Here is a 57,671-nt window from a genome sequence, read left to right on the forward strand (position 1 = left end):
GAAGTCGGTTGCCGCGCTGAGGTAGGCGTAGGCGAGGTGCTCGTCCATTCCCCACCGCCCGTTCAGCAGGGAGAGCGAGGCACGCACGCACGCGCGCATCGCCTCGTCGAGGTCGACGTGCATCCCGGTGGGCACGAGGTACTCGGGCGTCCGGACCAGCGGACCCGTGACCTCGCCGAACGCCGCGCGAGCGGCATCCGCGGGGATCACCTCGAAGCGGAGCGTGGCGCGCAGCGAGGCCTCGAGAGCGGTGAGCGCCACCTCGCCGTCGCCCTGCGCGAAGTGCGGATCGCCGACGTACGCGAGCGCGCCCTCGACCTGGACGGGGAGGAACAGGGTGGTGCCCTCGACGAGCAGGTTGATGTCGATGTTGCCGCCGTGGGTTCCCGGGGGCACCGAGTGCGGGCGTTCGTGGCCCGCGACCGCAACACCCATCGTGCCGAGGAACGGCGCGAGGGGAAACGCCACGACGGGCTCGCCGCCCTCGACGACCGGAAGGGTTCCGTGCAGGATGCCACCCCGCTCGTCGACCGCGGCGAAGACGCTGACGTTGTGCTCACCGCGCGGCAGCTCGCCGACGAGCGCGCCCTTGCCGTGGCGGTTCGAGATCACGCCGTACGGCACGCGCGGCACGAGGGTCTCGACGGTGATCTTGAGCAGGTCGCCCGGGTGCGCTCCGGTCACGTGCACCGGACCGACGACCACGTGGGGTCCGTCGGCGACGGGGTCGCGGAGAACGGATGCCGCGATCTCGACCGCATCGTCGAGCACCTGTTCGCGCGGCACGCCGTGGGCCGCGAAGTACGCGCCGGGGTCTTTGCCCTGATCATCGAGGATTCCCTCGTGGCTGACGGTGTCGAAGGTCACGGTCTCGCCGGGCGCGATCTCGAGCACGGCGGCGTCGGTGGCGCAGGGAAGGCGACCCCAGAGGACGGTGGTCGGGGTCGCGGCGAGGTAGTGGTCGCCGGGAATCGGGCCGGTGTGGGGTTGCAGGATCGGGAGGGGGGCGGGGCGGCCAGGGTGGCTGAGCTCGTCGGAGCCACCACCCGAGGTGGCGCGACCGGTCCCTTCGACAGGCTCAGGGACCTCGGGTGCGGCACCGGGTGCAGTGCGACCGGTCCCTTCGACAGGCTCAGGGACCTCCCCTTCGACGCCCAACGCAAAGCGACCGGTCCCTTCGACAGGCTCAGGGACCTCGGGTGCGGCACCGGGTGCAGTGCGACCGGTCCCTTCGACAGGCTCAGGGACCTCGCGTGCGGCACCGGGTGCGGCGCGACCGGTCCCTTCGACAGGCTCAGGGACCTCGGGTGCGACACCGGGTGCAGTGCGACCGGTCCCTTCGACAAGCTCAGGGACCTCGGGTGCGGCCTGACCGAGCTCAGGGACCTCGGATGCGGGCGGGCGCGCCTCGCCGCCGCTCACGCGTCCACCGCCGCGGTCGCGCGGAGGATCTCGCGCCCCTGACGCTCCGTCACCGCGGAGCCGCGGCGGTACACCGACTCGCCGCAGAGCCAGGTCTCTCGCACGACGCCCGTGAGCGTCTGCCCATGCCACGGTGAGACCGGATTGCGGTACTCGAGGGCGGCGGCATCCACGACGAACTCCTCATCGGGAGCGAACGCGACGAGGTGCGCCGGGGCGCCCGGCTCGATGACGCCGAGCCCGTCGAGGCCCGCGATGCGGGCCGGCCCGGTCGTGAGGAGCGGCAGGATGCTCTCGAACGCCAAGCCCCGGGCGCGGGCCGTCGAGTGCACGGCCGACAATCCGGTCTGCAGGCCCGCGATCCCGCCCCAGGCGAGACCGAAATCGGGGTTGCCCTTCAGCTCGACGGTGGCCGGCGAGTGGTCGCTGACGATCGCGTCGATCGTGCCGTCGACGATCCCGGCCCACAGCAGATCGCGGTTGTCGCCGCCGCGGATGGGAGGGCAGCACTTAAAGGCCCCCGCGCCGTCGGGCACCGCGTCGGCGTCGAGCGTCAGATAGTGCGGGCAGGTCTCGACCGTCAGCCGCACGCCCTCAGCCTTCGCGGCGCGCACGTCGTCGAGCGCTCCCCCGTCGGCCACGTGAACGATGTGTGCGCGGGCGCCCGTGCGGCGCGCCGCCTCGATGACGCGGCGGATGGCCGCCCTCTCGCTCAGGGGCGGGCGGCTGGCCTCGAAGTCGCGGTAGTGCGGCCCGAGCGCGCCGTCGGCGTGCAGGTGCGCGGGATCTTCGGCGTGGACGATCAGCAGACCGTCGAAGATGGCGAGCTCGGCGAGGCAGCGCTCGAGCTGCTCGGCATCGAGGTGTCCGAACTCGTCGATGCCGCTCGGCGACAGGAAGCACTTGAAACCCACGACCCCGGCGTCGGCGAGCTCGCGCAAGGATCCGAGATTCTCGGGCACCGCGCCACCCCAGTAGGCGACGTCGACCGCGAGCTTTCCCGCGGCGGCCGCGCGCTTGGCATCCAGTGCCTCGGTCGTGGTCGTCACGGGGAGGCTGTTCAGCGGCATGTCGACGATGGTCGTCACGCCGCCGGCGGCGGCTGCGGCGGTGCCGGTCGCGAAGCCCTCCCACTCGGTGCGGCCCGGTTCGTCGAGGTGCACGTGCGAGTCGACGAGGCCCGGCAGGAGCACGGAATCACCCGGCAGCACCGTCTCGGCCGCGGCGTCGAACGGCTCGACCGCGGTGATGACCCCGCCCTCGCTCACGACTGTCGCGGGGCGGAACTCCCCGTCGAGATAGACCCGTCGTGCGGCGATCCGTGTGCTCATACCGGCCACGCTAAGCGCCCCGCGTTTCGCAGATGTAACCGTGATCAACATTCATGCAAACACCTCGAGATTCGCTGCCTGGGGAGGAAGGGTGGGCGCACCTGCCCCACGAGCGGGAAGCGCGTACTCGTCGCGCTTGCTCGTCCCGAGACCCATCCGCACCATCCCGGATGCCATCCCCACCGCCGCCGCGACCCCGTCCACGACCGGGACACCGACGCGTGCCGACAGCTCGGCGCAGAGGTCCGCCATCCCGGCACAGCCGAGCACGATGACGTCAGCCCCGCCCGCCGCAGCCTCTGCGCTGTACCGCGCGATGGTCTCCACCGCGACCGAGCCGGTGTCCTCGAGGTCGAGCACGGGGATCCCGGTCGCCGCGAGCGACACGCACGCCCGTTCCATGCCGTAGCGCGCGACGAGGTCGTGCGCCCGGCCGAGAGTGCGGCTGAGCGTCGTGACGACGCCGAAGTGCCGGCCCGACACCGCGGCCAGGTGCATCGCGGCCTCGGCGATCCCGACGACCGGCGCGTCGACCAGCTCGCGCGCCGCGTCGAGCCCCGGGTCGCCGAAGCACGCGATCACGTAGGCATCGGCGGGGCTGGCGCCGTCACGGTCGGCGGCGACCAGCTCGACCACGGCGGCCGCCGCGGCGACCTCGTCGACGTGGCTCTCGATCGCGGACGCCCCGACCGCGGGACACACCGCGTCGACGACCACGTCGGGTCCCGCCACCTCCCGGGCGGCGTCCGCGATCTTCGCGGTCATCGCCCGGGAGGTGTTGGGGTTGATGAGCAGGATCCTCACGCGAGCGCCCCGCGCGGGCCGGCGGCGGTCGGGCGCCCGGGCGTTGCCGTCCCGCGCTCCGGAGTTCCGGCATCCTGAGCCGCCTTCGCGAGCACCACGGGCGCATCGGGCGCGACGGCTCCGGAGCCCGGCACCGGGGTCCCGGCATCCGCGACCGTCCGTGCCAGCACCAGGGCCTCGACCTCGGCAGCGGCCGCCACCTCGACGGTGCCGTCGGAGATCCCCTCTGTCTCACCGTCGAACGTCGGCACCCGCGGGTCGATGCGCTCGAACAGCAGGAACAGCACGTAGCCGAGGCCGCAGCCGATGAACCAGCTGTAGTCGCTGATCCACGAGACGTTGAACAGACCGAGGTCGGCGAACAGCTTCGGGAAGACGGCGATCGCGACCGTCGGAACACCGGCCACGATGACCGCCTTGACCGCATTCGGGTTGAAGCCGTTGCGGTACCAGTAGGGGCCCTTGGCGTCCATCGTGAACATCGCGTCGACCTTCACGCGCTGGCGGGCGGAGATGTAGTAGCCGGCGATCAGGATGCCGAACAGGGGCCCGATCAGCGCGCCCAGAACGCCGAGGGAGTAGTGGATGGCGTCGGCGTTGGAGTACCAGTTCCAGGGCATGAGCAACGTCGACCCGACGGCGGCGATCATGCCGCCCGCGCGCCACGAGATCTTCTTCGGGGCGACGTTGGAAAAGTCGAAGGCGGGCGAGATGAAGTTGGCGACGATGTTAATGCCGACCGTGGCGGTGACGAAGGTCAGGCCGCCGAGCAGGATCGCGAAGGGCGTGTCGATCTGCTCGACCGTCTTGATCGGGTCGGTGATGAGCGCGCCGAACACGGGCACGGTGGCCGACGCCGTGATGACGGTGAGCAGTGAGAAGAACATGAAGTTGATCGGGAGGCCCCAGAAGTTGCCCTTCTTCACCGCGGCGAAGCTCTTGCCGTAGCGGGCGAAGTCACCGAAGTTCAGCATCGGGCCCGAGAAGTACGACACCACCAGCGCGATCGCGGCGAACATGACCGGGATCGACGCCCAGAAGTCGAGCTGCGTCGTCGACAGGGTGAACGAGATGTTCTGGATGCCGGCCTGCGACACCAGGTAGATCGCCAGGATGATCATGACGACGTAGACCGCCGGGCCCGCCCAGTCGATGAAGCGTCGGATGACCTCCATGCCGTTCCAGAACAGCAGGAACTGCGCGACCCACAGGATCGCGTACGAGATCCACCCGAGCGCCGACAGACCCGCGAACGAGACGTCGAGCAGCGCCGCGGATCCCGGCACGAACTTCAGGAAGATGATGTTCAGCGACTCCGCGGCGAGGAACGTCTGCACGCCGTACCAGGCGATCGCGATGAGACCGCGGATGATCGCGGGGATGTTCGCACCCCGGATGCCGAACACCACACGGTTGATCACCGGGTACGGGACACCCGTCTTCTGGCTGGGCTTGGCGACCATGTTCGCGAAGACCTGCACGATGACGATGCCGGCGATGAGCGCGACGAGCACCTGCCACGACTGCAGACCCAGGGCGAACAGCGAACCGGCGGTGACGTAGCCGCCGACCGAGTGCACGTCGCTCATCCAGAAGGCGAAGATGTTGTAGCTCGACCACTTCTGCTTGCGCAGCGGCGCGAGGTCCTCATTGGCGAGACGGTCGTCGTAGTGGGGCTTCATGTTGCCGCCCCCGTGGGGGTGGCCGGCAGCCTCCACGAGATCGTGGGGGCCGGTGAGCGGTGTGGAAGTCATGTCATTCCTCTCAGGACGATGGATGCCACGACGTGGAGTCCGCGGCCGGAGTGGAGCTCTGATGTGAAGTTATGGGTTCACACAACCCCGCTGGTTTCGCTCGTGTAACGAGCGTGTGAAGTCGATCCTTCACACGTTGCGGCTCCCTAGACTCGGGGCATGACGCAGCCGCCCCTCGCCGACGCCGTCGACCAGGGCGCGGCCGCGACGCCCCAGCCGTCGGCATCCGTCGGGGCGCGCATCCGCGATCTCCGTCAGGCCCGGGGCATCTCCGCCCGCTTTCTCGCGAAGACGCTCGGCATCTCCCCCAGCGCCGTGTCGCAGATCGAGCGCGGGGTGATGCAACCGAGCGTCTCGCGGCTCATCGCGATCACCGACGCCCTCGGCGTTCCTCTCGTGGCGGCTTTCGACCCGGCATCCGATCGTCCCGTCGAACCCGTCGGGCCCTCGGGCTTCACCCTTCAGCGCGCGGGGCAGTCGCCCGACATCGTGCTCGACAGTGGGGTCTCGTTCCGTCGCCTGACCCCCGGATCGTCCCCCGGCGTCGACTACTTCGAATCGATCTACCCGCCCGGCGCCTCCGCCCACGGCGCTGACGGCCTGTTCCACCACGAGGGGTATGAGGTCGGGACGGTCGTCGCCGGCGAACTCACGATCGACTTCGAGGCCGAGCGCGTGATCCTGCGGGCGGGGGATGCCATCAGCTACCCCTGCTCGGTCCCCCACCGCCTGCACAACACCGGCGAGACGGATGCCGTGGCGCACTGGTTGATCGTGCACGCCTGAACGGCAGATTTCACACGAGGAGAATTTTCCTTGCGCGAAAGATCTCCTTGTAGGAGAATTTTCCTCGGAGGAAATCATGGACAGCGAGAAGATTCGGAGCCGTGCGCGAGACTACGGCATCGACCTCATCGGAAACATGCCGACGGTGAACAGCCCGGTCACCTCTCTCGTCGTTTCACGCGGGAAGCAGCAGCAGACGGTCACCGCGGTTGCGGTGTCGCCTCTGACCCTCACGGAGCTGGAGCACATCCTCCCTCTCCCCGTGAAAGGTCCTGTCGTCGCGCTGAGCAGCCGAGTCACGCCGCGCAACGCGGACGCGCTCCGAAACATCGGCGTCAACTTCATCGACGAGGCAGGTAACGGCTACCTGTCGCTCGGAGACACGCTGATCGACGTGCGCGGGCGGACGCCCGACTCCGCCACCGGCCTCCGTAAACCCGCGAAGAGCGCCTCCCTGTTCACGGAAAAGCGGTCGCAGGTCATCCTTGCGGTGATCAGTTGGCCGGACCTCCTCGCTGCACGGCTCCAAGACCTCGCGCGAGCCGCCGGAGCCTCCGTGAGCTTCACGCAGAAGACGCTGGTGGCTCTCGAATCAGCCAACTTCCTCGACCGCTTCGGCCCACGCGACCACGGTTCCCTGAGGAACATCGACTCGCTGATCGATGGATGGGCGGCAGCATTTACGAGCGGACTCGGCTCGCGGGAGAACACTCGAGCCTTTCGTGGGACTTTCGACCCGTCCCGCCTCTCTCCGGACGGCCCACCGCTCTATCTCAGCGGAGAAGCCGTCGCACCGTGGATCGCACGCAACATCACATGGACCATCTACGCCGACGGCATCCCCCGCGATGCAGCCCAAGCGGGGCGCTGGGCGCGCGATGACGAGTCACCGACCCTGTTCCTTCGCGAGAAGTTCTGGACCGAGCCTGTCCCGGCGCGCACGCGAGAATCTGCCCGACTACGAGAAGCGCCGCCTTTGCTGGTCTACGCCGATCTCCTGGCATCCGGTGATTCTCGCGAACGAGAAGCAGCCCAGCGTCTGAGAAACGACAATGCTCGACTGCGCGCGCATTGACCTCCGACTGCTGGACGATGTCGCGGCGGCCGTCCACGATCTGGTCACGACGACGGGTATCGATCCTCGGAAAATCCTGCTGGTCGGGGCACGGTGTCGCGATGCCATCCATTCCGCCTTGGGAAGAACGACACCGACGCGCCTGACCACAGACCTCGACCTCGGAATCGCCATCGCCTCATGGAACGAGTTCGAGCGGATCGGATCGGCATTCACCTCCATCCAGTCGAACGGAATCGCCTTTCGCGTCGCCGGTATGCATGTCGATGTCGTCCCGTTCGGCGATGTCGCTGAGGAACCCCGCGGCCTCAGCCGACCATCGACCCGCAATGACGACATCGTCGTCTTCGGATTCCAGGAGGTGTTCGACCGAGCATCAATCCTGACGCTTCCCACCGGGGAAGCTGTCCGTCTTCCTCAACCCTCGGGGTATGCATTGCTCAAAACCCGCGCGTGGGCGGATAGAAGTGCGCACGGCGACCATCGCGACGCACAGGATCTGGCTGTTGCCTTCGACTGGTATGCGCAGGATCCGTCAACGAGCGATCGTCTCTTCAGCGCCGACATCGACATCAGCGAACTGTACGGCTTCGACGCTAACCAGAGCAGCGCGCATCTCCTCGGCCGTGACATTCGGCGGCATCTCATCCCCTCAGACGCGAACGACCTGGTGAGCCGGTTCACCGGCCTGGACGTGCGGCCGCTCACTGGCCACCTGCTCAACCTGCCGCAGGACCGGTCGCGACGACTCGATATCGTCGAGGCGTTCACGCGCGGTCTCCGCGACGCGCAACCGCCCGCCTGACGCCTGATGGCCGGAGCGGACGACGGAGCCCCCGCCGACCCGGACGTCGGCGAGGGCCCCGCGTGTTCTACTTCGCGATCAGCGTCAGCGTCAGCGTCGAGTGGTAGACACCGACGGGCGCATCCTTGGGCGGTGTGAAGTCCAGGCCCGCGTCGAAGCGCGCGCCGCCGACCCCCGTGGACACGCCGGCCGCGCCCGTGGCGATGACCCCTCCGCCCGTGCCGACGGCGAGACCCGGCAGCAGGACCTCGCCCGCGAACGACATCGGTCGGATGCCGAGCGCGTCCGCCGGGGCGGAGTAGGTGCCGCTGGTGAAAGGCGTGGCCGTCGCGGTGAGCGTCCATCCCGTCAGCGCGGCACGATCATCCACGACGGTGACCTTGCCGAGGTTCGCCGTCGCACGCGTCCCCCGCTCGACCGAGCCGAAGTCCACCGAGGACTTCTGCGCATCGAGAGACCACAGATCGCTCGCGGTCACCGTGGTGCGCAGCTCCGTGTTGTCGCGCAGCGTGGTCGGGTGCACCGGGATCTCGAACGTGCCCCAGGCGAGGACGGTCGGATCGTTCGGCTGCGTGAGCGCGACGGTGTGGCGGCCCGCTTCGAGCGCGGAGACATCGACGATCGCGTCGCCCGCGGCATCCGTCGTCACCTGTCCGAGATCCGTCGGCGAGGACCACGCCCACGCCCGCAGGACCTGACCCTTGTGCGCCGCGCCCGCGTGCACCGTCACGGTGGTCCCCCCGTCGAGAGGACCCGTGACGTCCACGGGAGCCAGGTCCGAAGAGGACGGCAAAGACGGCGTCGGATCGATGACGGTGAGGGTCGCCGCCGCCGACACGGTCTTGCCGCCCTCGACGTTGGAGGCCACGGCGCGGAACTTGCGGCCGTTCATCTCGGTCGTGGCATCCTTCACCGTCAGGGTCGACGAGGTGACCTCCGCGACATCCGTCCAGGCAGACCCGTCCGCGGACGACTGCCAGGCGACGGTCGGAGCGGGCGATCCCCCCGCGGTCACCGAGAACGTCGCCGTTCCCCCCACAAGCACGCGCTGGTCCGACGGGTCGGTGAGCGTCGGCACGGGTGCCGAGATGGTCACCGTCGCCTCGAGCGCCTTCCCGTCACGACTGCCCAGCGACTGCACAAAGCTCAGCGGGTGGGCGCCGGCGCCGGAGACGGGGCTCTCGAGGGCCACGTGCCAGGTGCCGTCCGCGGCGACCGCTGCCCGACCGATCGTGCGGCCCCGGTCGACGACGCGCACGTCGGCGCCGGCGAGCCCGGTGCCGTCGAACGACGCGAGAGACGCCCCCGCCGGCTGTGCCGACGACACGTCCGTCACCAGGGCGAACTGCGGTCCGCCAGCGTCGATGTTCTGACGCTGGTACAGGAACTGGTCGGTGGTCAGGGCGTGGTCGACGATGCGCGTCTCACCGACGCAGCCGTACCAGCCGTGCTCGGGCTCCTCGTTCCACGTCGAGGCGCCGATGATCCACGGCATGAAGTCGGCCGCCATCATCCCGCCGACCTGCGAGGCGTTGCGGAGCACCGGAACGCCGTCGACGTACATGATGACCGTTCCCGAGGCCGGGTTGTTCACGATCGCGACGTGGTGCCACGCCCCGGGCATGATCTCGCCCGACCAGAGGGTGTACGAGTTCTTCGAGCGCGGATCCGCTGCCGAGTACTGGTACTCGCGGAGGTTGGAGATGCCCAGCCATGCCGCACCGGCACCGGCGTCGGAGGAGTCGTTGATGCCCATCCACTGGCGGGCACCGCCGCGCGTGATGGCTGCTCCCCAGCGGTTGGCCGCCTCGGTCCAGTTGGTGTCCATCTGAAGGAACGTCTCGAGCGTGTAACCGGTCGTCGCGTCGAGGTGCGCGAAGGTGGCCGGGGCTCCGTACTCGGTGGTGATGTAGCCGAGGTTGTCGCGCGCGCCCGCATTACGGTGGACGTCGGTGAAGCACACCGCGCCCTTGTCGGCCGAGTAAACCGGCACGTTGGCGTGCGAGATCGAGACGTCGTCGCTCGTGTCGGGCGCGTCGGTGTCGTCCACGGGGTTGCGGTACATCGGGCTCGACCCGGCGATGTCGGGGATCTCGGTCGTGTCCGTCATGTCGCCCCCGGCGACGCCGCCGAACCGCCAGTGCGCGATCGTCCCGTCGACGCGCACGTAGTCGCTGTCGTTCCCGGCGACGGCGAGCTGCTGCTCCTTCCCCTGTCCGGTCCATCCCGCCGACACGATCTGCTTGGCTCGCTCCGACAGATCGACGTTGTCGGCCTGCGCCGCGGTGGGGGCCGACCATCCGAAGCGGGCGCCGAAGTCGATCGGGAGGCTGAACTGCTGCCACTTCCCGTCGAGCACGGGGGTGTCCGTCGACGTGAGTGCATCGGCGTGCTTCTTCGACACCCAGGGCGAGACGGTGTCGACGTCGATGCTGTTGTTCGTGAGGTCGAACTCGAACAGCGTCATGATGCCGTTACCGCCGTCCGCGGCCATCTGGTAGTCCGTCAGCACCTCGAACACGGGGTGTCCGAAGTCGTTGGTCAGCGTTCGCTGGGTCGCCCCGTGGAAGTGACCGTTCAGGGTCAGGACGATCTGGTCGTTCTTGCGGATGAGCTTGTCCCACAGCAGGTCGCCGTACCACCAGCTCGTGGGAGAGATCTGGTCCTGGTCGATGCCGATGATCGCGTGCGAGTTCAAGATCACGGGGACACCGGGGTGGGCGTCGAGGATGCCCTGCGCCCACGCGAACGTGTCGTCGGAGGCGTTCCAGCCGAGCGAGAGGACGATCCAGTCGTGTCCCTCCGCCTGGAAGTCGTAAGCCGAGGAGTACCCGTTCTGGAAGGTGCCGAGCAGCGTTCCTCCGGCCTGCCGCTTCAGCGTCGTCGCCCCGAAGTTCGACAGGTAGTTCGCCGCGTTGGCCTCCGACGAACGTGCGCCCTGGTCTGCCACGTCGTGGTTGCCCGGGATGATCGAGTACGGCACGCCCCCGTCCTCGAGGATCCGCATGGCCTTCGACGCGGCGGTCCACTGATCGCCCACCCACTGCTGGTCGACGACGTCGCCGAGCTGCACGGCGAACGGGATGTTCAGGTCGTTCTTGTGGTCGACGACCCACTGCGTCTGCGCCTCGAACGGGTTCGTTCCGTACTGGGGGTAGAACTGCGACGCGCTGTAGCGCGAGTAGAACTGCGTGTCGGGGAGGACGGGCAGGAGGAAGCTGGATCGGTCCGCGGTGGCGGGCGCGTCGGCTGATGCGGCGGCGGACGGGGCCGACGAGGGGGTGTTCCCGTCAGCCGCCAGCGCGACGGAGGCATTGCCGAGGACGAGGGTGGACAGGGCGAACGCCGTCACGGCGGCGACCACGGAACGTGCGCGCGAGGCGCGACGAGGCTGGATGGACATCTCTCTTCTCATCAGATGCGGGAAAGCGGAACGGCGAGTCAGGAAGCGGGGGTGCGGGGCCCGTAGGCCTCGACCTCCGAGAGGGTCATCCACGTGCCGGACGACTTGTTGCCGACAATCACGCGCAGGCCGGTGGCGAGCACGGGGGTGGAGGTGACCTCCAGGGAGAGGTTGGCGGTCGCGTTGGTGACGGGCCAGCCCGACGCGGTCGGCAGGTTCTTCCACCCGCCGAGCAGGGTGCGGTACTGGACGGTCACGGTGCCGATGTTCTGCTTCCCGCCGATGTCGTAGACGTTCACCCCGGTGATCTGGCGAGGCTGATCGAACGAGAACGACACACGGTTGGGGTTGACCCGGTTGGCGGCTCCACCGCTGCGCCAGTCGGCGAAACCGACGGCGTTGCGGTTGCCATCGGTGAGGGCGAACGTCGTGCCGTCCTTGAACGTCCAGTCCGGACGCACACCGTTCTGCCGCAGCAGGTTCACGCGCTCGGGTGCGACGAGCGTGATGATCAGTCGAGCGCTGAAGCCCGATCCGGCGACCGCCTCGACCGTGACGGTTCCGGGCTGCGCGAGCGCGGCATCCGTGAGAGCCGACCAGTCCCACGACACCGGGGAGGTCACGGTCGCCGCCGTTCCACTGACCTTGCGCACGACCGTGCGCGGGGCGAGCATCCGCAGTTCCTTCACGCTCACACCCGCGTAGGACTTCAGCGCCGCGTCGTCCGCCTGACCGGGCGAACCGACGGAGAAGTGCGCCGTGACCGCGACCGCCTCACCGAAGAAACCGGATGCCGTTCCGGTCACGTCGACCTCGCCGCTGCTGTTCCAGACCGATCGATCGGGCATGCGCCAGGCGATCGACGTCAGAGGAACCGATCCTCCCCAGCCGTATCGGGCTGCAAGGCTCGTCGGCATCGACGGCGCCGACCCCGCGGGGACCACCGCGCTGGGGACCGCCACGGTGGCCTGCAGCGTGTGCATCCGCCACTTCTGCACGGCGGCACCGGTGTTGAGCGTGTACGTCTGCACCTCCGAGCCGTCGGTGGTCTTCCAGTTGTACAGATCGAGCGCGGCGGATTGCGACGACGGATCCGGCTGCACGTTCACGAGGTTGACGGTGCCGTCGCCGGCGTCGCGCGCCTCCCACTGGGCGTAGGGATCTGACGCGGAGTCCGCGACATCGGCGAGCTGGAGGTAGCGGAAGGCCGTCTCGCTGTTGCGGGAACGGACGAGGACCCGGTCCTGCTGATCGGCGATCAGGTAGGTGTTGGCCGACCCCGTGACGGGAAAGAAGCGCAACGCCTGCGCCTTCAGCGACGCTGCGTTGCCGGTCCTCATGGTCTCGATCGCGGCGGCGGCGCGGTCCGTCGCGCCGGGCGCCGATGACACCTGCGCGTTCGTGTCGCCGATCTGCAGGACCTTTCCTGCCGCGTTCACGCTCTCCAGCAGCAGGAGCGTGGGAGCCCCGACCCCCGAGGGGAGGGCGGAGGTGGATGCCTGGAAGCGGTCGATCGGCGCGGCTGAAGCCGGTGCGGCGACCATCAGCCCGACGAGTGAGACGGCGACGGCGGCGAGAAGTCGCAGGGACCGTCTCGGAGACGTGGGGGGCATGGGAAACGGGGTCCTCTCGCGGATGGGGCGCCCTTTCCGGGCGTCGGCCCTCGGGCGGGCCGGACAGAAGCTATCCACGCGATCTGCCCGGCAACTCTCACGGGCGGTATCTAGAGATGAACGGCGGGTTCTCGCCGCGTGGACGGGCGCGGCCGGTCGCCGCACACGAATGTTCCCCACAGCAACATCGCCGACACATCCCGCCACAGCCCCGTAACGCGGCGCGCCTAGCCTGACCGGCATGCACTTGCACCACTTCAACGCGGCCTCGACGGCGGATGCCACGGCCGTCGTCCGCGTCTGGGCCGACATCCCGGGCTGGGTCGATGCCGTCGTCGCGGGTCGCCCCTACGCCGACGTCGACGCCCTCGCCGCGTACGCCGGAGACCTCGCCGCGGTCTGGTCGCCGGACGACCTCGAGGCGGCGCTGCACGCGCACCCCCGCATCGGCGCGAAGGTCGCGGGCGACGGCGCCGAGGCCGCGGCATCCCGTCGCGAACAGGGGTCCATGGCCTCCGCCGCCGACGACGACGTCGCCGCGATCGCCGCCGGGAACGCGGCATACGAGGAGCGGTTCGGCCGCGTCTTCCTCATCCGCGCGGCCGGACGCACGCCGAGCGAGATGCGCACCGAACTCGAACGCCGCCTCGGCAACGACCCCGACACCGAGATCGTCGAAGCCACCCGTCAGCTCGCCGAGATCGCCCTGCTCCGCCTGCGGACGACGTTCGCCGACGAGGCACCGGCCGAACCCGAGGACGCCGAATGACCCACCTCACCACCCACATCCTGGATGCCACGGCGGGCACGCCCGCGACCGGCGTCACCGTCGCGCTGGCCCGGCTCGACGGCACCCCCGTCGCCGAGGGCACGACCGACGGAGACGGCCGCCTCGCCCTCGGATCCGATCGCCTCGAGGACGGCGACTACGCGCTGACCTTCGGCACCGGTGCCTACTTCCGCGCGCGCGGAGTCGCGTCGTTCCACCCGATCGCGACGGTCGCGTTCACCGTGAGCGGCGAGGCGCACCTGCACGTGCCCCTGCTGCTGAGCCCGTTCGCCTACTCGACCTACCGCGGCAGCTGAGGAGAGGCATGAGAGTCATCGTGATCGGGGCGGGAGTCGGCGGAACGTCCGCGGCGCTCGCCCTGCAGAAGCTCGGCCACGAAGTCGTCGTGTACGACCGCATGCGCGAGAACCGTCCGGTCGGCGCCGCGCTGTCGCTGTGGTCGAACGGCGTGAAGGTGCTCAACTGGCTGGGCCTCGGCCCCGAAGTCGCTGCCCTCGGCGGTCGCATGGACGACATGGCCTACTACGACGGCCACACCGGCGACGAGCTCTGCCGCTTCAGCCTCGCGCCCGTCACCGAGCAGACGGGTCAGCGCCCCTACCCGGTCGCGCGAGCGGATCTCCAGCAGCTGATGATGGATGCCGTCGGCCCCGCCCACATCCACCTCGGCAAGCAGCTGACCGGCGTGTCCGAGACCGACGGCGTGGTCACCGCCACCTTCGCCGACGGCACCACCGACACGGCCGATCTGCTGATCGGGGCCGACGGGGCGCGCTCGATCGTGCGCGACTACGTCACCGAGCCCACCGGCATCCGTCCCGAGAGGTCGTACTCGGGATACGTGAACTACAACGGTCTCGTGCGCGCCGACGAGCGGATCGGACCGCTCGATCAGTGGACGACCTACGTCGGCGACGGCAAGCGGTGCGCCGTCATGCCGGTCGCGGGCGACCGGTTCTACTTCTTCGTCGACGTACCCGGGCCGTCGGGAGTGGTCGAGGACCGCATGGCCGCGCTCGAGGCGGCATTCGGATCGTGGGACGCACCGGGAGTGCGCGCGCTCCTCGACGGCATCGACCCGGACGAGTCGCTCAACCGCGTCGAGATCTGGGACATCGACCCCTTCGACACGTGGGTGCGCGGGCGCGTCGCGATCCTCGGCGACGCCGCCCACAACACCGCACCCGACATCGGCCAGGGGGCGTGCTCGGCGCTCGAGGACAGCTTCGCTCTCGGCATCGTGTTCGCCACGACGACGCTCGGCGTCGCGGACTCGCTGAAGCGCTACGAGCGCATCCGCACCGAGCGGGCCGGCGACCTCGTGCTGCGCGCCCGTAAGCGCGCGCACGAGACGCACGCGTTCGACGTCGCCGCGACGCAGGCCTGGTACGACGGCCTGCGCCGCGAGGACGGGACGGGGGTCATCCGCGGGATCATCGGCAACATCGAGGGAAGCCCCGTGGAGCTGGGCGCGAGCGTGATGCGCTGAGCCGAGGGCGGGCGCGGCCGGCACGCGAAGCGGGCGAAACTCCTGAGAAACGGATGCTGGGCACCCGTCGAGCGCGGGAACCTGCGGCATCCAGCCCCGAAGAGTCCGAAAACTCAGGAGTTCGGCGCACCGTCGCCGAGGGACGGAGGCGGTGGCCCCGCGAGGCGCGAGCGTCCTGCCCCTGACCCGGCGTGGACGCGTCACCTCCGCACGGCCACCGCCGTCCGGTCCACCTCGACGACACCGCCGACGACCGTCAGCAGCACATCGGCGGTCGCGAAGGCATCCGGATCCGCCGACAGCGGGTTGGCGGAGAACACGGTGAGGAACGCCGGCATCCCCTCCTCGATCGTGCCGCCCGCCTCGCCGACCGAACGCCACCAGCCACGCGTGTGCGCGTCGAGGGCGACCGGGGCGCCGAGGGCCTGATCCAGCAGGACGGGCGTGACATCCGTACGTCCGGCCGGTCGGCGGAGCATCGCCGCGGCGAGGGTTGCCCGTGCGTCGTACGGGGCCACCGGCCAGTCCGATCCGAGGGCCACGACCACGCCCTTCTCGTGCAAGTCGCGCGTGCGCCACGCGCGGTCGGCGCGCTCGTCGCCGAGGCGGCGCGACCAGTTGTCGGTGTGGTCCGCGCGTGTGAAGTGCGTGCAGTGCGTGGGCTGCATGCTGACCGAGACGTCCGCTTCGACAATGAGATCCAGCACGTCGTCGGGCAGCGTCTCGATGTGCTCCATGCGGTGCGGGACACCGGTGCGCTCGAGGCCGTTCAACGTCGCGGCCACGAACTCGATGCCGCGATCGCCGATCGCGTGAGTCGCCGTCGGGATGCCGCGGGCGTGGAAATACTCGACGGCGGCGGCGTACTCGGACGGGCTGAGCCAGAGCGACTCGGTCGACTCGCCCAGAGTGTCGGGCTCTCGCAACCACGCGGTGCCGTTGTCGATGGTGCCGTCGATCATGAGCTTGATGCCGCGCACTTCCCAGCGGCGACCGTGCCGGCCCTGCAGGTCGGCGAGCTGCGCCCAGTCCGCCTCGGTGGAACCCGGAACGGCCATGGGCGAGACGCGAAGACGGATCGGCAGCTCCCCCTCGGCCTCGATCGCGTCGAAGAGGTCGAAGGCGTCGGGGTCTGACGAGTCGAGCATCTGCCCGATCGTCACGCCCGTCTCGGCCATGCCACGCAGGATGGCGACGAGGGCATCACGCCGCTCCTCGAACGTCAGGGCGGGGATGATGCGTGTGACGCGCCCCATGGCGCGATGCTCGAGGAGATACCCCGTGGGCGTGCCCTCGGCGTCGACGGCGATCGACGAGGCGTCGTCGAAGGTCTCGGCGCCCGTGACACCCGCGCGGGCCAGGGCCGCCCCGGATGCAACGGCCGAGTGCGCGTCGAACAGCTGCACGAACGCGAGGCGGTCCTGCGACAGCCGGTCGAAAAGTCGCATCGACGGTGCCGCCGCGCCGAAGACGTTCGGGTTGAGACCCCACCCGAACACCCATTCGCCCGCGTCGGCGGACTCCGCGGCCAGCGCCTGCTGGGCCTCCTCGAGGGTCTCCGCCTCGCTCAGGTCAACGCCTCTCGTCATCCCGATCCCCGCGACGGGGTGGATGTGCGCATCGACGATGCCGGCGGTGAGCGTCGCGTCACCCAGGTCGACGACCCGCTGAGCGCGCGGTTTCCACGAGTCCGCGGCATCCGGAGTCCCCACCCCCACGATCACGCCGTCGCGGATCGCCACGAACCCGGCCTCCGCAGGCGCGCCGGCGAGGGCCGTCGGCGTGAGGACCGCTCCCGCGAGGACCAGCAGGTCGGTGTTCTCGGGCATGGGCGCCTCCCTTCTCAGTGCGCGACAGGTGTCGCTTCGATCGGATGCCGTCACTTCTGCCCCAGGAACGACTCGCGCGGCAGCTGGTCGATCGCCTCGGTGGTGGGTTCGACCTCCGAGAAGTCGAGCTTCGGAACCGGGCGCCGGAACATCCCCGTCTTGATCGCGAGGATCACCACGCCCAGCAGTGCCCAGATGCCGCCGATGACCCACGTCCCGCCCTCGAGCGAGCTCAACAGCCAGAGCGTGAGCGCGAATCCGATCGCGGGGACGATCCCGTACCGCACGAGGCGTCCCGCGGTGAGCGCGCGACGCTCCGCGCGCGGCGGGAAGAGATAGGTGCGGATGACCGAGAGATTCACCATCGCGAAGGCGACGAGCGCGCCGAAGCTGATCATGAACGCCGCCTGGGACAACGTCACGAACAGGCCCGCGAGAGCCACGAGCGACACGAGAGCGGTGGCGACCACCGGGGTTCCGTACTTCTTGGACAGGCCGCCGAGCGGACGCGGCAGGATGCCGTCGCGCCCCATCGAGAACAGGATGCGAGACACCGCCGCCTGTCCCGCGAGCCCGGCGCCGAGGGTGCCGATGACGGTGATGAAGACGAAGCTGCCGGCGAGGATCGGTCCCCCGACGTGGTCGAAGAGCACCGCACCCGCGGCATCCAGGAGCGCCTGCGGCGCCGCGCTCCAGTCGGGGAGGTGGTACGCCAGAGCACCCAGCCAGGCGACCACGATGAAGAGCAGTCCGCCGACGATGGTGGTGACCATGATCGCGATCGGGATGTCGCGCCGGGGGCGCTTCGCCTCCTCGGAGAGGGTCGACACGGCGTCGAAGCCCAGGAACGACAGCGAGAGCACCGCGGCACCCGTCAGAACCGGGCTGAACTGCGCGCTGCCCGGCAGGAACGGCTCGAAGACGCCGGGGGCGTCGGGGTCTCCGATCGCGGTCTTGATGGCGAAGAAGGCGAAGACCACGACCGCGGCGAACGAGATCAGCACGACCGCGGCGTTCACCTTGCTCACCAGGGAGATGCCGAGGACGTTCAGGATGAGCGCGACGATGATCGCGCCGAGGGTGAACACCCAGACGGGCACGTCGGGGAACTGGGTGTTGGCGTACAGCCCGAGGATGAGGAAGTTGATCATCGGGATGAACAGGTAGTCCAGCAGCAGGATCCACCCGGTGAGGAAGCCGACGCCCCCGCCGAACGACTGCTGTGCGTAGGTGTACGCCGAACCGGCGACCGGGTAGCGGCGGACCATCGCGGCGTAGCTCGAGGCGGTGAACAGCATGACGATCAGGGCGACGGCGTAGGACGCGACGAGGTGCCCCTCGGTCAGCTGGTTCACGATGCCGTACGTGGTGAAGACCGTGCCGATGGCCATGTACGAGATGCCGAAGAGCGTGAGGCCGACGACGCCCATCGAGCGGGGAAGGGAGGTGCGGGAACGCTGAGACATGAGCGAACTCCTTGGGTGAGGTGCGATCACCTGTGATCGCGTAAAACGAACATAGTTCGATTTGCCCGCACGTACAATGTTTCTCCGGCTCGGATTTCTCCGGCTCGACGGCGAGGAAACAGCGTGAGTGCAGTAGGGAAGACAGCGTCCGAGGCCGCCGCACGACCCCGCCCGGTGGGGCGTCCGCGGGTCGGAGTGCTCTCTCGCCGCCTCATCGGCGAGACCGCCCTACGCCTGCTCGGCGACGATCGCGACACCGGGTTCCGCATGAGCGATCTGGCGCGAGCGCTCGGCGTGCGCGTGTCGTCGCTGTACAACCACGTCGAGAACAAGACGGCGGTGTTCGCGGAGATCCGAGAGATCCTCGCCGAACACATCGACGCCGACGCAGCTCCCGATCCCCGATGGGACCACGCTCTCCGCAACTGGGCGCACGCCTATCGCGCGGCCTTCGCCGCCCACCCCTCGACGGTCGCGTACCTGTCGGCGCTCCCCCTGGACGCGACCTCGACGGTCGGCAGATCGTACGACCACCTGGCATCCCAGCTTCAGGATGCCGGCTGGTCAGCCGCAGAATCGATGAGCGTCATCGTGGCCGTGGAGTCCTTCGTGCTGGGTTCGGCGCTCGACGCCTCGGCCCCGCAGGACATGCTCGATCCGGGGGATCGGGCCGACGTCCCCACGTTCGCCGCGGCCTATCACGCGCGCCGGGAACTCGCCGAGGCTCAGGGCGCCACCCCCGCCGACCTCGCGTTCGCCCTCGGCCTCGACGCGCTGCTCGAGGGCCTCCGGCTGCGCGCGGGCTGCGGGTAGCGGGGGCGCGGCGCGCGGGGGTGCCCGGGCTGGCGCGGGGGCGCCGCTCTCACGTTGAGTGTCCAAGACACGCCGTCATGGGTGACCGCGTTACGGCGTGTCTTGGACACTCAACGGGGGCGCTTGGGCGCCGCGCCCGCGCGGGCGGGAGACCCGTCAGACGTGGAAGACCGCGTGCACGTCGCCGCCGAGAGCCTCGCGGCCGCCGAGGCCGTCGATCTCGAGCAGCGTCGCGACGCCGATGACCTCGCCGCCCACAGCCTCGAGCAGCTCGCGCCCCGCGCTGAGCGTGCCGCCCGTGGCGAGCACGTCGTCGAGCAGCAGCACGCGCGCGCCGGCGGCGTTGTCGTCGTGCATCTCGATCGTCGCCGAGCCGTACTCGAGGTCGTACTCGACCGCCGCGGCGGGCCGGGGCAGCTTCCCGGCCTTGCGGATCGGCATGAGCCCGACGTTCGCGGCGATGGCCGCGGCCCCCGCGAGGAGGAAGCCGCGCGCCTCGACTCCCGCAACGGCGTCGAACCGGCCCGCGAAGGGCTCGACGAGCGCCTCGACGACGGTGCGCAGGGCCGCGGCATCCGTCAGCAGGGGCGTGATGTCGCGGAACATGATCCCGGGCTTGGGGTAGTCGGGGATGCTCGTGATGAGCGATTCGGCACGGGCGAGGGCGGAGGCGTCGGGCACCGCCCCAGCCTAATCGCGCCCCTCGCGCCCGCGCCCTCGCGCGCCCTTCCCCGCATGACCCCAGCCGTGACTTGCGCCGTATGCCCGCCGGAACACGCACCGAGCGAACATACGACGCAACTCACCGTCGACGGCCGAGGCACCCGCGCGATCGCGCGAGGCCCCGCCATGACTTGCGCCATAAGTCCGCCGAAACGCGCGTCGAGCGAACATACGACGCAACTCACCGCCGCGCGGGACGGGAGCGACGAGCAAAGAGCGAAGAGCGGGGTGGGAGCGCGGGGGGCGACGACAACGCGGGGCGCGCTTGACGCCGATGTAAGCGCTTGCAGTACGGTGTACCGCATGACTTTCACGCAGCAGGACTCGCGCCCCGAACTCGCGTCCGCACCCGGCTCGGAGTGGTGGCGCACCGCCGTCATCTACCAGATCTACCCCCGCTCTTTCGCCGACGCCTCGGGCGACGGCCTCGGCGACCTGCCCGGCGTCACCGCTCACCTCGACGACCTGAAGCAGTTGGGGGTGGATGCCATCTGGCTCAGCCCCTTCCAGCGGTCGCCGCAGAAGGACGCGGGGTACGACGTCGCCGACTACCGCGACGTCGACCCGATCTTCGGCACCCTGGCCGACTTCGACGCGATGCTCGCGGGCGCGCACGAGCGTGGCATCCGGGTCATCGTCGATCTCGTCCCGAACCACTCGAGCGATCAGCACGTCTGGTTCCAGGAGGCCCTGAAGGCAGCGCCCGGCAGCCCCGAGCGCGCGCGGTACATCTTCCGCGACGGCAAGGGTGAGAACGGGGAGCTGCCCCCGAACAACTGGGAGAGCGTGTTCGGCGGCGGCATGTGGAAGCGCGTGACCGAGGCCGACGGCACGCCGGGCCAGTGGTACCTGCACATCTTCGACGAGAGCCAACCCGACTTCGACTGGACCAACCCCGAGGTGCGTGCGGAGTTCCGCGACATCCTGCGCTTCTGGCTCGACCGCGGGGTCGACGGCTTCCGCGTCGACGTCGCGCACGGCCTCATCAAGGCCGAGGGTCTCCCCGACTTCACGCCCGACCCCGACGCGGGCTCCATGGGCGGCGACGCCGAAGAGGTGCCGTACTGGGGTCAGCCCGGCGTGCACGAGGTGTGGCGCGAGTGGCACGAGGTGCTCGCGGAGTACGCCGGCGACCGCGCTCTGTGCGCCGAGGCGTGGCTCCCCACCGTCGCGCAGACCGCGCTGTGGGTGCGGCCCGACGAGATGCACCAGGCGTTCAACTTCCACTACCTCGAGACGACCTGGGATGCCGCGGCTCTCCGCGACGTGATCTCGGAGTCGCTCGAGGAGTACGCCGCCGTGGGCGCCCCCAGCACCTGGGTGCTGTCGAACCACGACGTCGTGCGCCACGCCTCGCGCCTCGCGCTGACGGCGGAGAACCCGCAGGGGGCGGGTATCGGACCGAAGTCGCCCGGCCAGCCCGACCCCGTGAAGGGCCTGCAGCGCGCCCGCGCCGCGACCTCGCTCATGCTCGCGCTCCCCGGCTCGTCGTACCTGTACCAGGGCGAGGAGCTGGGCCTCCCCGAAGTCATCGATCTGCCCGACGACGCCCGTCAGGACCCGACGTGGTTCCGCACGAACGGCGAGCGCTATGGCCGCGACGGCTGCCGCGTCCCGATCCCGTGGACCGCCGACGGCCCCGCCTACGGCTTCAACACCACGGGTGAGTCGTGGCTCCCCCAGCCCGCGGAGTGGGCCGCGCTCGCGCGGGACGTGCAGGTCGACGACCCCGCCTCGACCCTGTCGCTGTACCGCTCGCTGCTCGCCGAGCGTCGCGAGCGCAACCTCGGCGCGGGGGCGCTCGACTGGCTCGACGGGTACGGCGACGACGTCGTGGCCTTCCGCAACGGATCGCTCACCGTCATCGCCAACCTCGGCGACGAGCCGGTCGAGCTCCCCGCGGGTGAGGTCCTCGTGGCAAGCGGCCCCCTCGACGGCGACGCCCTGCCGACCGACACGACCGTCTGGATCGCGGCGGCGTAAGCCGCGGCATCCGGAATCGCGAGACCGTGGCCGGTATCGACGACGTCGCCCGCCGGGCGGGAGTGTCGACGGCCACGGTCTCGCGCGCGTTGAGCGGGCGCGGTCCGGTGTCGACCGCGACGCGCGATCGCGTGCTCGCGGCGGCCGAAGAACTCGGGTACGTCGTCTCGGCGGCGGCGTCGAGCCTCGCGACCGGGCGGGCGCGGGCCGTCGGCGTCGTCGTGCCGTTCCTCGACCGGTGGTTCTTCAGCACCGTGCTCGCCGGCATCTCCGACGCGCTCGTGCGCGAGGGCTACGACATCACGCTCTACAGCGTGAGCGCCGACCCCGCGGAACGTCGCCGTGTATTCGAGGACCACCTCCGCCGCAGGCGCATCGACGCCGTCATCACCATCGCGATCGAGATGGATGCCGCCGAGTCGGCGCTGCTTCGCACCCTCGATGTCCCGGTGGTCTCGATCGGGGGGCCGAACCCGCTGCTGACGACACTCACGGTCGACGACCGCGCGGTCGGCCGCCTCGCGACCGAACACCTCCTCGCGCTCGGGCACCGCCGCGTCACCCACATCGGCGCCGACACGACGACCAACGCGGCATCGTCGGTTCCCGCACTCCGCCGCCTCGGCTTCACCGAGACGATGGATGCCATCGGAGCCGACGCCGTGTTCGAGCCGGCTGACTTCACCATCGAGGGCGGCTCCGCAGCGGCCACCCGCACGCTGAGCGGCGACGTCCCGCCCACCGCGATCTTCGCGGCATCCGACGAGATGGCGATCGGTGCGATCCTCGCCGCGCGCGAGCTCGGCCTGCACGTTCCCGCCGACGTGTCGATCATCGGCGTCGACGGACACGAGCTCGGCCGCTGGTTCGGCCTCACGACCGTCGATCAGTTCGCGCGCGGCCAGGGAGAGCGCGCGGCCGAGGCGGCGCTCGCCGAGCTCGACGGGGCGGACCCGGCGCCGGGGCTCGGCACCCTGCCGTTCGAGCTGGTCGACCGCGGCTCGACGGGGTCGCCGGCACGCTGAAGACGCGCGTCCGCCAGCCCGTCGGAGGGGCCCCACCGTTGTCGCGAGCCCACCTCTGCGACAACGGCGGGCGCTGGAGGCACCGGCACGAACCCGATGCCGGCGCGAGTGGACGTCAGCGGCGAGAGATATCCGTCTCAGAACGAGCCGTAGCGCTGGCGCGGGTCGACGAGGTCGAATCCCGGCGCGACCGGCACGGCGGTGCCGTCGTCCCAGATCTCCTGACGGCGCAGACGACCATGGTGCTCGCTGTGGCGCTGCATGAGCTCGATGACGTTGCCGTCGGGGTCGGCGATGTACACCTGCTCCACATAGTCATCGCGCACACGGTAGCCCCCGACCCTCTCGATCCCGCGCTCTCGGAGCCGGTCGACGTATACGCGGACGTCTTCGACCATGAGCGCGTAGTGAGTCACGAGCCCGGTGCGAAGTTCGTCGGTGCTCCAGCTCGGCGCGTGGCTTGCGAGGTGTCCGGCACGGCCCTCCTGCACGACATGCACCTCGGCGGTGCCGATTGAGAAATACGCGCCCTTGAAGACGAAATCGCGCGGGCGCACGTCTTCGACGGCTCCCATCACATCGACGTAGAACTCGCGAGCGACATCGAGGTCGGCGACGACGATGCACACGTGATGAAGGGCGGGGGCCGGGGATGCGGTCTCGGAAATCATCATTGATCCTCTCTGTGGAGATCACCATGGTGAGGCGCGCAGGGGAGGCAGCCGACGTCCGTCGCTCATTCGCGCCCGATTGCGGTCATCTGTTCGTCTTCGGCCCGGAACCGTGACATGCCCTAGGCGAGATGGGCAGCGGTGGGTTCACTGGGCATCCCTCACGCAAAGGAGCGTCCGTGCCTCTCATCGCAGCCCTTATCGCCATCGTGGCGAGCATCGTGGTGCTACTCGTCCTCATCGTCCGGATGCGGATCCATCCGTTCATCGCGATGTCGGTCGTCGCCATCGTCCTCGGCCTGATCTTCCAGGTCCCTCTGGTGGACGTCCCAGGCAGCGACCCCTTGCAGCCGGGTATCTTCACCGTGCTCCTGACCGCCCTGAACAAGAGCACCGCCCACATCCTCATCCTGGTCGGCCTGGGCTGCATCATCGGCGAGATCATCGCTCGGTCCGGCGGAAGCGAGATCCTCGGCCGAAAGCTGCTTCAGCTCACGGGCCCCCGACGCGGGGTTCTGGCGATGGCTCTCGCCGGGCTCCTCGTCGGCAGCACGATCTTCTTCGACACCGCCGTCATCCTCCTCGCGCCGGTGGCGATCGCCGTCGCGCGTCAGGCGGGTCGCCACGTCGCCGTGATGGCGGTGCCGATGGCGGTCGCCGTTCTCGCCGTGCACGCGATTATCCCGCCGCACCCGGGGGCGGTCGCTGTCGCCGTCGCCCTCGGCACGGACTACGGGCTGCTGATCGCGCTTGGCATGGTGTGCATGCTGCCGGGTGCCACCCTCGGGTGCTGGTGGGCGTACCGTCGCGCGACGCGGCTCGAGCAGCGCGGCGTCCTCGTCGCCGAGGCGACCACCGACGACGACGCTCCGTCCAGCGGGAGCGTCAGCGGCGCGGCCAGCGGCCGACCCGCGACGAACCTGACGGTGCCGGTTCGCACGGCGACGGCGGCACAGACCGACGTCGTCCCCGGCATCCTCGCGAAGCTGCTCACGGTGCTGCTGCTGCCGGTGGTCCTCATCCTGGTTGCGACCTTGGTCAGCCAGTTCCTGCCGGGCGTGCACAACGTGGTCACCGACGCCCTGCGGTTCATCGGTGTCCCCGAGATCGCGCTCATCATCACGACGATCGTGGCGTATTTCACGCTGCTCTCCCGCGCCCAGCGCCGCGTCAGCGGCATGACCGAGGTCGGACGTGTGGGGCTGCGGCCGGTCGGGGAGATCGTGCTGTCCACCGGCGGTGGCATCGCCTTCGGTGGCATCATCGCGGCGACCGGCATCGGGCAGTCGCTGGTGAATGCGCTGAGCAACGCCAACATGCCGATCGTCATCTTCGGCTTCCTGCTCGCCCTCGTGCTGCGCGCCACCCTCGGAACCACGACGGCAGCGGTCACGACCGTAGCGACCCTGTTGGCGGGATCGATCGATCTCACGGCCTACGGCCCCCTCCACGTCGCCCTCCTGACCGTGGCGATCTGCGCCGGCGGCGTCTGCCTCTCGCACGTGAACGACGCCGGTTTCTGGGTGTTGTCGCGCTACTTCACGATCTCCGAGCTGGTCATGCTGCAGACGTGGACGGTGGCGGTGACGATCATGGGCGTCGTGTGCGGTGCTCTCGCGACGACCCTGTGGGTCGTCATTCCGTTGACGAGCTGAGGAGCTCACCCAGGATCGCGCGCGCCGTGGTCTCGTCGGTCACCAGATCGGTGACAAGTCCCGACGCGACCGCGGCTCGTGCGATCGGCGCTTTCTCCGGGGTCCAGACCAGAAGGACTCGGCGTGAGACGCGTCGTAGCTCGGTCGGGCTCGCGCCGACGCGCACGGCGTCCACAACGGACGGGACCTCTCGCCCCCGTGGGTCGAGAAAGACACCGAGGCAGTGGCCGACGGCTCCGGCCGCCGCAGCTTCCGACAGGAGCTGCCGAGAAACCGGCGCATGAACCCCGGTCCCGTCGAACCGCCGCATCGAACCGGCTCCGAAGAGGGCGGCGTCGGCCTGGACCGCGCTCTCGATGGCCGCTCGGATGCGGGATCGAGCTGCGGCGGAGAAGTCCCGCTCCTCCAGCCGCCGGATGAACGGGGCGGGAATGGGTCGGTGGACGGCTCCAACCTTCTTGGAGACGTCGCCACCGGCCACCGTGCCGGCCCTACGGTCGCTCGACCCGAGGAGTTCGGCGACGAACGCCAGATCGGGAAGCAGGTGGGCGGCCTGCACCAGCGGAGCCGTCGTCCGACTGGAGGCGATGGCGAGGGTTCCACCGGCGGGGAGGTGCCCCGCGAGAACCGCGGCCGCGTGCATCCCCAGACGCCGCCGATGGGCGGCGTCGCCCCGCCGCAGAGCAGGCATCACGCGGCAGGCCTGCAACTCGGTGGCAGCGCGTTGCCCACTGGCCCGAAGGGCGGCCAGGAGCTCTCGTTCCCGTCCCCGTTCGCGATCGACGGGGGCACCGACATCGAAGCGGACCACCCCGCGCCGTCGTGCTTCCTCGAGCAGGCGGGAGATACTGACCCGGCTGAAGGCGAACTCTTCCCCGATCTGCTGCTGAGTCATCCGCTGGACCCAGAATCGATGCGCGATCTGCTGCAGCAACTCGTCATGTCGCTGCTCTCGCGCAGCGATGTCATCCGGCGCGGCGTCGTGATCCACTTGCTGGCACCTCTTCGCTGTCGGTGGGTGAAGAGCGAACCGAGACGTCCGGCATCCCGATGGCGAGGATCGCGGACAGCGTCGCGGCCGTGATCCTCGATCGTGACGACTGCTCGTCGGTTCCCCCGGCGATGGCCATGACGGTCGATCGACCGACTCCGGCGAGTTGGGCGATCTTGCGCAACGAGTATCCCTGCGACCGCCACGCCGCGACCCGTGTCGCGGCGACCGCCGCGTCGACGGGAATCTCGCGCTGGGGCGTTCCCGCTCGTCGCGCCAGTGCTCGCTTGTGACTGTTGCGAGCGTCCGGGCAGGTCACCCCCGCTTCGTCTCCTGCGCAGGCGCTGCGATCACGGCATCCGGCGAAGTATCCGGCGGTTGTTCCGTGAGCGATCGGCGCCCCGTGCCCACGCCCTCGGTTCTTGGCGTACTCGGTCGCATACAGGCGTTTCGCTTCGACGCATGTGCGCAGCCCTGTCCGCCACTGCGGGCACTCCCGATGACCGCGGCAGCCCCGGCGGTATCCCCAGAGCGTTCCATGCACGGGCAGCGCACAGGCGGGACCGGAGTCGGCTCCCGGAGGTGACGGCGCGGCTGTAAGCATGGCTCGCCGCACCTGCGCCGTCGCCGGCAACCGGCTGAGGCGGAAATCCGCTTGACGCGCGATGTGCGCATCGACGCAGGTGAGGATTTCTGCTGAGCGGTGGTGCTGGCATCCCCCGCGAGAGCGACACCCTCGTTCGTAACCTGCCGGCGTCCCATGCAACACCATGGACTCACTCCCCCTTACGTCAGTGCGTGTCCTCTGCTTCGATCTCGGTGCGGTCGCCCGACCAGAGGGAAGTGGCCCGCGCCGTCGTGGCCGACGTGCGTGACACACGCCTCGCCCTCGGCGACGGCGGCGATGGACTTCAGGATCGGACCGGTCGGGGAGGGGGTGGACGTCATGCGTTGCTCCGTAGATCGGCGGCGAGAGAGGGGTTCGGTCAGGCGAAGTCCAGAAGCACCTTGCCGGATCGACGGGGGTCGGCCGCGACCTCGAACGCGTGCACCGCGTCGGTGACGGGGAAGGTGTGGGTGACGACGGGGCTCACCGCGAGTGACTGGTCGGCCAATGCGGTGATCACCTCGTCGATCTCATCGTTGAAGCGGAAAGAGCCCACCAGGCGCAGTTCCCGGGTGATGGCGGTGGCCAGCAGCGCGGGTTGCTCGCCCGCGGGAATGAGACCCACCATGACGACCTGTCCGCCGCGGGTCGCCGCCGACACCGCGGATGCCAGCCCGCGAGGGTTGCCCGAGCTCTCGAACACCACGTCGGCATCGACACGCGCGATGGCCTCGGCATCCGTCGCCCGAAGCGTTCGCGTCGCTCCCACGCGCGCGGCGATCTCGAGCGGCTGTTCGTGCAGGTCCACGGCGATGATCTCCCGTGCCCCCTCGCGTCGGGCCGCGGCGACGATGAGTGCACCGATGGGACCACTGCCGATGACCAGCACGCGCTTGTCACTCAAGCGATCGGCGCGCGACACGGCGTGCCAGGCCACCGCTGCGGGCTCGGCGAGTGCGGCGTCTGCCAACGACAAGCCGGTCGGCAGATCGCGCAGCATCCGCGTCGGCAGAGCGATCCTGCGCGCGAAGCCGCCGTCGGTGTGCGGGAATCGCGCAGCGCTGCCGAGGTAGGTGCCGCCGGAGAGGTTCGGCTTGTTCTGCGGGTATCGGAAGTCGGGGCGACCCGGCGTGGCGGGGTGCACGGTGACGGCCGTTCCGGCCGCGGGTCCTGAACCGTCCGCAGCAGACACGACCACGGTGCCCGACAGCTCGTGACCGAGCACCATCGGCGCCCGCAGGATCGATTCTCCCGCCGCCCCATGCTGCCAGTAGTGCAAGTCGGAGCCGCAGATCCCCCCGAACGCGACTGACACGACCGCTTCATTGTCAGCGGGTCGCGGTTCGGGCACCTCTTGGATGCGGAGAACTCCTCCCACGTCGGCGATCACGGCCAGGTTGGGTTGCACGATGGCTTTTCCTCTCTCGGGGTCAGACGATGACGGTCATGCCGCCGTCGACGAACAGCACCTGCCCGTTGACGAAGTCGGACGCGGGCGAACTGAGCATGACCACCGGGCCGCCCAGGTCGGCGGGAGTCCCCCACCGGGCTGCGGGGGTGCGGCGTACGATGAACGCGTTGAAGTCGGGGTCGTCGACGAGCGCCTGGGTCATCTCGGTGTGGATGTAGCCCGGCGCCACGGCGTTGATCTGCAGGCCCGCCGATGCCCATTCGGCCGTCATCGCACGGGTGAGGTTTCTCAGACCGCCCTTCGCGGCCGTGTACGGGCCGATGGTCGGGCGCGCGAGATCGGTCTGCACCGAGGCGATGTTGACGATCTTTCCCCGGCCCCGCGCGATCATGGCACGGGCCACCTCTCGCCCCACGAGGAACGCGCTGGTCAGATCGATCGCGATCACCCGGTCCCAGTCCGCTCGGGACACCTCGAGCAGCGGCTCGCGGTGCTGGATACCCGCGTTGTTGACGAGGACGTCGATCGGGCCGATCGTCGACTCGATGTCGGCGACCGCGGCACGCACGTCGTCCTCGTCGCTGACATCGAACCCCCGAGCGTGGACGTCGCGGCCGATCCGTTGTGCCAGCGCCACGCGCGCCGATTCCAGCCGGAGGGGATCCATGCCGTTGAGCACCACCGTCGCGCCCGCGTCGGCGAGCGCATACGCGAGGATGTTGCCGATCCCCCGGCTCGAGCCGGTGATCAGCGCGATGCGACCCGTCAGATCGAACAGGGGCGAACCCGTCATGCGGTGACCGCCGACAGGTCGCGCCATCGTGCCGTTTCGAGCACGGGCCGGTTGACGACGAAGGAGGGAATCTCGCCGGCGAGGGCACCGACGACGGCACGGACGGCGCTGCGTCCGTTGCCGAGCGACATCTCGTCCGTCCATCCCACGCAGTGCGGGGACAGCAGGACGTTGTCCAGCGAGCGCAACGGGCTGTCGTCCGGGAGGGGCTCGTTCTCGAACACGTCGAGCGCGGCAGCACGCAGGCGCCCGTCCCGAAGGGCGGCGATCAGAGCGGGCTCGTCGATGATCGGTCCGCGCGCAACGTTCACGAGGGTCGCCGTCGGCTTCACGCGGTCGAGGAAATCCGCGTCGATGAGGTGGTGCGTCTCGGGTGTGAGCACAGCCATCACGACGATCGCGTCGGATCGAGCGGCGAGGTCCTCGAGACCGACCAGCTCGGCGCCGAACTCCTCGGCGCGCGACAGGGGGCAGTACGGGTCGTAGGCGAGCAGCTCGACCTCGAAGGGTGCCAGCAGCCGCGCCAGATCCGTGCCGGTGCCGCCGAAGCCCACCACCCCGACGGTCGTGCCGGTGAGCCCGCGTCCCATCCAGGACGTCCTTTCGTCCCAGCGTTTCTCGCGGACGAGACGGTCCTTGATGCCCAGGTTGAGCAGACCGCCCAGCAGCATTCCCAGCGCCGCGGTCGCGACCGGGCGTCGGGCACCGTCGGGCGTGATTGTCACGGCGACGCCCGCGTCCGTGCAGGCGTCGAGATCGACGGCGTCGTACCCCACACCGAAACGGGCCAGCACCATCGGCGGTTCGGTCACACCGCTGAACGTGGTCGCATCGACCGCCGGCGCCGCGAACAGGACGGCGGGTCGCCCGTCGATGTCTTCCGGGCGCAGGACCGGCACGTCGTCGGGGAGGTACTCCCAGGCGATGCCCGCCTCGTCGAAGCCATCCAGGCCGATGTCGCCCCAGACGTTACGGCCTGCCGCGTCGAGGAAGTCGCGGCTGATTCCTACGGGTCTCATGGTGCATCTGCCTTTCAGAAGACGGCGGTCGGATTGACGGGGGAGCCTGTGCCCGCCGGCACCAGCAGAGGGGCCACCGTGAAGAGGAACTCGTAGCGACCCTCGTCTGCGGCCACGGTCGAGAGCTCTTCGAGGTCGAGGTTGTCCAGCAGCGGCACCCCGAGCGCGGTCAACGCGAGGATGTGCACGGGCGAGTGGATGCCGGGAGTCGGCGAGGGACGCACGTCGCTGTCGCCGTCGGAGCCGAGCAGGGCGATGCCCCGGTCCGCGAGCAGCGGCATGGCCGTCGCGTGCAAGCCCGCGCTGAGATCCGAGGAGTCCCAGGGGCCGAGAGCGGAGCGTCGGGCCTTATGGCCTGTGCGCAGGAGCACGGCGTCGGCCTCGCCGATCGAAACGCCGAGCACCTCCTCCGCCGTGCGTAGGTCGTCTTCGTAAACGGCTTCCCCGGGCTCCAGCCACGAGACGCCCTTCACGACGGGCATGTCGATGAGCACGCCGCGCCCGACGAAGGAGCCGAGCTTGGCGACGGAGCCGTAGCCCGCGCCGGTGGCGTTCACCACGTCGCGGCTGCGCGCGCCGCCGAACAACTCACCGCGGTAGGCGATGTGCGAGAGCGCGTCGAGGTGGGTCGTCGACTTGCCGTGGTATTCGATGCCGATGAAGTCTTTGTTGGTCGACGGCTCGGGAGCCTCACGGTCGCCGAGATCGAGCATCATGTGCATCGCCGGACGCCGGTTGTCGATCTCCGGCTCCGTCGGCCACGGGAGCGTCGTCTGCACCACGCGGCCGGAGCGCACGGTGGCCGCCGCCGCCGCCGCGTGCGCCGGCGTGAGTCGGTTCCACGCTCCCCGTTCACGGTCGCTCCAGGTGTCCCACTGCTTGAGACGTTCGTAGAGTTCGTCGAAGCCGGCCTGGTCGATCGGTTCGGTGACGCGGATCTCGCGCGCTTCGGAGGTGTCGGTCATGACGGAATGCCCTTTCTCGGGGGTGGCGGGGCGGACGATCGTCCGCCCCGCCGGAAGGGGTGTTACTTGCCCCAGACCTTCTTGTAGATGTCGCGGTAACCGCTGGCCGGGTCGTACGTGTCACCGGTGGGGACGTTCTGCTTCGTGATCAGGGCGGGAGCGGCGACGAAGCCCGACCACTCCTCGCCCGCGAGGGCGCGGTTGGCTTCGTCGATGAGCTGCCAGCCCTGCAGCAGCAGGGGCTCGGCGACGGTCGCCGCCTGGTAGTCGACCGAACGGATGCGCTGGAACTCAGCGGCGTCCCCGTCACCCGCGGCGACGGACTTCGGCGTGCCGGCGGGGTCCTTGCCGGCGGCGCGGAGAGCCTGCTGCGCCCCGCCGAAGTAGTTGCCGTTGATGGCCATCAGGTAGGTGAGCTTGTCGCCGTTCTCCTGCAGCAGGTTCGAGATCAGGCCGGGCATGCGCTGGTCGGCCTCGGCGATGGGCGAGTCCTGGTACGACAGCACCGAGCAACCGCTGCACGCCTCGATGTACGCCTTCATGGCATCCGCTTTGAGCACGGCGATGTCGTACTGGCCGTCGGTGAAGATGGCCGCTCCCGCGGTGCCGTTCGAGTCGGCGACGGCGTAGGCGCCGGCGAGCTGCGACACGGTCAGGGGGTCGGTGGTGACGTTGGTGAACAGACCGTTGCCGGGGCCGGTCGCGGGACCGGCGTGCCAGCCGATGACGGGGATGCCGGCACTTTCGGCCGAGGCGATGGTGGCTGCCTGCTCGGTCGGGTCGAACCCTCCGAGGATGATCGCAGCGGGCTGGGCGGCGATCGCCTGGTTCAGGGCGTCGGAGCGGCCTTGCGCCGAGGCCTTGCCGTCGTACGAGTCCACGGACCAGCCGATGGCCGCGGCCGCCTCGGTGACGCCCTCGCCGACGGTGTTGATCCCGCCGTTGGTGAGGTCGCTGCCGACGTAGGCGATGCGGGCGCCGGGCTTCTGCGCCGTCGGTCCGGTGCCGGGCGGGGTGAAACCCTCCGCTGGCGGTGAGGCTCTTCTCGACGAGTTCCTTCGAGAACTCGACGGCGTCGCCGGTGGGGAGGATCGAGGAGAAGTCCTGCTCCGGGGCTGCCGAGGCGGCGTCGCCGCCGCTGCCGCTCGCGTTGCCGACGGAGCCGCTGGAGCAGGCGGTGAGACTCAGGGTCAGGGCGACGGGCAGCGCCAGTGCTGCCAGCAGGACGCGCCGCTTCGTGGTGATGGTCATGAGATGTCCTTTCGTGCTGTGGTGGTGCGGGTAGTGCTCTCGGACGGGGTGACGTCGGAGGTTTCGGGGACGGTGCCGGGTGAGCCGGTGCCGGGTGAGCCGGTGCCGGATGTTGTGGAACCGTCGGTCAGCGGGGCGGCATCCGCTCTCGTGGTGCGCCGGCGCGTGGCGAGGGAGGCGATCGTGATCGCCGCGACCAGGGTGAGGCCGTTGAAGAGCGGCTCGAGGTAGAACTGCCCGGGGAAGAGCTGCTGGAGGCCGGAGATTCCGATCGTCGCGATGGTCACGCCGAGGATCGTGCCGAGCCCGTTCACGCGGCCCGGACGGATGGTGGTCGAGCCGAGGAAGGCGGCCGCCAACGCGGGCAGAAGGTACTCGGGTCCGATGTTGGCCTGGGCCACGCCCGCTTGACGGGATGCGAGCAAGATGCCGGCGACGCCGGTGAGCATGCCCGACGCGACCATCGCGCCCACGACGTACTTGCGGCGTGCGATGCCGGTCAGCGTTGCGGCCGCGGGGTTGGCGCCGACGGCGTACAGGTAACGTCCGACGGGGAAGTAGTCGAGAACGATCCAGACGACGAGCGCCAGCACGATGGCGATGACGAACGGGCCGGGGATCGGGCCGAGACTCCAGCGCGAGAGCTCGTCGAAGGCGACGGCGCGCGCACCGTCGGAGTCCGTGACCTGGCGTCCGCCGGTGTACCAGTAGGTGACAGCGAAGATGACCTGGCCGGTGGCGAGCGTCGCGATGAACGCGTCGACCTGGGCGAGTTCGACGAGGAGAGCGTTCAGGAGGCCGATGACCCCGCCTCCGACGATGACGAGAACGATGACGAGTCGGTAGTCGAGGCCCTCGATCTGCCAGGAAAGGGCCATCACCTGCCAGAGGCCCACACCGTAACCGATGCTGAGGTCGATCTTGCCGGTCACCATCGGGATGGTGACGGCGATCGCCAGGATGAGCAGAACGGCCTTGCTCGACGCGAGCAGCTGGAAGTTCAGCAGCGAGGCGAACGTGTCGGGTCGCAGCGCTGCGAACAGGACGAAGAGGCCGATGGTGAGCAGCACCATCCCGTAGTTGCTGGTGAGCTTGTTCCAGAAGCTCGCACCCCTCCCGGGCTCCAGCGCCGTCGATTTGACGGACGTGTTCATGGTCATGCTGCACTCTCCTGGGATGAGGGGTCGGCGTAGGAGACGCGTCCGAGATCGGAGGCCGCCGAGATGAGGTTGGGGATGGTGACGTCGTCACCGGTGAGTTCCGCGACGACGCGGCCGCGTCCGAGCACGATCGCGCGGTGGGCGATCTTGGCGACTTCCTCCATGTCGGTGGAGACGACGATCGCGCCGGTGCCTTGTTCGACCACGCGGCCGAGGAGTTCGTAGATCTCGGCCTTGGCTCCGACGTCGACGCCCATGGTGGGTTCCTCGAGGATGACGACGGCGCGTCCACGCCCGAAACAGCGGGCAAGGATCACCTTCTGCTGGTTGCCGCCCGAGAACGTGTCGAGGGGAAGCTCCGGGTCATCGGGACGGATCTGATACGGGGCGAGGATCGCGGATGCCTCGACGGACTCGGTCCGAGCCGTGCGGGGTTGCCACGCACGACGCCCCCAGACCGCCGGGTTGAGGAAGAGGTTCTCGCTGACCGACAGACCCGCACCCACGGACTCCGACTCACGGTTGGAGGTAGCGAAGGCAACGCCCGCATCGACGGCGTCGCGCGGTGTGCGCGGGCGGAACGGCGCTCCGTCGAGGGTCATCGTGCCCGCCTGCGGGCGGGTGGCGCCCGCGATGGCTCGGCCGAGCGCCTCCTGCCCCGCGCCGCGCAGACCGCAGATCGCGAGGATCTCGCCCGAGCGCACGTGCAGGCTGATGGGCTCTGTCCCGTCGACTCGGAACGACTCCAGAGCGAGTCGCGTCTCGGTGCCCGGCTCATTGATGCGCGGAACCGTCGTCTCGCGTCCGACGATGAGCTCGACGAGCTCTTCGGGGCTGATCTGCGAGACCGGTCGGTCGGCCACCACGCGACCGTTGCGCATGACGACGGCGCGCTGGCTGATCTGGTAGACCTCGTCGAGGCGGTGCGAGACATAGATCATTCCCACGCCGCTGTCGCGAAGGGTTCGAAGGACCGAGAACAGCCGCTCCACGTCGGCGGCGGGCAGCGATGCCGTCGGTTCGTCGAGCACGAGGAGCTTCGGCTTGCTGACCAGGCCGCGAGCGATCGCGAGCAGGCTGCGCTCGGCGCGTGGCAGGTCGAAGATGCGCTGCTCAGGATCGATTCCGCCGCCGACGCTCGACAAGACCTCCGCTGCTTGCGCGTTCATCTGGTGCGTGCTGATGAAGCCGAGCCTGTTGCGGGGATACCCCAGACCGAGAGCGATGTTCTCGGCGACCGTCATCCACTCGATGAGGCCGAGGTTCTGGTGGACGAACGAGATCTGCTTACGCACGGTCGGCGTGGCGGCCGCGCCCAGGATGGTGATCTCGCCGGCATCCGGCTTGTATACGTCCGCCAGCATTTTGATGACGGTCGACTTGCCTGCCCCGTTTTCGCCGAGGAGGGCCACGATCTCACCCTGGTCGACCGAGAACGACACGTCGTCCACCGCACGCGTGGCGTAGAACGACTTCGTCAGTCCTGAAATGTTGAGCAGCGATGCCTGCTCGAACGATGTGGGTTCATGCACCACGAACATCTCCCTTGATGTGTGCCTGTCCTGGGTGCGACAGTATCACCAGGGTGAACGTGGTTCAACAGAGTGAACGGTTACGTGTTCTCGCGAGGTTGCATGGGGTTCTCGAGAAGCCGCTCGAGTTCACGAAGCTCAGCGACGATCGCCTCCCGCTGCAGGGGTGAGGTCGCGGAGGTCAGGAAGGAGCAGCCGATGGCGATCGCGGGGGACGAACTGGAGCGCGGCGGCATCCGCACGGCGACGCCGGAGATGCCCGGGTGCACCCCGCCTTCATCGATGGCGTATCCACGCTCTCGGACCTGCTCGAGTCGAGCCGTCAGCTCCGACAGGTTGCGAACGCTCTCGGACGTCCGCATCGGGAACGCGTGGGGGTAGCGGAATCGGTCGGCGATGTCGTCATCCGGGAGCACGGCGAGCAGGGCGTTGCCCACCGCCGTGGATGCCGCCGGGAATCTGTCACCGAGGTTGGCCGTCAATCGCAGAGGAGACCGCCCCTCGTGTCGCGCGAGATAGATGACGTCCGATCCCTGCAGCATCGCCATCTGAACCACTTGCTCGGACAGCGTGGGGGCCTCGTTACAGAATCGGTAGAACTCGCGCACCTCGTTGAACGAGCGCAGATACGCCCCGCCCAGTTCGACCGTTCCGTGACCGAGGACGTAACCGTTGCCGACGCGGCGGATGAGGTTCGCCTCCTCGAGAACCGTGCACAGATACGACGTCGACGATTTGGCCGCTTCGAGTGTGCGCGCGAGATCGGCGAGGGCGACCGGCTCTCCTTGCGCTTGGGCCAGGATGCGGAGGATGTACACACCCCGCGTCAGCGCGGGCGCGGGGTCTCGATCCGCTCCCGTCCGATCGTTGGACATGTTGCCCTCCTCTCCGCCGCCCCGTGAACCGAGAAGAGGCGCGAAACGCTGCGACCCCACCCCGGGTCCTAGACCTCGACCGTATCGACAACACCGTCGATGAGGCGGCACGCCTCCCCGCAACGTTCCTGGCGGCGGCCTGAACGGTCCGACCTCCTTCGTTCCTCGTGGTGAACGTCATTCCCTCTGCGGAACGCGGGTGATCGCCGCAGTCGGTCCCCGGGTCGGCGGGCTCAGCGGATGCGCCCGGCGAGGTCGTCCCGTGAGAGCGTGCCGGCCTCGGCCAGCACCTTCCGCGCCGCGTCCCGCGCGTCTTCGACGTTCCACAGCAGCACGCCGACGACACGGTCGTCGTCGAGGTAGTAGACGATGCCGCGCTCGGGGTCGATCCAGTCCTCCACGGTGTCGAGAGCGGCATCCAGGGTCCCGACCGCCTCGTACCGGATGCCGAACACCGCCGAGTAGTAGTACGGCGTGTGCGTGTACGGCTCGGCGGCACCCGCGAGATTGCGGCCCGCGGCCCGACCCTGCTCGTTCGCGTTGTCGACGTGCTCGACACGGCGGCGACCGAGGATCCGGTCGGGGTAGCTCGCGACGTCTCCCGCCGCCCAGACCCCGTCGGTCGAGGTGCGCAGCTGCGCGTCGACGATGATGCCGTCATCGACGATGAGTCCGGCGCCCTCGGCCAGGTCGGTCGCGACCTCGATCCCGAGACCGCTGACCACCGCATCCGCCCGGACCACGTCGCCGTTCTCGAGCTCGAGGCGCGCGCCCGTGGCATCCGCGTCTCCGCCGGCGACCTTCGACCCGGCGACGATCTCGACACCGGCATCGCGGAAGAGCTTCTCGAACCTCTCCGCGAGCGCGGCGGGGAACACGGCGTCGCCGAGGACGGCGCCGGTGTGGATGAGCACGGTGTCGACGCCGTTCTGCACGAGAGCCGCGGCGAGCTCGGAGCCGATGTAGCCGCCGCCGACGACGGCGATCCGGTCGACCTCGTCGGCGAGGGACCGCAGCCGGCGGTAGTCCTCGGCTGTGCGGAAGGTCAGCGCCCGCGCGCCGTTCGAGCGGTCCTCGATCGGGAGCGGCACGGGCTTTCCGCCGGTGGCGAGAAGGAGGGTGCCGTACGTGTACGTCTGGCCGTCGGCATCCACTTCCCGGGCGTCGGGGCGGATCGCCGTCACGCGCGTGCGCAGCCGGATGTCGGCGCCGGTGTCGTCGGCGGTGCCGAGCGGCACCTTCTCCCACGTGAACTCGTCGTCGGTCCACAGCTTCTTGCTGAGCGCGGGGCGCGTGTAGGGGGCGTCGACGTCATCGCTCAGGATGCCGATCGACCCGTCGGCGTCGAGCTCGCGGATGCCACGCGCCGCCGTGTCCGCGACCATGCCGCCGCCGACGATGAGGTGATCGAAGTGAGTCGTGGTCATGCCGCCAGCCTCGCCGTCGCGCCTGGGCCGCCGGGACGGGTTGCGAGGCGTCGCGGCATCGGGTAGCGGACAGGTGACTTTCTGCACCAGGGCAGGTGACGAATCTAGCGGAATGAGTAGATTGCGCTTAGATAACCATAGAGTCGCTACATGCTCCACGAACTCAATCCGTTCCGGCCCGGTGCCGGAGTTCGCCCACCCGAACTCGTGGGGCGCGAGGCCGAGATCGATCTCGTCGACTTGATGGTCGCCAAGAGTCTCGCCCGCAGGAATGACGGGGGCCTGATCACTTACGGTCTGCGCGGCGTTGGGAAGACGGTACTCCTCAATGAACTGCAACGGAACGTCGACCAAGCGGGGTGGCTGACGGTGCAGTTCGAGGCTCGCCCAGGAACCGCGGGCCAACTCGTTTCGCGCCAGTCGCTCGCCCGCGGTGTAGCGATGGCCGGGCGCAGAATGGCGCGCTTTCGGACGGCAGTATCCGATGTGAAGGCCGCCGTATCGACGGTCTCGTCATTCGCACTGACAGTTGCCGGGGTATCGCTGAACTTGGGAGTCGAGCCCTCTGATCACCGAGCCAATTCAGGGCTCATCGAAGTGGATCTCGAGGAGCTCGTTGCCGACCTCGCAGAGCCGCTGCAGAAGAACAAGAGTGCGCTGGCCATCTTCGTCGATGAGATGCAGGACCTCGACGACGATCTCCTGACGGCCCTGCTCGCGGTGCAACACAAAGCGACGCAAGCGGATTGGCCCTTTTACGTCATCGGCGCAGGACTCCCTACGCTTCGGCGCACTCTCGCTGAGGCTCGCTCCTACTCGGAGCGATTCTCACTCCACGAGGTAGGCGCTCTGTCGCGATCCTCCGCCGCAGAAGCCGTCGTCCGCCCCGCCGAGCAACTTGGGGCAAGGTTTTCCGATGACGCCGTCGAGGCGATCGTCGATGAGGCCCAGGGCTACCCGTTCTTCCTCCAGACGTACGGCAAGGCCGTGTGGGATCTCACGCCTGATCGACACATCGATCTCGAGATCGCACGCACAGGCATCGCCGAAGGCAACGCCGCACTTGACCAAGGGTTTTTTCCTGCTCGTTGGGATCGCACGACGCCATCGGAGCGGCTCTACCTCCGAACGATCGTCGAGGTGGGGGGCGAGGTCGCCAGCACCTCCGCGATTGCCGAGTTCCTCTCCGTCGCGCCCGCGTCGCTCAGTCCTGCACGGCAGTCGCTCATCGAAAAGGGGATCATCTACGCCGAGCGCCGAGGCTTCGTCAGCTTCACCGTCCCCAACATGGATCGCTTCATCCGGCGCCAAACCGATCTGGACGACTGACACTCTCCAAGTTCGTCGGATCCCGGGGCGCCCAGACCGAGCCCAGACCCGGCGAACTAGGCTCGGGGCATGAGCGTCGACCTCGAGAATCTGTACATCGACCTGCACGCCCACCCCGAGCTGTCGTTCCAGGAGACGCGCACGGCGGGCGTGATCGCGCGGCACCTGACCGACCTCGGTCTCGAGTTCGAAGAGGGAGTCGGCCGCACGGGGATCGTGACACGGATCGACAACGGCGACGGTCCGGTCGTGTGGCTTCGCGCCGACACCGACGGCCTCCCCGTCGAGGAGCAGACGGGCCTCGCGTACGCCAGCACCGCCCGCGGCACCGACCCGGCGGGCAACGCCGTTCCCGTCATGCACGCGTGCGGGCACGACATGCACGTCACCGCGATGATCGGCGCGCTCGAGCGGCTCGTCGCGACGACCGACGAGTGGTCGGGCACCGTGATCGCGGTGTTCCAGCCCGCCGAGGAGTACGGCGCGGGTGCCCGCGCGATGCTCGACGACGGCATCCTGGACCGGTACCCGAAGCCCGACATCGTGCTCGGCCAGCACGTCACGCCCCTTCCCGCCGGCACCATCGGCGTCCGCCCGGGCACCCAGATGGCGGCATCCGACGGGCTCACCGTGGTGCTGCACGGTCGCGGCGGACACGGCTCGCGCCCGCACTCCACGATCGACCCGGTCGTCATGGCCGCGGCCACCGTCATGCGCCTGCAGACCGTCGTGTCGCGCGAGGTCGACCCGCGCGACGTCGCCGTCGTGACCGTCGGCTCGATCCACGCGGGGCTGAAGAACAACATCATCCCCGCCGAGGCGAAGCTCGAGCTGAGCCTGCGCTACCCCGACGACGCCGCGCGCGACCGCGTGCTCGAGAAGGTCGAGCGCATCGTCCGCGCCGAGGCGCAGGCCTCGGGCGCCGAGCAGACCCCGACGATCACCACCGACCACACTCTGCCGCCGACGATCAACGATCCGGAAGCCACGGCCCGCCTGACCGCGGCCTTTCGCCGGGCGTTCGGTGAGGCCAGCGTCGTCGACCCGGGGATGTTCACGGGCAGTGAAGACGTTTCGTGGTTCGCGCGCGACGCGGGCGTGCCCCTCGTCTACTGGTTCTGGGGCGGTGTCGACCCTCAGACCTTCGCGGATGCCCTGGCCGGCGGCACGATCGAGCGCGACATCCCGACGAATCACTCGCCGTTCTTCGCGCCGGTGATGCAGCCGACGATCGACCGCGGGGTCGAGAACCTCGTGGTGGCGGCCCGGGAGTTCCTGAACTGAATCTCGACGCCTCGCGCCTCGCCTGCAAGGGTGGAGGGATGAGCGCGACGCAGAGGGACGCCCAGATCACCGCCGACGACGACCGCGACGGGCTCTTGCCGGGAGCGCCGATCATCGCCGGCATCCGGTCTCTCGTCATCTGGGGCATCGTCGCGGCGGCCCTGCTCGGCGCGTTCGTGCGCGGATCGCAGGGCGGATGTTCCGGAGGCCTCGCGAGCGACGGCAAGGGATTCCTCGGGGCGGACGGGAAACCGACCGACATCGAACCGCTCTGCGGCACCGTGACGATGAGCCCGAGCCCGCTCGTGTTCGTGATCCTCGCGGTCATCGTGGTGACGGCTCTCACGCGCATCCTCGGTCGGGCGACCGACGTCGACCATGCACTCAGGATCGTCAACAACGCGCGCATGGTCATCGTCATCGTGACCCTCACCGGCTTGGTGGTGGGGTGGTGGGCGATCACGACGCTCCGGATCGACGACTGGAGCGCGTACTCGGTGTGGTCACCGCTGCCGTTCGGACAGTTCGAGGTCGAGACGCACCCGATCTCGCAGCGCTGAACCACGCGGGGTCGCGCGCGCAAGGCCTCTGCCCGCGCGCCGCTCGGCGCGTACCGTGACGGTCGTGACGTTCAACGACAACGCCCGGGTCGGGGGCAACTCAGCGAAACGCCGAGGTGGCGGGACCGTCGCCGCCGTGGGAGGCGGGGCGGTCGGCCTCGGCGCCGTCGTCGTTCTGCTGTTCTCGCTGTTCACCGGCACTGATCTCACCGGTCTGATCGGCGGAGGGACAGCGGCCGGCCCCGAGAGCGGCGGCGAGGCGATCGCCAACTGCGAAACGGGTGCCGACGCGAACAGCGACGACTCGTGCCGGTTGGCCGCGGCATCCCTCAACATCGATCAGTTCTGGCAGGAACGCCTCGACGGCTATCGCGAACCGCAGCTGATCATCGTCGATCAGGCGACGGGCACCTCGTGCGGCACGGCTTCGAACGCCACCGGCCCCTTCTACTGCCCGCCCGACGAGACGGTGTACGTCGACCCGACCTTCTTCGCGATCCTGCGCGAGCAGTACGACACGACCGCGGGACCGCTCGCGCAGCTCTACGTGCTCGCGCACGAGTACGGCCACCACGTGCAGAACCTCACCGGCGTGATGGAGCAGTACCCCAACAACGGCACCGGCCCCGACAGCAACGGCGTGCGCACCGAGCTGCAGGCCGACTGCTTCGCCGGCGCCTGGGTCGCCGCAGCCGGCGAGCAGGTCGACGAGAACGGCACGCCGTACCTCGAGCCGCCGACGTCGCAGCAGATCAGTGACGCGCTCGCGGCGGCCGCTGCGGTCGGCGACGACCACATCCAGGCCGAGTCGGGCCGCGGCATCAATCCCGAGAGCTGGACGCACGGATCGAGCGAGCAGCGCCAGCGCTGGTTCGACGCCGGACGCGAGGGCGGAGTGAACGCCTGCGACACGTTCGCGGTGGCGGGGCAGGACCTGTAGGTCGCGGCATCCGGGTCCTCCGCTCCTCGGGCGTCGGCTGCGACCGGCCGTCCCGCGGGCCGCGCACGCGCTGGACCGTCCGGCGGAGTTCACATGAGACACGCCGGTCCAGGATGCCGCGCCGCGGCGTGTCCGCACCCGACTCCGCCTGACGGTACGGGCCACCCGCGGCCAACTCCGCCTGACGGCACCCGCCACCCAGCAACTCACCCCAGGACACCCGCCACCCGCGGTGCCACCGCCCCACTTCCGCAGAACGGTGGCACCGCGGTGCCGCGTCACTCCTCGCGCGAACGCGTCCGGAGGATGATCACGACCAGCACGCCCACGAGCACGACGACCACGCCGCCGATCACGAGACCCAGGGTCAGCCCCGACGGTGCTCCGCTCGCGGGCGTCTCGGTTGCGGGAGCCGTGGCCTGACCCGCGCCGGCCGCGTCGGCGCAGGGCGACTGCGAGAGGCCCGTCGACGAACCGGCCTCCGTGGAGGTGAACGAGAACGACCCCGAGATGGGGTGGCCGTCGGACGAGACCGCGCGCCACTCCACCTGATACTCCCCGGCAGCACCCAGAGCCACCGGAACCGTGAGGGTCGGCCCCGACAGGGTCACGCAGTCGGTCTCGTAGTGCTGACCGTCCGGCCCGAGCACGATGACGATGTTGCCGCCGTCGTAGCCGAGCAGGTTGGCGCTGAAGTCGAGCGACACCTCCGACAGCGATGAGACGGTCGTGCCCGCGGAGGGCGACGTCGACTCGAGGCTGTCGTGCGCCGAGGCCGCCTGAGCCCCGCCGAGTACGGCGCCCAGCGCGATCGCCGCGATCGCGACGGTTCGCGCGAGGGCCTTCGACACGCGCACGCTCAGCCGCGCTTCGGGCGACGGGCGAAGGCGAGAGCGCCCAGCACCGCACCGATCGCCGCGACGACGAGGGCGGCGATGCTCAGACCGAGCGCCGTCCCCGAGTCCGACGACGAACCGGATGCCATGGCATCCATGTCGTGGTCCGTCGACGACGGAGCGGCAGAGGCCGTGCTGTGGCTGTGCTCCCCGGACGGCGGGGTGTCGTTGACGTAGAGCACCGGCGCGGGCTCGAGCGAGGAGTCGGCCGCGACCTGGTCGGGGGTCGCCGCCCAGTCGACGACGGACCCGTCGGAGTAGGTCTGCACCGCCGGCAGGACGAGGTGTCCGACGTCGGGCACGGGTCCGAGGACGGCCGAGAAGATCTGGAACTGGTCCTGACCGATCCCGACGCCCGGGTCGGCCTGCCAGACGATCTTCAACGGGGCGTCGGTGACGGTGTTGCCGTTCGCCTCGACGGGCGCGGGGAGCGCGCCCTTCTCGACGGTGGCGGTCCAGCCCGGGACGGGCTGCACGAGCACGGCACTCAGCGGCGTGTCGGTCGGCAGAGTCACCTCGAGCTTGACGGTGGAGGCCGTCTCCGACTCGGTCGGGACGCGGAAGTTGACCGTGGCGTAGCTGCCGGGGGCCGCGGTGTTCGGGTTGACGGTGACGTGAGCGGATGCCGCGAGCGGCACGCCGATCGCGAGGACGGCGCCCGCCGCGAGGCCCACGAGGGCACGGCGAAGGAAGGGAGAACGAGACATGGTGCTGCTTTCTGCGAAGGCGCGCGCGAGCGACTCGCGTCGCGCGAGGATGAGGGGTCGAGGGGTCACGCCGCGAGCGGCGGACCTCGATGCCTCATCGTCGACAGCACGGCCATCGCCGTGGTCAGCAGGAGCGGCTCGGGCGCGGGACGGACGTCGTCCGTCAGCGGGGGGAGCCCGCGGAAGGGCCGCAGCACGCCGAGCGCCGCGTGGAAGAACCGCACGATGACCTGCACGGCGCGCTCGCCTCGACCGAGCGCGAGGATCGTGACGACCGCGGCGAAGGCGTGGGCCACCCACATCCAGGGCGAGTGCGACCCGTGCGCGACGACCGCGTGACTCGATCCGGTGGCATCGAGGAGCACCACCGGCGCCCCGTGATGCCCGCCCGTTGCGACGACACCGTCTCCGCGCAGATCGAGGGCCAGGATGCCGTGGAACAACGCCTGGCTCAGCACCACCGCGAGCGACAGCCGCCACCACGACGCCGTGCGTCCGGCCAGCAGGACGCACACCGGGGCCGCCAAGCAGAGGGCGAGGGCGATGTTCAGCAGCGGAGGGAGTTCGGCGCCGACCGAGGAGTGCGAGACGGTCGCGATGAACGTCGCGACGGAAGCCGCGGCGATGCCACGACCCACGCGTTGCGCGCGCCCTGCTCTCGACGACATTCGAACTCCTCCGCTCACAGCCTATGCGGGGCGGTCGCCCCGGTGCGGGAAGTGCCACGGCGTCGAGAGACGTCGGGGGACGGGCGACGGCGCCCGCCCCCGACCGAGACCGCCACCCGCGGACCGGGGACGCTCGACACCGCCAGCGCGAGCTCGCGCGGGTCGTCCGCCCGGTCATACGAACAACGAGACGACGGTGGCGGCCCCGAGGGCGCAGGCCGGCGATAGCTCGCGGCGACGACGGGGACGAAGGCGAGCGGCGCCACCGCCGCGCCCGCGATGACGGCGAAGGGCCGATCCGACGACGCTGTGTCCCCCGCGATCCTCGGGAATCCGTCACGGCGGACAGCGGCCACCCGAGGACATCGGGTCGCCCTCCGCCCGCGCGAAAGCTGTCAGCCCTTCACGCTGCCTGCCGCGAGCCCCGACTGCCAGTAGCGCTGGAGGAACAGGAACGCGACGATCAGCGGCACGATCGACACCAGCGAGCCCGTCAGCACCGTGGAGAAGAGGACTTGGGCTCCGCCACCGCTCGACGCGGCCGCCTGCCACCCGGCGAGACCGACCGTGACCGGATACAGGCTCGGCGTGTTCAGCATGATGAGCGGGAGGAAGTAGTTGTTCCACGTGGCGACCAACTGGAACAACAGCACCGTGACCATGCCGGGAACGAGCAACCGGACCCCGATCGTCGCGAAGGTGCGCAACTCCCCCGAGCCGTCGATACGAGCCGCCTCGAGCAGACTGTCATCGACCGAGTCGGCGGCGTAGACACGCATGAGATAGACCCCGAAGGGGCTGACGAGCGAGGGCAGGATGATCGCCCATGGTGTGTCCGTGAGGTTCATCGAGCTGAACAGCAGGTAGGTCGGAATGGCGAGAGCCGTCATCGGCACCATGATCGAGCCGATCACAAGCCAGAACACCACGGAGCTGCCCCGGAAGCGATACTTCGCCAGCGCGAATCCGCACGCCGTGGCCAAGACGGTGGCCCCCACGGCACTCGTGACCGCGTAGAGCACCGTGTTCACCATCCACTGCGAGAAGACACCCCCATCCTTCGAGAACACGTCAGCAAGGTTGTCGAAGAGATGGAATCCCTGCCCGAACCAGAGTCCGAACGTCGTGAACAGTCCGGTGTTGTCTTTCGTGGACGCGATGACGAGCCAGACGAGGGGAACCACGAAGTAGACCACGCAGATCCAGACGAACACCGTGAGAAGCGTCCCGCCACGAGTCGGTCGGTGCGTACCCAGCGGGCGCCGCTTGAGAGGCTTCCGCCCGGGTCGCACGATGGCCTCGGTCATGACGTCTTCTCCTTGCGGTTGACGATGCCCTGGACGATGACCGAGAGCACCACGATGACCATCCCGAGCAGGAAGGCGATGGCGGCGGCGTAGTTCACGTCCTGGTTCTTGAAGGCGAGGTTGTAGGCGTACAGGTTCGGCGTGAAGTCCGACCCGATCGCGTTCGGCGCGATGTTGAAGAGCAGGTTGGGTTCGTTGAAGAGCTGGAAAGAGCCGATGATCGAGAAGATGACGGTCAAGATGATCGCCTGCCGGATCGCCGGGATCTTTATGCTCCACGCCACACGGAACTCGCCCGCACCGTCGATCGCCGCAGCCTCGTACAGCTCGGTCGGGATGGTCCGCAGAGCGGCGTACATGATGATCATGTTGTAGCCGATGAACTCCCAGCAGACGATGTTCATCGTCGAGCCGAGGATGGCCCCGGGGGCGAGGAGTTCCGGCGCCGGAAGGCCGAGGCCCGTGAAGATCTGGGTAATGAGGCCGAAGTTCTCACCGTAGAGGTAACCCCACATCAGGGTCGCCACGACGCTCGGCACCGCATACGGAAGGAAGATCAGCAAGCGCACGACCTTGCCGCCGCACATACGGCCCGAATCCAGGGCCAGCGCGAAGAAGAGCGAGGCGACGAGCATGATCGGCACCTGTACCACCAGGAAGATCGCGACCCGCGACAAACCCGCCCAGAAGCTGGGGTCACCCAGCGCGCGCTGATAGTTCGCGAGCCCCGAGAACACCTGACCGCCGACGAGTTGCGAGGTGAACGTGGAGAGATATGCCGAGTAACCCAGCGGGACGAGGAACATGGCGGCGAAGACCGCCACGAAGGGGATCACCAGGATCCATGCTGCGCGCGTCTGCGCGGAGCCGAGCCGAGCACGGCGCGCGGGAGAGGCCGACGTCATCGTCTGTGTCCTTTCTGAGGATGCCGAACGGGCCCCGCACCGACGGCGCGGGGCCCGCGGGGTCACTCGACCGTGAAGCCCTGCTGCTTCGCGTAGTCGGTGACGGCGGCGTCCCAGGCGGCGAGACCGCCGGTCATGTCGCCCTTTTCGCTGATGGCCTTGCCCAACGTCTCGTTGTAGCTCGAGTAGACGAAGTCCATGAACGGCAGCCACTGGAAGTTCTTGTCGACCGTGTCGGAGACGCCGGCGAAGAACTCGTTGACCTTCTGCCCTCCGTAGAACTCCGACGCCTGGTCGACGAACTTCGGGTCGCTCAGGGTGGCCTTGGTCGTGGGGAAGAGGAACTGCTCGTTGGCGAGTGTCAGAGCAGCCTCGCTGTCGGTGTTGATGAACTTCGCGAACTCGTAGGCGGCGATCTTGTTCGGGCTGGACTCCATCACGGCCGTCGTCGAACCACCCCAGTTGCCCGAGACGTCCTGTCCGGCCTCCCACTGCGGAATCTTGGCCGCCGTCCACTTGCCGCTGGTGTTCTTCGCGGTGCCCTGCAGGAAGATCGGCCCCCAGGCGGCCACCTGCCAGCTGGCGTACTTACCCTGTGCGAGGCCCTGGTACCACTCGTCGTTGAAGTCGGCATCCGTGGCGACGAGATCTTTCTTCACCAGATCCTGCCAGAACGAAACCACCTTCTGCGTCGCGGGCGAGTCCAGGTCGATCTTCACGGTCTTGTCGCCGTCATACCCGAACGGCTTCGCTCCGGCCTGCCAGAAGAAGCCCACCATCTGACCCGGATCGTTCCCCGGCAGGTCGGCGATGTACGACCCGGTCTTCTCCTTGATGGTGGCGGCCACGGCGGCATAGTCGGCCCACGTCTCGGGTGCGCTCACCCCCGCCTGCGCGAAGATGTCGGAACGGTACAGATTGCCGAGTGGGCCCGAGTCCTGCGGCACCGCCCAGACGCCCTTGTCGTCGGCCACCTGGTTCCAGATCCAGTCGACGAAATCGTCCTTCGCTTCGGCCGCGCCGTAGGGCGTGAGATCGGCCAGGCTCCCGGTCTGCCGGAATGAGGGAATGTACTGGTACTCGACCTGCGCGACGTCGGGGGCACCCTTGCCCGCCTTCAGGGCGGCACGCAGCTTTGGGTACTGCTGCGTCCCACTGCTGGTGTTGACGAGCTCGACGTTGATCTTCGGGTACTTCGCCTCGAAGAGATCGACCTCTTTCTGCATGTCGGGCGCCCACGCCCAGAACGTGATCGTGGTGGGCGTGTCCATGGCCTTGTCGATGTCAGCCTGACTCACAGGAGCGGTGGACGATGCGCCGGACGACGCCGGGGAGCACCCGCTGAGAGCGAGGGCGGAAACGAGGGTCAACGCTCCGAGCGTCATTGCCTTTCGGTTGCTTCTCATCAGATTCTTTCCGTGGAGGGGAAGGCGGACCCGACCGGATCCGTCGAAGCCTCGAACACGTGTGCAGCACGCGGATCGAGGAGCAGGGTGGAGCCGGCGGGCACGACCTCGCCGGTCTCGAGGTCGCGGACGGCGACCGGGGGGATGACAGCGACCGGTTCGCCCGTCCAGTTCGCGACGAAGGCGAGCGTGCGTGAGCCGGCGCGACCCGTCTGCACCGTGACGGTCCGCGGCGCACTCCATTGCGTTGCCGCGGTCCGCACATCGAGCCAGGAGGCGACACTGCGGGCGAGGGGCACGTTGGGAACGGTCGCGAGGTAGCTGATGCGCCCCCGCCCGTGCGGACGGGTGGTGAGAGCCGCGTGCGCTCCCAGCTCGTTGTCGTCGAACGAGACGACGGTCTCGGCTCCGTCGACGTCGAGAAGATCGATCCACTCGGTCGCGGCGGAGCCCGCTTCCAGCTCGATTCTGTGCGAGGAGACCGACATCGTCGAGATGTTGCTGTACTCGTCATATCGGATGCCACCGGGCTCGCCGATACGGTCGGGGGCCACCGCCAGGCGCGCCCGGGCGAGCTCATCACCGTAGCCCGTCCGCACGCCCGCGACGAGGTGGCCACCCGCCTCGGCGTACGCCACGAGGTGGTCGAGCACGGCTGTCTCGACGACGTACAGAGCGGGTGCCAGCAGAACCGGATACCTGCGGGCCAGGTCAGCGGCATCGTGGTTCAAGAAGTCGGATACGTGCTGTACACGAAGCTGCAGCCCCGCTTCGAACGCCCCCCGGTAGAACGAGTCGAAGATGCGCGTGTAGGAGTCCGGATCGGGTGAGCCGTCGGATCGCGAGAGCGGGGGATAGAAGTTCCACGACCATTTGGTGTCGGTCGACCACAGGATCAGCGCGTCGGCGTCGGGAACATAGTCGTCCAGCGCCGCGCCGAGGGTTTTCAGTGACGCCCCGAGCTCGGCTACCTCTCGGTAGATCCGACCCGGCTTCTGGCTGTGCGGGAGGACCCCTCCCCAGTACGTTTCGACCCCGAAGTGCAGCGTGTGCCAGTGCCAATACTCGATCATGCGCCCGCCGCGGGCGAGCAGAGCGAATGCCGCCTGCTTGATCTGCCCCGGATACGGCGGGTGGTTCTGCCACGACCCACCGATCGACTGGGCGTTGGTCTCGGTGACGAGGTATTGAGCTCCCGCGGTGGAGTAGGCCCGGTCGCCCCACTGGAAAAGCGCCCACACTCCGGTGTGCCACCATCTGTCTTCGCGGGGGACCTCGAATCGGGCATCGAGACCGTCCTGCATCTTGTAATAGGGGTTTCCGGCGACGACGTCGAGGGATGCCGCGAGCTCGTCGTCGGCGACCTGGTCGCGCATGTACGAGATGCACGTGGTCACGAACTGCGCGGGGCTGGCGTATTCGCGGACCATCTCGGCTTGCCAGGCGATGAGGTCGGTCGCCTGCGTCGACTGGAAACGGCGCCATTCGAGTTGGTACTGCGGCATGAGGTTGCCGTCGGGACGCCAGAGTTCGGCCCACTCCTGAATGCGGTGCGACCAGTACACCAGGCCCCATTCCTCGTTGAGGCGTTCGACCGTGCCGTACTTGCGCCGGAGCCAAGAGACGAACGCCTGGAACGTCGAATCGTTGTGCGGCAGGACGTTGCCTGGTTCGTTGTCAACCTGGAATCCGATGATCGCCGGGTGGCTCGCGTAACGCTCGAGGATGCGGCGAGACACTCGCTCGGCGTAGAACCGGTAGGCCGGCTGGGCCTGGTCCATCTCCTGACGAGCGCCCCATCCCATGCGGTGCCCGGTCGAGATCTCTGCAGCGATCTCGGGGTGCAGCTTCTGCAGCCACGGCGGGATGGCGTAGGTAGGCGTGCCGAGGATGACCCCGATGCCCCGCGCGTGCGCGCCGTCCAGGACCGGCTGCAGCCAGTCGAGATCGAACTCCCCTTCACGGGGCTCCCAGGTCGACCACACCGACTCGCCCACGCGAATGACGGTGAAAGCGGCCTCCGCCATCAGATCGAGGTCACGCTCAAGCACACCGTCGGGCTGGTACTCCGCATAGTAGGCCGCGCCGAACAGCACACCCGAGAACGTGGGGGACCCCGTCATCTTGACTCCTTCGTCAAATGTTGTCGACAACATTTCGCGACCACACGTTAGCGCGACGCGGTGATCGCGCGCAAGTGATCGACAACATTCTTGCCCGCGCGCGTGCGCCGAACCCCACCACGCGCGCTCACATCCGCGGGCTGCGGCCTCTGGTGGCGCCGCAGGCCCGGGCGATCAGCCCATCGGCGTCGTCGTCGTGGAGTTGCGGATGACGAGGCTCGGCAGCTCCAGCGACGTGCCCCCGTCGTCGGGAAGAGCGTGAGCCTTCACGAGGAGTTGGTCGAGGAGGTAAGCGCCCTCCGCCTCGAAGTCCATCGCAACCGTGGTCAACGGGGGCGTGAGAAACCGCGCCTCAGAGATGTCGTCGGTGCCGACCACGCTCAGGTCATCGGGTACGCGAACCCCCTCGCGGGTTGCGGCGGAGAGTACCCCCAACGCCATGCTGTCGTTGGCCGCCACCACGGCGGTCGCCCTGCGCTCCTCGGCGGTCAGCGACGCCCACGCCCGCGCCCCGGATCCGGCCGACCAATCACCGACTCGCTCCCATGCCGGCTCCAGCCCCGAGGCTTCGAGCGTCGCGACGAATCCGTGGCGACGCTCCCCCGAGGCCTGCCACAGATCGGGCCCCGCCACGTACCCGATGCGGCGGTGTCCCAGCGACACGAGGTGTTCAGCGGCGAGTCGACCCACCAGATCATTGACGGTGGCGGCTCCACCCTCGACGGTCGTGCCCGCATCGGCGATCCACGGCATCCCGAGATTCCGGGACGCCACCGCATCGATCACCGTCTGCGAGACGCCCGCGAGAACGAGTCCGGCCAACCGATGCTCGAGCACGACAGACAGCGCATCGTCGATGTTGGTGGGATCGCTATCGACGGTCGCGATGTCGAGAGTGAAGCCGCGACGACGAGCTTGGGCCGCAACCCCGGCGAGCAGGCGCGCCGGTCCCTGCTCCTGCAGTCGATGGGCGAGTGCACCGATTCGGTTGACACGCGAGGCCCGCAGCATGCGCGCCGCGGAGTTGGGGCGATAGTCCAGCTCCTCCAAGGCCGACTTGACACGCTCGCGCGTGGCCGGGCGCATCCCCGCGAAGCCCTGGAGGTATCTCGTGACGGTCTGATGCGAGACGCCCGCGAGCTTCGCGACGTCGTAGATCGTGGCGGACTTCATCTCGCCAGTGTTACGCATCGGTCCGATATTGCCGAGGCGGGTCCGGCCACCGGGCGAGAAGCGGCGGGCGAACGGGGAGACGACCATGATGCTCGCACTGATCGCTCGGGATTGCAGGAAGGGTGATGCGGAGAGCCGCTCCACACGGTCCAGGGAGCAGATGAGGAACACTGGTCTTATGACGGACGGCTCGAAACCTCGGCGCGGCCGCCCGCTAGGGGGCACGGAACTGAACCGTCAGCACGTCTTGACGGTTGCGCTGGAGCTCGTGGACCGGGACGGGTTGTCGGGCTTGACTATGCGATCGCTGGCCGCGGCGATGGGCGTGCGTCCGAGCGCACTGTACTGGCACTTTCAGACGAAGGATCAACTTCTCGGCGAGGTTTCGGCGCTGGTCTTCGACAACATCGAAGTGGGCGACGACCACGGCACCGAGTGGGATGCCTGGCTCGCGGGCCTCGCGAGGAAGATGCGAGCGGCATTGCACGAGCATCCCCACTTCGCCGGCATCGTGACGGGACAGATGTTGACGACCGATCGTGGCGTGCCGCTGGCGGAGCGGATCTTCCGGGTGCTCGATCGTGCCGGGTTCTCGTCGACAGAGCTGGTCGAGGTCTACAACGTCTTCTTCGGCGTCGTCCTCGGATGGGTGACGATGGAGCTGTCCGCCGCGCCCGAGGGGGACGACGGCTGGCAGGAGACGCTCTCAGAGGACCTCCGGACGATAGACAGCACGCTCTTTCCGACACTGTCGCGCGTGATGCCGCTCGCGGAGGACCGGGCCTTCATGCTTCGCTGGACGCCGGGACGCGACAATCCTCTGGACTCCTCGTTCGAGGTCGTCCTCGAGACGTTGTTCGTGGGACTTCGCGCGCGATTGGTGTGATCCGATGCCCGTTGCGGGTTGCGGTCAGATGGTCTTACCGGGGCGGGTTCGCGTTGCGGACGTCCGCGGCGATCCGGGCGATCTCGAGGGACCGAGCGAGGCCGTCGAGGAGCGAGGTGAGCATCGTCTCGAAACTGGGCTCGAGGGGGGACTCGGCTCCCGAGTCCCACCGCAGCATGTACGCGCGGTTGGCGGCAAAAGGCCAGACATCGTGCAGGTTCGGGTACCTGTCCGCGTCGAGCACGAGGCTTTCGATCGCAGAGCGTGCGCTGCCGTTTTTCTCTTCGGGACTCGCGGCGAACTCGCCGGAGATCCAGCCGAAGACGGCACCGATGACGGCGTTATAGGCGCGGACGAGGTCGTGGCCGGCGAAACCCGCGCGCCGGAGTGCGGCCATCGTGTGTTCGGCCAGGTCGAGTGAGGACTGACTGGTCTGGATGTTGCTCACGAAGTACGCGGCGAATCGCGGGTGGCTTCCGATCACTTGCCGCGTACGCAGCCCGAAGGTGACGAGCCAGTCTCGCCAGGGCAGGTCTTGAGAGGGGAGCTCGATCTGGGAGAGGACTCGTTCGCAGACGAGTCCGAGAAGCTGCGACCGGTTGCCGACGTGCCAGTACAAGGATGCCGGGAAGACCCCCAGCTCCGAACTGAGACGGCGCATGGTCAGGGCACCGATGCCGGCACGGTCGATGATCTCGAGCGCCGCGGTGACGATCTCATCGGGGGTGGTCAGGGCCCGAGACGTGGGCCTGTCGGCACCGTCCCCACTCATGTTTCGATGATATCGACGCTGCCGATCACACCGGCGGCCACGCCGTGATGTCGTCGCCGATCGCGGTGGGAACCGTGCTCGACGAGCCGCTCGCCTCCGGCACGACTCCGTCGGCGTCGCCCTCGAGCTCGAGTTCCACACGACTCAGGGCGCGGTCGAAACGGTCGAGGAGATCGACGAGTTCCTCCGGGGTGATGGTCAACGGCGGGGCGACGAGGACGGCATCGTTGTACCCGCCGGTGGTGGGATAGAGCAGGAGCCCCTCCGCCACCGCGGCCGCGAAGACGCGTCCCGCCAGCTCGCCTTGCGGACGCGAAGCGGCGTCTCGGTCCGAGAACTCCACGCCGCGGAGCATGCCTCGCCCGCGAGTGTCGGCGATCAAAGGATGCTTCTCGGCGAGGTCGCGCAGACCCTCGGCCAGGGCGGCGCCCATCATCTCGGCGCGGGCGACCAGGCACTCGGTGCGGAACACCTCGAGGACGGCGACGGCGACGGCCGCAGACAACGGGTTACCCCCGTAGGTGTGCCCGCCCAGAACGCGACCGCTCCCGTTCTCGATCGCGCGGAGGATCCGCGCGTCGACGAGGGTCGCCGCAATGGGGGTGTACCCGGCTCCGAGCGCTTTGCCGATCGCCACAAGATCGGCACGGACACCGTCCTGGAACGTGGCCAGCACGTCACCGGTACGACCGAGCCCGGACATGACCTCGTCGGCGATGAAGAGCGCGCCGAACTCGTCGCAGAGAGCCTTGAGCCCGAGCAGGTATCCGCGCGGGGGTGTGGTCGCGGCGAGGGTGGCACCGCCGATGGGCTCGACGAGGATACCCGCGAGGGTGTTCGCGTGGCGCTCGAAGACCAGTCGGGCTTCGGCGAGCAGTTGCGCGCAGTACTCGTCCTCGGTCAGCTCGCCTTGGTCGGCGAAGGCGTACGGGGTGGGAAGGGCGGGGATGTCGAGAGCGATCCCCTCGACGGCGCGCCGACGAGCGTGTCCGGAGGCCGACAGGGCGCCCAGAGTGTTGCCGTGGTACCCGCGGCGCGCAGAGAGGAACACCGTCCGCTGCGGTGCGCCGAGCTCTCGGAAGTACTGCAGGGCGAACTGCATCGCCGCTTCGACGGCCTCCGATCCGGAGTTGACGAACCACACTCCGGCGTAACCGGTGAGAGCAGCCACCCGGTCCGCCAGCTCGACGAGGGGAGCGTTCGTGAAAGCCCCCCGGTGCGTGAAGGCGACCCGGCTGGCCTGATCGGCGATGGCGGACAGGACCGCCGGGTGCGCATGACCGATGGCCGTGACGACCGCCCCAGAACAGCCGTCGAGGTAGCGGGCGCCCTCGGCATCCCAGAGCCACACGCCTTCACCGCGGTCAACGGTCGGCAACTGCGCGTTGAGGGAGTTGTGGATCAGGGGCGAGCTCATGGAGACAGTATCGCTTCCGACGGGTTGAACACTGTTAAACACTTTACGACTACAGGCTCAGAGAGACCAATCCCTCGGGGCACTTGCGGGCATGTCGGCATGCCGAGCGCTTGTTCACGGTGAAACGTGAGCCAACCGGCCAACCCCGACGACGTCGTCACGCAGTCGTAACAACGTCGAAATTATATTGACCATTGTTCAATACAAAATGAACGATGTTCCATAATGGGCGCTGCGTCCCGAGCCCTCCTCCGCTGACACCTCGGCGGCACTCTCCAGGAGCGAATCGATGCCTCTTTCTCGATCGACCATCAGCTGCCTCGTCGACAGCTACCTCACCGCCCTCGCATCCGCCGATCTCGAGGCGGTCCTCGCCCTCTTCGCGGCTGACGGCATCGTCAGCTCGCCGCTGTACGGCGACCTGCCGGCGCGCGAGTTCTACCCGGTGCTGTTCGCCGACACCGCCGAGTCGGTGCTCGCCCTGCGCCAGACGCTCCAGCACATCGATGGGGCACGTCCGACCGTGGCGTTCTGGTTCGACTTCGCCTGGACCCTCGCCGACGGCACCCCCGCCCCCTTCACGGCCGTCGATATCGCCGAGCTCGACGAGACCGGCCGCATCACGCACCTCCACATCGTTTACGACACCCATCCGATCCGCGCGGCGTGGGAGAAACAGCGTCATCTCGACGCCACCCTCATCTGAACCCCGAACCCGACAAGACAGGACCGCACATGCAGACGCACATCGAGCCGCATCGGCTCCACAACACCCTCGGCAACCGCCACATCGCGATGATCGCCATCGGCGGCACCATCGGTACCGGCCTGTTCCTCGGCAGCGGCCTCGTGGTCCAGCAGGCCGGCCCCGCCGTCATGCTCAGTTACCTGGGCATCGGCCTCGTTCTGGTGCTCATCATGCGGATGCTCGGCCGCCTTGCTGCCGAGCAGCCCGACCCCGGCTCCTACACCACCTACGCGGCACGCCGCTTCGGCCCCTGGGCAGGAGTGATGACCGGCTACGTCGCGGTGTACTCCGGCGTCATCCTCATCGCCCTCGAGTGTTCGGCGATCGGGATGATCATGAACGGCTTCGCGCCGGGGGTACCGGCATGGGCGTGGAGCTTCCTCGCCCTCGTCGCGCTCGGCGGACTGAACCTCCTTCCCGTCCGCGTCTTCGCTGAAATCGAGTATTGGATGGCGATCATCAAGGTCATCGCCGTCGCCGTGTTCCTCGTCATCGGTGCGGCAGCCGTCTTCGGGTGGCTCCCCGGCTACACGTCGCCGGGCCTGACGAACTGGGCGGACTTCGCGCCCGCGGGATGGCTGCCCGTCCTCCTGACGGCCGTGACCGTCCTCTTCTCCTACATGGGGACGGAGAACGTCGCCACCGTCGCGGCCGAGGCCCGCGACCCGCAGAAGGCGATCGCCCGCGCGATCCGCTCCGTCGTCGCCCGCATCGTTCTCTTCTACGTCGGTTCGACCATCATCGTCATCACGATCATCCCTTCCACGAGTGACGCACTCGCGAAGGGCTCCTACCCGGCAGTGTTCACCGCCCTGAACATGCCGGTGCTGGCCGCCGCGATCCAGGTGGTCGTCGCCACGTCGATCCTTTCGCTGGCCAACAGCAGCCTCTACACCACGTCGCGCCTGCTGTACGCCGCGGCAGTGCGCCGAGAGATGCCCGCGCGTCTCGCAGTGGTCTCACGCTCGGGGGCGCCCCGCTGGGCCGCCGGCGCGATTGCCGTCGCCGCAGGCCTGTGCCTGCTGCTCAACTTCCTTCTCCCCGCCGCCGACGTCATCTCGCTGCTCATCTCCATCACCGGAGCAGGCGGAGTGCTGACCTACTCGGTCATCTCGTTGACGTTCCTCCGATCGCACACGCAGCAGGGCGCGGGGAAGTGGATGGCCTGGGTCGTTCTCGGCATCCTGGCCGCGGTCGCGGTGGCCCTCGCCGCCGATCCCGCGAGTCGCCTCCCGCTGATCCTGACCGTGTTCGCCGCGGCCGTCTGCGCTGCCATCGGTCTGATCGTCCAGCGACGCTTGGGCAGCCCGGCGCGCGCGGCATCCCACCCGATCGAGCTGTCACCTGTCGATCGGCCCGTCGTCGCGCCCTGATAACCCGAGAGGACGCTCGAGGCCGGCCGCCCGCACGGGGTGGCCGGCCTCTCGTTGCGGCCCCCTTCTGCTCTCGTCCACTCACCTTCGCCGGGACGCACAGCCACCCGCGCCCGCGAGATGCCCCGCAGCCGCATCCCCTCGTAGCCTGGAGGGATGACGCACGCCGAGGCTCTTCGCGACGAGCTCGTCCGGCGCATCGACGAGACCGCGTTCGCCGCTCACGGCCTGCACGTCCGCGTGGGCGACGATGTCGCCGAGCACCGCTGGACCCCCGACGTGCGCGAAGAGATCCACTCCGTCGCGAAAGCCGTGAGCGTCCTCGCGGCCGGCATCGCCGCCGACGAGGGCCTGGTGTCGCTCGACGAGCCGATCGAGACCGCGCGGGAACGGGATGTGACGCTCCGGCGCTTGCTCACGATGACGAGCGGCATCGACTTCCCCTGGTCGCCGACCCTGATGAGCGACTGGCCCGACCTCGCGGCGGAGTTCCTATCGCGTCCCTCGCGGGGGCGCGTCTTCCAGTACTCCAACGCCAGCACCTACACCGCGATGTCCGTGCTCGCGGAGCGCATCGGCGACATCGACGAGTACCTGCGGCCTCGCCTCTTCTCGCCCCTCGGCCTCGACGACATCGTCTGGGACCGCTGCCCGAACGGCCGGGTGCTCGGCGGCGAGGGTCTCTCTCTGCGGACCGAGGAGATGGCTCGCCTGGGGCTCCTGATCCGCGACCGGGGTGTCTGGGGCGGGCGGCGACTGGTCTCGATGGGGATCGTGGATGCCATGCACGCGGGCTGGGTCGACACGGGGAGCACCGGCGACGGGTACCGCCGGTACGCGCTCGCGGGCTGGGAGGGGCCGGGCGCCGCGTGGCGACTGCACGGCGCCTACGGCCAGCTGATCGTGTTCGCGGGCGACGCGGTCGTCACCACCAGCGCCGACGACCACGCCGGCGCCGACGCGATCGCGGCGTTCGTCGCCGAGGCGGCGACCGGCCGCTGAGCTCCCCGCGGCGCGGCCTCGGGGCTCGGCATCCGGAATCTTCCATCATCACGGTCTGGCGACCATGCCGTGAACGGGTGCGCGTCAGATTGCGCACAGCGTCCAGTACGCGTAATGTCGCGCGCCGTGACTGAAGAAAGTCGCGAGCCCGGCGTGGAGACGCCGATGGCCAAGCGCATCCTCATCGGCGAGCCTCTGACGTCGGAAAAACTCGACGAGCAGCTCCTGCCCAAGAAGATGGCGCTGCCGATCTTCGCCTCCGACGCCCTCTCCTCCGTGGCCTACGCCCCGCAGGAGCTGCTGATGATCCTCCTCATCGGCGGAACGGCGCTCCTGACGCTCAGTCCGTGGGTCGCCGTGGCCGTCGTCGTGCTGCTCGTCGTGGTGGTGCTGAGCTACCGGCAGCTCATCAAGGCGTACCCCTCCGGTGGCGGTGACTACGAGGTCGCGAGCAAGAACCTCGGCGAGATCCCCGGGGTCGTGGTCGCCGCCGCGCTCCTCGTGGACTACGTGCTCACGGTCGCCGTGTCGGTGGCATCCGGGGTCGACAACATCATCTCGGCGTTGCCGGAACTGAACCCGTTCCGCGTCGAGATCGCCGTCGGCTTCGTGATCCTCATCGTCATCGTCAACCTGCGCGGCGTGCGTGAAGCGTCGAGCGTCTTCGCGATCCCGACGTACCTGTTCATCGGCTCGGTCGGCATCAT

The 57,671-nt window shown here is 69.0% G+C and carries 51 protein-coding genes (2 of these 51 cut by a window edge); 19 read left to right on the plus strand and 32 right to left on the minus strand.

Annotation, left to right across the window (positions count from 1 at the left end; genetic code table 11):
* The 4 genes from QE388_RS04725 to QE388_RS04740 all read right to left on the minus strand — a co-directional run.
* Positions 1–996 carry the 5' portion of an acetamidase/formamidase family protein gene (locus QE388_RS04725; protein WP_307387055.1) on the minus strand. 132 nt of this gene lie to the left of the window's left edge, so the window shows 996 of its 1,128 coding nt (coding positions 1–996); it begins with the start codon at positions 994–996; its stop codon lies beyond the left edge, outside the window.
* Between the two features lie 422 nt (positions 997–1,418).
* Entirely contained in the window at positions 1,419–2,753 is a 1,335-nt protein-coding gene (allB, locus tag QE388_RS04730; protein ID WP_307383415.1) for an allantoinase AllB, read from the minus strand.
* 51 nt (positions 2,754–2,804) lie between these two features.
* Entirely contained in the window at positions 2,805–3,557 is a 753-nt protein-coding gene (locus QE388_RS04735) for an aspartate/glutamate racemase family protein (protein WP_307383418.1), read from the minus strand.
* Positions 3,554–5,311 carry an NCS1 family nucleobase:cation symporter-1 gene (locus tag QE388_RS04740; protein ID WP_307383420.1) on the minus strand — a complete coding sequence of 586 codons (1,758 nt, stop codon included), beginning with the start codon at positions 5,309–5,311 and terminating at the stop codon, positions 3,554–3,556. Before QE388_RS04740 ends, QE388_RS04735 begins: the two co-directional genes overlap by 4 nt.
* Positions 5,312–5,470: 159 nt before the next feature.
* Here QE388_RS04740 and QE388_RS04745 point away from each other — a divergent pair, with 159 nt between their 5' ends.
* From QE388_RS04745 to QE388_RS04755, 3 genes are all read left to right on the plus strand, one after another.
* Complete coding sequence (locus tag QE388_RS04745) at positions 5,471–6,097, plus strand: helix-turn-helix domain-containing protein (RefSeq protein WP_307383423.1); 627 nt, start codon at positions 5,471–5,473, stop codon at positions 6,095–6,097.
* Between the two features lie 76 nt (positions 6,098–6,173).
* A complete protein-coding gene (locus tag QE388_RS04750) occupies positions 6,174–7,172 on the plus strand; it encodes a type IV toxin-antitoxin system AbiEi family antitoxin (RefSeq protein ID WP_307383426.1) in 999 nt (332 codons plus the stop codon).
* Positions 7,150–7,977 (plus strand): hypothetical protein, encoded by an 828-nt coding sequence (locus QE388_RS04755; RefSeq protein ID WP_307383429.1) that lies wholly within the window; start codon positions 7,150–7,152, stop codon positions 7,975–7,977. The genes QE388_RS04750 and QE388_RS04755 overlap by 23 nt, the downstream gene beginning before the upstream one ends.
* A 67-nt stretch (positions 7,978–8,044) precedes the next feature.
* Here the strand turns inward: QE388_RS04755 and QE388_RS04760 are convergent, their stop codons facing one another.
* Positions 8,045–11,380: a LamG-like jellyroll fold domain-containing protein gene (locus QE388_RS04760; RefSeq protein ID WP_307383432.1), complete on the minus strand. Its 3,336-nt coding sequence runs from the start codon at positions 11,378–11,380 to the stop codon at positions 8,045–8,047.
* A 38-nt stretch (positions 11,381–11,418) separates the two neighbouring features.
* Complete coding sequence (locus QE388_RS04765) at positions 11,419–12,993, minus strand: hypothetical protein (RefSeq protein WP_275801574.1); 1,575 nt, start codon at positions 12,991–12,993, stop codon at positions 11,419–11,421.
* 241 nt (positions 12,994–13,234) lie between these two features.
* Between QE388_RS04765 and uraD the strand changes: the two genes are divergently transcribed.
* From uraD to hpxO, 3 genes are read left to right on the plus strand one after another with little or no spacing between them, the layout of a single operon-like run.
* Positions 13,235–13,762, plus strand: a complete 528-nt coding sequence (gene uraD / locus QE388_RS04770) for a 2-oxo-4-hydroxy-4-carboxy-5-ureidoimidazoline decarboxylase (RefSeq protein ID WP_275801575.1) — start codon at positions 13,235–13,237, stop codon at positions 13,760–13,762.
* Positions 13,759–14,079: a hydroxyisourate hydrolase gene (uraH, locus tag QE388_RS04775; RefSeq protein WP_275801576.1), complete on the plus strand. Its 321-nt coding sequence runs from the start codon at positions 13,759–13,761 to the stop codon at positions 14,077–14,079. Before uraD ends, uraH begins: the two co-directional genes overlap by 4 nt.
* A gap of 8 nt (positions 14,080–14,087) precedes the next feature.
* On the plus strand, positions 14,088–15,272 hold the full coding sequence (gene hpxO / locus QE388_RS04780) for an FAD-dependent urate hydroxylase HpxO (RefSeq protein WP_307383439.1): 1,185 nt from the start codon (positions 14,088–14,090) through the stop codon (positions 15,270–15,272).
* Between the two features lie 200 nt (positions 15,273–15,472).
* Here the strand turns inward: hpxO and QE388_RS04785 are convergent, their stop codons facing one another.
* A complete protein-coding gene (locus QE388_RS04785) occupies positions 15,473–17,101 on the minus strand; it encodes an amidohydrolase (RefSeq protein ID WP_307383443.1) in 1,629 nt (542 codons plus the stop codon).
* Between the two features lie 50 nt (positions 17,102–17,151).
* A complete protein-coding gene (locus QE388_RS04790; RefSeq protein WP_307383445.1) occupies positions 17,152–18,567 on the minus strand; it encodes an APC family permease in 1,416 nt (471 codons plus the stop codon).
* 123 nt (positions 18,568–18,690) lie between these two features.
* On the opposite strand from QE388_RS04790, the gene QE388_RS04795 reads away from it, so the two are divergent.
* A complete protein-coding gene (locus QE388_RS04795) occupies positions 18,691–19,380 on the plus strand; it encodes a TetR/AcrR family transcriptional regulator C-terminal domain-containing protein (RefSeq protein WP_307383447.1) in 690 nt (229 codons plus the stop codon).
* 156 nt (positions 19,381–19,536) lie between these two features.
* On the opposite strand, the gene QE388_RS04800 is transcribed toward QE388_RS04795, so the two are convergent.
* The gene (locus QE388_RS04800; RefSeq protein ID WP_275797051.1) at positions 19,537–20,061 is read right to left on the minus strand and encodes an adenine phosphoribosyltransferase; all 525 of its coding nucleotides are present in this window, start codon (positions 20,059–20,061) and stop codon (positions 19,537–19,539) included.
* A gap of 345 nt (positions 20,062–20,406) precedes the next feature.
* Here QE388_RS04800 and QE388_RS04805 point away from each other — a divergent pair, with 345 nt between their 5' ends.
* Together QE388_RS04805 and QE388_RS04810 are read left to right on the plus strand one after the other, a co-directional pair.
* The gene (locus tag QE388_RS04805) at positions 20,407–22,086 is read left to right on the plus strand and encodes a glycoside hydrolase family 13 protein (protein ID WP_307383451.1); all 1,680 of its coding nucleotides are present in this window, start codon (positions 20,407–20,409) and stop codon (positions 22,084–22,086) included.
* A gap of 26 nt (positions 22,087–22,112) precedes the next feature.
* Positions 22,113–23,111 (plus strand): LacI family DNA-binding transcriptional regulator, encoded by a 999-nt coding sequence (locus tag QE388_RS04810; protein ID WP_307383454.1) that lies wholly within the window; start codon positions 22,113–22,115, stop codon positions 23,109–23,111.
* Between the two features lie 137 nt (positions 23,112–23,248).
* Here the strand turns inward: QE388_RS04810 and QE388_RS04815 are convergent, their stop codons facing one another.
* On the minus strand, positions 23,249–23,782 hold the full coding sequence (locus QE388_RS04815; protein WP_275797057.1) for a VOC family protein: 534 nt from the start codon (positions 23,780–23,782) through the stop codon (positions 23,249–23,251).
* Between the two features lie 179 nt (positions 23,783–23,961).
* On the opposite strand from QE388_RS04815, the gene QE388_RS04820 reads away from it, so the two are divergent.
* The gene (locus tag QE388_RS04820) at positions 23,962–25,437 is read left to right on the plus strand and encodes a GntP family permease (protein WP_307383457.1); all 1,476 of its coding nucleotides are present in this window, start codon (positions 23,962–23,964) and stop codon (positions 25,435–25,437) included.
* Here QE388_RS04820 and QE388_RS04825 read toward each other — a convergent pair.
* The 12 genes from QE388_RS04825 to QE388_RS04880 all read right to left on the minus strand — a co-directional run bounded on the left by QE388_RS04825 (position 25,418) and on the right by QE388_RS04880 (position 37,468).
* The gene (locus QE388_RS04825) at positions 25,418–26,428 is read right to left on the minus strand and encodes a sugar-binding domain-containing protein (RefSeq protein ID WP_307383460.1); all 1,011 of its coding nucleotides are present in this window, start codon (positions 26,426–26,428) and stop codon (positions 25,418–25,420) included. The two genes, QE388_RS04820 and QE388_RS04825, sit on opposite strands and share 20 nt — an antisense overlap.
* The gene (locus QE388_RS04830) at positions 26,403–26,747 is read right to left on the minus strand and encodes a hypothetical protein (protein WP_275797063.1); all 345 of its coding nucleotides are present in this window, start codon (positions 26,745–26,747) and stop codon (positions 26,403–26,405) included. The genes QE388_RS04825 and QE388_RS04830 overlap by 26 nt, the downstream gene beginning before the upstream one ends.
* 467 nt (positions 26,748–27,214) lie before the next feature.
* Positions 27,215–27,376, minus strand: a complete 162-nt coding sequence (locus QE388_RS04835) for a hypothetical protein (RefSeq protein WP_307383464.1) — start codon at positions 27,374–27,376, stop codon at positions 27,215–27,217.
* Positions 27,377–27,414: 38 nt separating this feature from the next.
* Positions 27,415–28,443 (minus strand): zinc-binding dehydrogenase, encoded by a 1,029-nt coding sequence (locus QE388_RS04840; RefSeq protein ID WP_275797065.1) that lies wholly within the window; start codon positions 28,441–28,443, stop codon positions 27,415–27,417.
* A 22-nt stretch (positions 28,444–28,465) separates the two neighbouring features.
* Positions 28,466–29,239: an SDR family oxidoreductase gene (locus QE388_RS04845; RefSeq protein ID WP_307383468.1), complete on the minus strand. Its 774-nt coding sequence runs from the start codon at positions 29,237–29,239 to the stop codon at positions 28,466–28,468.
* The gene (locus QE388_RS04850; protein WP_275797069.1) at positions 29,236–30,258 is read right to left on the minus strand and encodes a D-isomer specific 2-hydroxyacid dehydrogenase family protein; all 1,023 of its coding nucleotides are present in this window, start codon (positions 30,256–30,258) and stop codon (positions 29,236–29,238) included. The genes QE388_RS04845 and QE388_RS04850 overlap by 4 nt, the downstream gene beginning before the upstream one ends.
* Before the next feature lie 14 nt (positions 30,259–30,272).
* The gene (locus tag QE388_RS04855) at positions 30,273–31,223 is read right to left on the minus strand and encodes a cyclase family protein (protein ID WP_275797071.1); all 951 of its coding nucleotides are present in this window, start codon (positions 31,221–31,223) and stop codon (positions 30,273–30,275) included.
* A gap of 62 nt (positions 31,224–31,285) precedes the next feature.
* A complete protein-coding gene (locus QE388_RS04860; protein WP_307387057.1) occupies positions 31,286–32,194 on the minus strand; it encodes a substrate-binding domain-containing protein in 909 nt (302 codons plus the stop codon).
* 276 nt (positions 32,195–32,470) lie between these two features.
* Positions 32,471–33,634, minus strand: a complete 1,164-nt coding sequence (locus QE388_RS04865; protein ID WP_307383472.1) for an ABC transporter permease — start codon at positions 33,632–33,634, stop codon at positions 32,471–32,473.
* Positions 33,631–35,169 (minus strand): sugar ABC transporter ATP-binding protein, encoded by a 1,539-nt coding sequence (locus tag QE388_RS04870; protein WP_275797507.1) that lies wholly within the window; start codon positions 35,167–35,169, stop codon positions 33,631–33,633. Before QE388_RS04870 ends, QE388_RS04865 begins: the two co-directional genes overlap by 4 nt.
* A gap of 77 nt (positions 35,170–35,246) precedes the next feature.
* Positions 35,247–36,041 carry an IclR family transcriptional regulator gene (locus QE388_RS04875; protein ID WP_275797505.1) on the minus strand — a complete coding sequence of 265 codons (795 nt, stop codon included), beginning with the start codon at positions 36,039–36,041 and terminating at the stop codon, positions 35,247–35,249.
* 233 nt (positions 36,042–36,274) lie between these two features.
* Entirely contained in the window at positions 36,275–37,468 is a 1,194-nt protein-coding gene (locus QE388_RS04880; protein WP_307383475.1) for an NAD(P)/FAD-dependent oxidoreductase, read from the minus strand.
* A gap of 150 nt (positions 37,469–37,618) precedes the next feature.
* Here QE388_RS04880 and QE388_RS04885 point away from each other — a divergent pair, with 150 nt between their 5' ends.
* From QE388_RS04885 to QE388_RS04900, 4 genes are all read left to right on the plus strand, one after another.
* Positions 37,619–38,797, plus strand: coding sequence for an AAA family ATPase (locus QE388_RS04885; protein WP_275797501.1), 1,179 nt, complete (start codon positions 37,619–37,621; stop codon positions 38,795–38,797).
* A gap of 69 nt (positions 38,798–38,866) precedes the next feature.
* Positions 38,867–40,081, plus strand: a complete 1,215-nt coding sequence (locus QE388_RS04890; protein WP_307383478.1) for an amidohydrolase — start codon at positions 38,867–38,869, stop codon at positions 40,079–40,081.
* Between the two features lie 38 nt (positions 40,082–40,119).
* The gene (locus QE388_RS04895) at positions 40,120–40,641 is read left to right on the plus strand and encodes a hypothetical protein (protein WP_307383481.1); all 522 of its coding nucleotides are present in this window, start codon (positions 40,120–40,122) and stop codon (positions 40,639–40,641) included.
* Positions 40,642–40,705: 64 nt separating this feature from the next.
* On the plus strand, positions 40,706–41,581 hold the full coding sequence (locus tag QE388_RS04900; RefSeq protein ID WP_307383484.1) for a neutral zinc metallopeptidase: 876 nt from the start codon (positions 40,706–40,708) through the stop codon (positions 41,579–41,581).
* Between the two features lie 278 nt (positions 41,582–41,859).
* Here the strand turns inward: QE388_RS04900 and QE388_RS04905 are convergent, their stop codons facing one another.
* The 8 genes from QE388_RS04905 to QE388_RS04940 form a co-directional block, all read right to left on the minus strand.
* Positions 41,860–42,432: a copper resistance CopC family protein gene (locus tag QE388_RS04905; RefSeq protein ID WP_275797493.1), complete on the minus strand. Its 573-nt coding sequence runs from the start codon at positions 42,430–42,432 to the stop codon at positions 41,860–41,862.
* An 8-nt stretch (positions 42,433–42,440) separates the two neighbouring features.
* Positions 42,441–43,184 carry a YcnI family protein gene (locus QE388_RS04910; RefSeq protein WP_307383487.1) on the minus strand — a complete coding sequence of 248 codons (744 nt, stop codon included), beginning with the start codon at positions 43,182–43,184 and terminating at the stop codon, positions 42,441–42,443.
* Between the two features lie 65 nt (positions 43,185–43,249).
* On the minus strand, positions 43,250–43,852 hold the full coding sequence (locus QE388_RS04915; RefSeq protein WP_307383488.1) for a hypothetical protein: 603 nt from the start codon (positions 43,850–43,852) through the stop codon (positions 43,250–43,252).
* 395 nt (positions 43,853–44,247) lie between these two features.
* Entirely contained in the window at positions 44,248–45,159 is a 912-nt protein-coding gene (locus tag QE388_RS04920; protein WP_275797487.1) for a carbohydrate ABC transporter permease, read from the minus strand.
* Positions 45,156–46,064 carry a carbohydrate ABC transporter permease gene (locus tag QE388_RS04925; protein ID WP_307383491.1) on the minus strand — a complete coding sequence of 303 codons (909 nt, stop codon included), beginning with the start codon at positions 46,062–46,064 and terminating at the stop codon, positions 45,156–45,158. The genes QE388_RS04920 and QE388_RS04925 overlap by 4 nt, the downstream gene beginning before the upstream one ends.
* Positions 46,065–46,126: 62 nt before the next feature.
* Positions 46,127–47,362 carry an ABC transporter substrate-binding protein gene (locus tag QE388_RS04930; protein WP_307383493.1) on the minus strand — a complete coding sequence of 412 codons (1,236 nt, stop codon included), beginning with the start codon at positions 47,360–47,362 and terminating at the stop codon, positions 46,127–46,129.
* Between the two features lie 107 nt (positions 47,363–47,469).
* A complete protein-coding gene (locus QE388_RS04935; protein ID WP_307383497.1) occupies positions 47,470–49,593 on the minus strand; it encodes a beta-galactosidase in 2,124 nt (707 codons plus the stop codon).
* A gap of 174 nt (positions 49,594–49,767) precedes the next feature.
* Positions 49,768–50,766: a LacI family DNA-binding transcriptional regulator gene (locus QE388_RS04940; RefSeq protein ID WP_275797479.1), complete on the minus strand. Its 999-nt coding sequence runs from the start codon at positions 50,764–50,766 to the stop codon at positions 49,768–49,770.
* Between the two features lie 85 nt (positions 50,767–50,851).
* Between QE388_RS04940 and QE388_RS04945 the strand changes: the two genes are divergently transcribed.
* Entirely contained in the window at positions 50,852–51,652 is an 801-nt protein-coding gene (locus QE388_RS04945; protein WP_307383500.1) for a TetR/AcrR family transcriptional regulator, read from the plus strand.
* A 34-nt stretch (positions 51,653–51,686) separates the two neighbouring features.
* Here the strand turns inward: QE388_RS04945 and QE388_RS04950 are convergent, their stop codons facing one another.
* Both QE388_RS04950 and QE388_RS04955 read right to left on the minus strand, forming a co-directional pair.
* Positions 51,687–52,424, minus strand: coding sequence for a TetR/AcrR family transcriptional regulator C-terminal domain-containing protein (locus tag QE388_RS04950; RefSeq protein ID WP_307383503.1), 738 nt, complete (start codon positions 52,422–52,424; stop codon positions 51,687–51,689).
* 25 nt (positions 52,425–52,449) lie between these two features.
* The gene (locus tag QE388_RS04955; RefSeq protein ID WP_275797473.1) at positions 52,450–53,841 is read right to left on the minus strand and encodes an aspartate aminotransferase family protein; all 1,392 of its coding nucleotides are present in this window, start codon (positions 53,839–53,841) and stop codon (positions 52,450–52,452) included.
* A 289-nt stretch (positions 53,842–54,130) separates the two neighbouring features.
* Between QE388_RS04955 and QE388_RS04960 the strand changes: the two genes are divergently transcribed.
* The 4 genes from QE388_RS04960 to QE388_RS04975 all read left to right on the plus strand — a co-directional run.
* Positions 54,131–54,547, plus strand: coding sequence for a nuclear transport factor 2 family protein (locus tag QE388_RS04960; protein ID WP_275797471.1), 417 nt, complete (start codon positions 54,131–54,133; stop codon positions 54,545–54,547).
* A 29-nt stretch (positions 54,548–54,576) separates the two neighbouring features.
* A complete protein-coding gene (locus tag QE388_RS04965; protein WP_307383506.1) occupies positions 54,577–55,962 on the plus strand; it encodes an amino acid permease in 1,386 nt (461 codons plus the stop codon).
* Between the two features lie 156 nt (positions 55,963–56,118).
* On the plus strand, positions 56,119–56,964 hold the full coding sequence (locus tag QE388_RS04970; RefSeq protein WP_307383509.1) for a serine hydrolase: 846 nt from the start codon (positions 56,119–56,121) through the stop codon (positions 56,962–56,964).
* A gap of 114 nt (positions 56,965–57,078) precedes the next feature.
* Positions 57,079–57,671, plus strand: partial view of an APC family permease gene (locus QE388_RS04975; protein WP_373426604.1) — the start only. 1,501 nt of this gene lie beyond the right edge of the window; 593 of the gene's 2,094 nt are visible here — the first part of the coding sequence; the start codon lies at positions 57,079–57,081; its stop codon lies beyond the right edge, outside the window.

Source organism: Microbacterium sp. SORGH_AS_0969 (genome assembly GCF_030818255.1).
In the GTDB taxonomy this organism is placed as follows: Bacteria; Actinomycetota; Actinomycetes; order Actinomycetales; family Microbacteriaceae; genus Microbacterium.

Excerpts from the sequence above, each read along its gene's own strand:
- allB (WP_307383415.1), bottom strand. The coding sequence starts at position 2,753 with ATGAGCACACGGATCGCCGCACGACGGGTCTATCTCGACGGGGAGTTC.
- QE388_RS04740 (WP_307383420.1), bottom strand. The coding sequence starts at position 5,311 with ATGACTTCCACACCGCTCACCGGCCCCCACGATCTCGTGGAGGCTGCC.
- QE388_RS04745 (WP_307383423.1), top strand. The coding sequence starts at position 5,471 with ATGACGCAGCCGCCCCTCGCCGACGCCGTCGACCAGGGCGCGGCCGCG.
- QE388_RS04750 (WP_307383426.1), top strand. The coding sequence starts at position 6,174 with ATGGACAGCGAGAAGATTCGGAGCCGTGCGCGAGACTACGGCATCGAC.
- QE388_RS04755 (WP_307383429.1), top strand. The coding sequence starts at position 7,150 with ATGCTCGACTGCGCGCGCATTGACCTCCGACTGCTGGACGATGTCGCG.
- QE388_RS04760 (WP_307383432.1), bottom strand. The coding sequence starts at position 11,380 with ATGTCCATCCAGCCTCGTCGCGCCTCGCGCGCACGTTCCGTGGTCGCC.
- QE388_RS04765 (WP_275801574.1), bottom strand. The coding sequence starts at position 12,993 with ATGCCCCCCACGTCTCCGAGACGGTCCCTGCGACTTCTCGCCGCCGTC.
- uraD (WP_275801575.1), top strand. The coding sequence starts at position 13,235 with ATGCACTTGCACCACTTCAACGCGGCCTCGACGGCGGATGCCACGGCC.
- uraH (WP_275801576.1), top strand. The coding sequence starts at position 13,759 with ATGACCCACCTCACCACCCACATCCTGGATGCCACGGCGGGCACGCCC.
- hpxO (WP_307383439.1), top strand. The coding sequence starts at position 14,088 with ATGAGAGTCATCGTGATCGGGGCGGGAGTCGGCGGAACGTCCGCGGCG.
- QE388_RS04785 (WP_307383443.1), bottom strand. The coding sequence starts at position 17,101 with ATGCCCGAGAACACCGACCTGCTGGTCCTCGCGGGAGCGGTCCTCACG.
- QE388_RS04790 (WP_307383445.1), bottom strand. The coding sequence starts at position 18,567 with ATGTCTCAGCGTTCCCGCACCTCCCTTCCCCGCTCGATGGGCGTCGTC.
- QE388_RS04805 (WP_307383451.1), top strand. The coding sequence starts at position 20,407 with ATGACTTTCACGCAGCAGGACTCGCGCCCCGAACTCGCGTCCGCACCC.
- QE388_RS04815 (WP_275797057.1), bottom strand. The coding sequence starts at position 23,782 with ATGATTTCCGAGACCGCATCCCCGGCCCCCGCCCTTCATCACGTGTGC.
- QE388_RS04835 (WP_307383464.1), bottom strand. The coding sequence starts at position 27,376 with ATGACGTCCACCCCCTCCCCGACCGGTCCGATCCTGAAGTCCATCGCC.
- QE388_RS04845 (WP_307383468.1), bottom strand. The coding sequence starts at position 29,239 with ATGACGGGTTCGCCCCTGTTCGATCTGACGGGTCGCATCGCGCTGATC.
- QE388_RS04850 (WP_275797069.1), bottom strand. The coding sequence starts at position 30,258 with ATGAGACCCGTAGGAATCAGCCGCGACTTCCTCGACGCGGCAGGCCGT.
- QE388_RS04855 (WP_275797071.1), bottom strand. The coding sequence starts at position 31,223 with ATGACCGACACCTCCGAAGCGCGCGAGATCCGCGTCACCGAACCGATC.
- QE388_RS04865 (WP_307383472.1), bottom strand. The coding sequence starts at position 33,634 with ATGACCATGAACACGTCCGTCAAATCGACGGCGCTGGAGCCCGGGAGG.
- QE388_RS04875 (WP_275797505.1), bottom strand. The coding sequence starts at position 36,041 with ATGTCCAACGATCGGACGGGAGCGGATCGAGACCCCGCGCCCGCGCTG.
- QE388_RS04880 (WP_307383475.1), bottom strand. The coding sequence starts at position 37,468 with ATGACCACGACTCACTTCGATCACCTCATCGTCGGCGGCGGCATGGTC.
- QE388_RS04885 (WP_275797501.1), top strand. The coding sequence starts at position 37,619 with ATGCTCCACGAACTCAATCCGTTCCGGCCCGGTGCCGGAGTTCGCCCA.
- QE388_RS04890 (WP_307383478.1), top strand. The coding sequence starts at position 38,867 with ATGAGCGTCGACCTCGAGAATCTGTACATCGACCTGCACGCCCACCCC.
- QE388_RS04895 (WP_307383481.1), top strand. The coding sequence starts at position 40,120 with ATGAGCGCGACGCAGAGGGACGCCCAGATCACCGCCGACGACGACCGC.
- QE388_RS04910 (WP_307383487.1), bottom strand. The coding sequence starts at position 43,184 with ATGTCTCGTTCTCCCTTCCTTCGCCGTGCCCTCGTGGGCCTCGCGGCG.
- QE388_RS04915 (WP_307383488.1), bottom strand. The coding sequence starts at position 43,852 with ATGTCGTCGAGAGCAGGGCGCGCGCAACGCGTGGGTCGTGGCATCGCC.
- QE388_RS04920 (WP_275797487.1), bottom strand. The coding sequence starts at position 45,159 with ATGACCGAGGCCATCGTGCGACCCGGGCGGAAGCCTCTCAAGCGGCGC.
- QE388_RS04925 (WP_307383491.1), bottom strand. The coding sequence starts at position 46,064 with ATGACGTCGGCCTCTCCCGCGCGCCGTGCTCGGCTCGGCTCCGCGCAG.
- QE388_RS04935 (WP_307383497.1), bottom strand. The coding sequence starts at position 49,593 with ATGACGGGGTCCCCCACGTTCTCGGGTGTGCTGTTCGGCGCGGCCTAC.
- QE388_RS04940 (WP_275797479.1), bottom strand. The coding sequence starts at position 50,766 with ATGAAGTCCGCCACGATCTACGACGTCGCGAAGCTCGCGGGCGTCTCG.
- QE388_RS04945 (WP_307383500.1), top strand. The coding sequence starts at position 50,852 with ATGATGCTCGCACTGATCGCTCGGGATTGCAGGAAGGGTGATGCGGAG.
- QE388_RS04950 (WP_307383503.1), bottom strand. The coding sequence starts at position 52,424 with ATGAGTGGGGACGGTGCCGACAGGCCCACGTCTCGGGCCCTGACCACC.
- QE388_RS04955 (WP_275797473.1), bottom strand. The coding sequence starts at position 53,841 with ATGAGCTCGCCCCTGATCCACAACTCCCTCAACGCGCAGTTGCCGACC.
- QE388_RS04960 (WP_275797471.1), top strand. The coding sequence starts at position 54,131 with ATGCCTCTTTCTCGATCGACCATCAGCTGCCTCGTCGACAGCTACCTC.
- QE388_RS04965 (WP_307383506.1), top strand. The coding sequence starts at position 54,577 with ATGCAGACGCACATCGAGCCGCATCGGCTCCACAACACCCTCGGCAAC.
- QE388_RS04970 (WP_307383509.1), top strand. The coding sequence starts at position 56,119 with ATGACGCACGCCGAGGCTCTTCGCGACGAGCTCGTCCGGCGCATCGAC.